Raw genomic sequence first — 57671 nt, 5'->3', positions numbered from 1 at the left:
ACGGTTGCGGACGTAGCTGCTCATGGCAAAGTTCTCCACGGCAATCACCGCCTGGTTCCGCCTACCGTCGGTGGTTTGCAGCAGATGCTGCAAAATGTCCGATGCATAAAGCTGATGCTGTTTCGGCTCGTCAAGCGCCGGCAAAAAGCCCGCCGACAGCAGGGGTCCTTCGTATATCTGCTCGTTGGGCATCCTCTGTGCCTGCAGTGCGGCCAGCGAGGTAAACCGCACGACCGGGTCAATGAACAGGTCGATGGCCGAGAGCATATCGATCAGCGTCTGCCGGGCATCGGCGTCGGCGGCTAGTTCGACCGTGGCCCGCAGGGCGATCTCCTGCGTCCGGACCGACCGGAACAGCAGGAAATCTTCGCACAGGTTCCGGTGCCGGCGCAGTACATCCCGAACGTCGTTCATCTGCTGAAAGGCCGTTGCCACCTGCGCCCGGAACGTATCCAGTGCGGAGCCGGGCCCAATCTGCGTAAGCCGATTGACAATGGCCTGCTCCAGCGCCGGCCGGTCGGCCGGAGCAGGCTGCGTACCCAACCGGATCACAATGGTCAGCGGCAGGGTCTGGCTGGTATTGTATCGAACCTGAATGGTGGTGAAATAATCGTTGAGTTCATCTTCGACAAAAGGAATCAGGGTAGGCAGCGGCCCGCCCACGCCAGTTGCCTGATTGAGGGTAACAGGCGTACCCCAGACCGCTACGGCGGCCTCATCCCAGTACGGGAAGGCGTATTCGACCGCAAAACTTTTGCCGTTGACGGGTATCGTTTCCAGCACCAGACTGTCGTTCAGGTTACCGTCTTCCCATTCAACGAGCACATTATACAGCCCCTTTACCCGGTTTTCGGCCGGGGTCAGCCGGGCCTGTTTCACCGCCGGCAGCGCCACAAGCAGTTTCTGGAAATCCTCGGCCGTGATGGCATTCCCGCTCAGGGCCTGCTCCGGCGCAAAGAGGGCCATTTTTTCGGGCGGCAGTTGCCGGCCCAGCAGTTGGCTAATGGGCAGTTGCCCCCGGAAACCCAGGTCGGTGATGGCGTAGCTGAGGGTCTCCAGCAGCGTAATACCGGGGTCATGCGCGTTGTGGTCGGTCCAGGTGTCACTAGCCCACTGCTGAATATAGCCGAGGCCCTCTTCCACCAAGCCGGCATAATCCTGGCTTTTGGCAGCGGGTTTTGCGTTCGATATGGTGTCCGGGTCGCGCATACCAGGGAATGGTAGTTAGTGGTTAGTCGTTGGTCGTTAGCAGGCAACAGCCACTATTGACTATCGACTCTTGAGTTCCTGCTCCAGCGACTGCACCTTGCCGGCCAGTTCTTTTACGGCGTTGACCAGCACGTAGATCAGCGCATTCGGATCGAAGGTCAGGATGTCGGCCGGGGCCTGATCGGGCTGGAGCGGGGCAGAAGCCGTAGAAACCGTATACGGCAGGATTTGGGCTATTTCGTGCCCGAGAATACCCACCTGTTCGTGGTTATCCGGCGTTTGGGCCAGTCCATTGTACCGAAACCGCACGGGATTGATCTGCAGCAGTTCCCCCAGCCCGTCCAGAAAAGGCTGAATATCTTTCTTCAGCCGGGCATCCGACGGCACCGACCAATTGGGAGAACCGTCGTTTTTAAACGCTCCGCCGTTGACCTGAAAGGCCGTACCGGAACCGCTGATGTCGGTTTCGGCACCAACAATAACCGACCCGCTTTCGATCACGCTCAGTCGCGACTGACTTCCTCCCTTCGACAGAATAAGCTTCTGGTTGGCGGGCGCGTTGAGGTTGACGTTGCCGTTGGGGCCCTGCCGCAGGGCATAGTCGGTTGCGTTGGCCCGGTTGACATGGCTCAGCTGGATAAAACCGTTGAGCGGTGCCGCGCTATTGCCGACCGACACGTTTCCGATCTTAGCCTGCTCCCCAACGGCCAGTCCGACTTCCAGTTTGGCGGTCGGCTGGGCGTTTCCGGTATTAACGCCTACGTTTCCCCCGCTATAGGCTATATTGGCCGAACCACCCACCGACTGAAAGCCGCCCCCCGACCCGGCCCCGACATCCTGCCAGGCAGCGCCGGTGGAGAACTGTACTTTGCCGGCGCTGAACCGCAGTGTTCCCGCTGCGGGAGCCGGCACATCAGGCGCGTTACCCAGCGTAACCACAAAATTGCCGCTGCCGTCTTTGCGGAGATTATCGTCTTTGGGGTTGACAAAGGAATCCAGCAGGTCTGCAAAATCAGCACCCGAAGGTCGTTTGCCGTCGTTAAATTTAATTTTCAGATCGGCACGTGTCTGTTCCATACTTGGTCAGATTTAGGTAAGTGAATGCGTTTAAACCGTTACGTCGAAATCCAGGCCAATGACCATATAGCCAATGCCACTCAGCAGGTCGATGCCGTCGCTCGTCGGCTCGCCCGCCGTCAGGGGGGTAATGCGGTGCTGCCCGGCCGACACCAGAATAGCGACTCCGTCGGGCGACAGGCTGGTACTGTCGACCGGCTCACCGATCACAAAATCAGCCCCGATGGTGCCGCCGGCCTGACTGCCGATAGTAGCCGGCACGGCCTGCCTGATGAAAAAGTCTTTTCCAATCACCATACTACCAACTCCTCCCCTCCGCGGTCCCTGGTAGAGGTGATACATGGTAAAATCCGTCACAAAATCCACGTAGTCCCGCCCTTCCACAAACGCCAGCAGGTCTGATTTGTAAACCCTGCCGCCAAACGGTATATCGCGCCCTTCTTCGTACGCCCAGGGCGACAGAAACCGCTTGATCGCTTCGTTCAGGACCCCGGCATAGTACCCGGCATCTTTTCCGACCCGAAAGGCTACGCTGAAGTCGAGCAGGATCTGTTCGTAGTCGGGGTTACGGACCGTTACGGTGGCGAAAGCGGAGGTATACGGCCGGACGAAGTCCTCGATGCTGCGGAGCAGAATGGTACTGCACCGGGGTTCGAGCGGATTTCCAGCGTTTTTGTTGCGCAGATTGGGAATGACGATCAATTGCACCTGTCCCGGCCGGCGGTGAGCCATGCAGCGTACTTTAAACAGTTCCGGAAATGCCTGCAACACCCGGTGCTCATAATCCCACGACCCCGACAGCCGGTTTTTGTGCCGCAGCCGTTCGGCCACGCGGGTATAGTAGGCCGTATCGTCTTCGGTAGCCTGCCCGCCATACGAGGCAAAGGGCTGGTCAACCCGGCGGATGGCCGTCAGGGGTGTCACCAGCTTTTTGATGGTACCGGCCGCGACACCGGTGACTACCTGTGCTGCATCGGCGGGGGTAAATACGGCCTCCACCGCCTGCGCCCGCACCGACTGAAGGTTACTGGCGCCGTTGGCCTTACGGGCCGATGCTACCCTGGCCCGAATCCAGTGCAGGCCAGCGGGCATGAGCGTGTGCTGCTGCGTAGCATCGCGTCCGACGTCCAGCATGACAATGCCGGCCTTCTGGAACCCTTCGGTACTTTCGGCCAGCACAGCCGGCTGATCAAGATCGATCCAGCGGTCACCGGCCAGGTACCCCCAGGTCAGGTCCCGGCTGCGGAGCAGATCGTCGGGTGTTTGGGCTATAGCGGTACCGTCTTCGGTTTGGAGCAGCAGGCTAATGGTACCCGGTGCCGTAAAATCTGTCAGGCCCAGAAAGCAGAAGGCCGCGCCGTCGACGGGAGGCAGCAGCATAACCGGCTCCGAAGGCAGCAATGACCGGTAGCCAAACGGTTCGATGTACCAGAACCGACTGTCCAGGTTATCGGCATGGGGGATAAAGGTCTCTTCGGCCGTGTAGTCGACCGTCAGCGACCGGATCTGGGGTGTATAGGGCGGATTGGGCAGCACTACGGGTGGATCGGTCGGCAGCGCTTTGCTCAGAGCAATGGCTTTCCGGGCGTAGATAATCGGAAAGATGGTGTGTCCGAACGCGTCGAATCCATATTCGTCGTAGCGGGGGGAGGTCAGTTCGAGCCGGACAAAGCCGTTGCGCACGCCCGTATCGAACTGTTCCAGGGGTTCATCGAGGGTAACCCGGTGCTGACCGAAGTTCCGGAAAGGATCATTGTTGGCCACAAAGGTACCCTCCTGATTGCCGGGACCGGTAAACAGCCGGTTCTTCGCCAGAAACTGCCACTGCCCATCCATCAGAAAATACAGCACCGCATCAAAGCTGCCGGGTGTCACCTGGTTGCTGAAACGCGGAAAATAGCCTTCGTAATAGCCGGTGAGGTCAGGCGGTAACTTATGCCAGTTGATATGCAGTTGTAGCGACGTGAGCCGTTTGGTAAATATCTCCTCCGACCCAATGTAACAGTTGGCCCCAATGCCGGGCTGCGATCCGAACGGAGCAAACGGCTTAGCCGGGTCAACGAGCGACTCGTCGTTCTGCACAAGCAGTTTCCGGACACCGGTTACGGCTACCTGCATTGTAACCGACTGCATGCGAAGCGATTTCAGGGTTTCGTACTGGCTGAACGATTGATTCATAACCAGTTTCAGCACGGGATAGGGCGTACTGAAACCGGCGGCCAGTACACTGTCGTCGTAGGCCACCACGGCGGGCAATGCAGGCGATAGCGTGAAGGCTATCTGCAGGGATGCCTGTTGGTCGATTACCTGCAGGCTGATATCGTCGACGGCGTCCGGCTCAATCCAGCCTTTTGCGCCCGACAGGTAAAACCGGAACGCATTGGGCAGCAGCATAGCCGATAGTCCCGGATTACTCAACGGCATGGTCAGTGTCAGGCGACGGTTTCCTTCGCTGAGCAGCAGCATGGGCGTCGACAGTGCGAATCCGATGTTGGCCCGGATCATCGTCTGCTCACTGCCGGCGCGGTTCAGTTGCGCAGTTCCAAACGGTCGCCAGGAAGCCGGTCCCTCAAAAGGTTTACCCTGCCCGTCGACTGTATCGGCCACCGGCGCTACCTGAAAAAGAGTGCCTTCCGTAGCTGTCTCCTCAATAAACAGCGACTTAATCGCGGCTACTTTGGCCTGATTGACGACTATTTCGCGAGTGGTGCTGAACCGGATGGGTTTGCCGTCTTTGTCCTTACCCGCGTCAAGCAGGGTCCCTTCGGGTAGCCGGAAACGGGTTTGGTTGCGGGCTGGCTCAAACACCACATGGGCTCTGTCGGGTACAGCAGGTTTGGCCTTGATGTCTAGGATGGCACGGTAGTAATAATCTAAATGCTTCTGGGTAAGGCTGTTCAGGTCTTGCTGGGCGTGTTCGTACAGCTTCAGAAAGGCCAGAAACAGCACCATATGCGGAGGCAGGCTGGCGCGACCGTCCAGATAGTGCTCTATCTGCGTAGTACCGGCCATCTGCCCGGTAGCGGCATCGAGCAGAAAGAGATCAAAAAAGGGCGTCCAGTCCCCTTCGGCCACGTCCAGGCCGTTGTAGTACCGGATCTCTTTAGCCAGTTGAAACGCATACGTCAGGAAGTCGGACAAAGTACGCTCATCGACCCTGGCATACGCCGGGTCCAGCGAAGGCAGCATCCGTTGCAGTTGGTTGATGCCATCGGTTCGCAGAAACTCGTTCGGTCTGAAATCCTGAGTGAGCAAGGGACGTTATAAGTTAAGAATTAAAAATTATGACGGGGTTGGGGGCGCGGTTATGAGTGGGTGGTTATGGTTGTTATTGCATCAGGTTTCGGTGCCCTCGTTGATGTAGAAGGGATAGACCAGGTTGTTGCGGGCATTGGTGCTGCGCACCAGGTATTCTACCACGATCAGCAGCCGTCCCTCCTCCTGCCGGTCTTTCAGCACAGCCAGTTCGGTGAGCCTGATCCGGGGCTCGTAAAGCGCAATGGCAAACTCCAGGTCTTTTTCGAGCGTCGCCACCAGCGACGTATCAATGCCTTCAAACATCAGCCGGTCCAGGCTCATGCCGTAGCCGGGGCGCATGATGCGCTCGCCGATGCGGGTACCGAGCAGGATTTCCAGACTGCCCCGAATATCGGCTTCGCCTTCGGTCATCAAGACTCCTTTAGCCCGGTTGTCGAACGCAGGGGGGAAACTCCAGCCTTTCCCGAGAAATGATTCTGCCATATCCTGTTTTTGTTTAGCCTCACTAAAACCCTGAAACAACTGACCACCCTGCCCCCGCCGGGATCAGTTTATCTGCACCAGCGAGCCTTTCAGCACCGCTATCGCACTGGTAGATAGTTCGGCTCCGGCCGTGCCTTCCGCTTTGAAATTTGTCCCGGCCTTCAGGCTTACATCCATTGTGCCCTCGACTTTTATTGCTTTTTTAGCCTTGATGGTCAGTTCGCCCGCGCTTTCGATGACAATACCACTTCCCGACAGGCTAATGGTGTTCCCCGATTTGTCGGTCAGGCTGATCTTCTTTTTATTATCGTCGAGAACGACTTTTCGCCCCCCCGGCGTTTCGAGCGTGATCACCTTCTTTTCGTCATTGAACCGCAACGCCAGCTTTTCCCGGGAGACATACGCCTTTTCGGGATTTTCATCGGCGGCAGTTACCGGCGGGGGCTTACGGCTGCTGTTGAGCATCCCCAGCACGACCGGAAAGCGGGGATCGTTGTTGAGGAACCCCACCACGACCTCATCGCCGATTTCGGGCAGGAAAAATGTGCCGCGTTCGTTGCCGGCATCCAGGGTAGCCACCCGCGCCCAGAGCCCTTCGCCGGTGGTGCTGATGGTCGGAAATTTGACCTGAATCCGGTTTTCGCCCGCCGGGTCGCCTTCCAGGTGCGACACAGTGCCGATATGCAGCCCCCGAATGGGCGGCAGCAACCCCTCAGCCGGCGGCCGGGCGGTATCGACCTGGCGGGTGTGCCAGTCGGGATCCATGCCGAACTGCGCATCGCATACCCAGGTGCCGCCCGACAACTCATGCCGGACTCCCGACACATACACCTTGCCGTTCAGCCGGTCACCCACGCCGGCCAGTTCCAGTACGGTACCCGGCAGAACGGCGGCCATACCCTGAAACTTGACCCGGCCCCGCGCCTGGGCCATGCGGTCGCGCAGCAGCCGGGCGTCGGCCCAACTTTGCAGTTCGTCGGGAGCAAGTTGCCCCGTGTGGTAGTAATCGTGCGACGCCAGACCGGTCACGTCGGCCAGTTGGCTGCTGCTGAGATTACCGGTTTCGGTCCAGTCGGGCTCGGCGGCCGTGGCCTCGGTCAGTTCCTGGCTGGCGGCATCCCAGGCCAGAGTTTTCACCTGTTTATCCTGTATCCGCGCATCAATCTCCGCATCGAACTCCAGAATGGTAGCGCCAAAGAGCGTGGTAGCCACCGCATCCTCACTTACCGAGGGTTTAGTCACCGCCAGCGTACCGTCGCTCACCACGCACACCAGGCCGTTGGCGTCGGCCCGGCTAATCATAAAATCCCAGTCGGAGCATTGGTACTGCACCAGTTCCTGATGCTCAACGACCGTCTCTTCAATGGTCGCGCTGAGATCCGGATAATCGGCCAGGATGGTTTCGAGGGCCGCACTGTCCGTCGATTCGGCGAACAGCCGACTCTTTTCGCCGATGGTCATGCGAAATGCTACGTCTTTACACTCCACCAGCAGTTGCGAGTAGGTATTCCGGATCTTGATGCCGTGCCGGATAATTACGCCCCTGAAAATCAGTTCTTCTTTGGAATGATACCCCGCCATAATTTCAATGGCGTTGCCCGGCACGAAGGTCTCCTGGTTGCTGAGGGCAAAATCACTCTGGGCGGCATCGCCGTCGGCCAGAGTCAGCCGGGCGGTTGGGATGCGGTTAATTTCTTTACTAACCACAATAGACAGCACCCCGACCGTGCGCGAGACGGCTTCGCCGTTTACGCGGATGGTGAACGTGACAAGGTCGGTATTCCGGTCGATGGGTAGCAGTCGCGATGCGGTCATTGCTTAAGTGGGTTAATAGGTGGAAACAGCAATTCCTGCCCGACGGTCAGCGCCCGGAAGTTAAGCAGTTTATTGACCTTCGCCACCTGCAGGTACAGCGACGAATCGCCGTAAATGCGGTGGCACATCAGCGGCAGCGTATCACCTTCCTGCACCGTCCGGCGGTGGGTCAGGTCGGGCGAGGACGTTTGCTGCACCGCTTCGCGCAGAAAGTCATTGCGATGGTTTTCAAAGCTGGCATTTGCCACGGCCCGCAGGGGAGTGCCGTCTGATTTAAACAGTTTAAACTGGTAGCTCAGGCTTTTGAGAACCCCGAAAAAGACCAGCTTGCCCCAGCAGATCTGCACCTTCCGGGGCTGATGCTGGTCGCCCTGGTAGGTGTAAACAATGTTGTTAAACTTCAGAATCTGTTTGGTCACGTCGTAGGCCTCCTCCTCCCCACCCAGCAGGCCGGCAATGGCGCCGGCGACCGCTCCGACCCCCGGAACACCCTCCAGCGGATTTCCCGAAGGGATCTTCGGGATAACGCCGGTACCGTCGAACAGAAGTTCGAAATCAATACTGATCGGCTCCGAACTTGCGTACTGGGCCGGGGTACTGCTGGCTCCCTGTGGTTGCTGCCGGTTGTAATTCAGGGCGTAATTGATCCGGTAGCTGTTGGGGTTGACCAGCACCGAAAATGTATCGTTCGGACTAGCCGACCTAATCGGCGGGCTATCGGGAGCCGGATCGGCTTCCAAAGCCGTGATCGTCATCTTCGTCAGACTTCCTTTAGCCAGTAACGTATCCAGAATCATAACAGACGTACTGGTTTTTTACCGTTCTTTTTTGTCTTCGAGCATCTGCATCACCTGTTCCACGCAGGCCGCAATAATGGCTTCGCGGTCGGCCAGGGTCAGGGTATTGCCCCGGCGGCTGCTTTCCGTACCGGCCTGGCCGGCGGTTTCGGTCTCCTCCACCCTGGCGCGGATAACAAGTTCCCGTATTTCGATCGGCATGGCTGAGGTCGTTTAAAAACCGATATTCACGTTTACCGAAGCCGTCAGGCTGCCGGCCAGATCCAGCGCCACACTGGCCGGGTCATAGTATTTGAAATAATGGTATTGCAGCACCATCGTTTCGACCACAAGCTCGTTCCGCTCGGCGTTAAACGCGCTGATGTCCAGTCGCTTGGGCAGCGCATGAACGACGTACCAGTTGTATACCGGCAGGTGGTTTTCATCCAGCAGCGAAATCATCAGGTTCGTCGGCGAGTACTCCTGGTGTTCCATGGCTTTCCGGCACCAGTGCAGGATACCTGACCCCAGAAACTTACCCCGCTTGAGCGTCAGGTCGCTGTATTTGGTACGCACGGGCAGCTGATGCACCAGCCGGTTTTCGCCCCCTTCGTTGTAGGATTCCATCTCGACCTCCGCCGACAGCCCCGACACCTCCTGAAACCGGATGTCGTTGGGAAACTGGGGGAACAGTTCGAAGATGACCGAGAAATGAAACCCGACATGCGGATAGCTCAGATCCATACGATTCCGATCAGGTGTGTTCGATGGTTACCCCTTCGTGCGCCAGCACCAGCGTTTCCACGGCCACCTCGTTGCTGCCGGCGTTCAGGTCCGACGAGGTCACTTTCAGCGCCCAGGCGTTCTTGACCTTCCAGACGACCACCGGCACGTGGGATTCGTTGAGCAGGCTGATGGTCACGTTCCGGCGGGTAATGGTGTTCAGCGCAACGGTATTCCACCAGTCGTAGAACTCGTTATTGCCTTTGAATACCCCCCGCTTGAGCGTAATGTCGCCGAAGGTCTGCATACCCGGCATTTTGATCTTCGAGTATTCCGGGCTGACACCGTCGCGGTACTCGATCTTCTCCGTAGTTACTTCAAGGCCTGTCACCTCCGTAAAGCCGGCGTTTGCGATGCCGTCCCAGTCCACGCGAAAATGAAACTTGGGTAGTGGATAATCTGCCATAGGGAAAGGAATTTAGAAGATACCTGATTTATGATTCCTGCATTTTGTGGGAGAACCGGAGGACAATGAACTCGGCCGGACGTACGGCGGCCATTCCGATCTCGACGATCATCCGGCCTTCCAGCACATCCAGCGCGGTCATGGTTTCGTTCAGACCCACCTTCACGTAAAACGCCTGTTCGGGCCGGGCACCGGCCAGCGCGCCGGCCCGCCACTGAAGCGTCAGAAAATTTTCGATCATGGCCTTTACCCGCACCCAGGTATTGGCGTCGTTGGGCTCAAAAACAAAGGGTTCGGTCGCTTTTTTGATGGATTCTTCGGCGAAGGTGAAGAACCGCCGGACCGGCACGTAGCGCCACTCATTGTCATTGCCGGCCAGGGTCCGGGCACCCCAGATTAGAATACCTTTGCCGGTAAACGCCCGGATCACGTTCACCGATTTGCCGGTGCCGTGAACGTTCAGGTCGCCCTGTTCCCGGTCTTCGATCCGGACCGCCGGTCCAACCACCGCGTTCAGGCTGACGTTGGCCGGTGCTTTCCAGACGCCCCGCGTGCGGTCGACGCCGGCGTATACCCCCACAACGGCCCCCGAAGGCGGCACCAGCGCCAGGTCGCGTTTGAAGCGGGTAGCCAGTCCCCTGAACCAGGAGTGCTGCCCAAACAACTGCTGCTCAGCCGAACGCCGGCTCAACTGGGCCGACTGGTACAGGTTATCGACGGCACTGATGATCCGCTGGACCGCGTTGGCAAACAGGTCCGCCGACAGCACATTGGCCCCTTTTGTTTTGATGGAAGTGGCGCCGTTGGCTCCCACACTGATGGTGGTATCGGCCGTTAGCGTATTAACGGCTACATTACCGACCCATACGGTATTGTTCAGGGCGGCATAATCGGTATCAACGGCTGCGGCATTCCGGCCCGACGGCATCAGATCAGACAGAACGCCGGCATTCTTTTCAACCGCAATCAGACTGGTAATGCTCCCGATCAGTGTTGCGTCGGTTTTCAGCGCATTCAGCGAAGCCCGCAGCGCGGCATCGAGGGTGGCTGCGTCCAGTGTCTGCAACGACAGGGCCAGCGTACGCACAAACGTCAGGATGGCCGCAAACTGCTCACGGCTGCTGTTGGGTGTTGCGTTGAGAAACGTCGCCGTCAGGCGGTCAAACTGCGCTTTCAGCGGACTGACGGTGGCCGGTGTCAGCGCCGGAGCGGTAGCAGCCGCCAGCGCATTAAAAAACGTGGTTGCATCGGTAGCCGTTTGGGTTACGCGCTGGTGCAGAGCCAGTTCGGCGGCATTGGTGCTGAGCGCATCCTGATCACCCTGTGTCAGGTTAATGAGGGCATTCGGGTTACCGGGGTCCGGCTTTTTCAGCGCCAGCAGGCCAAACGACAGTTCAGGGGCGTAGGTGGAATACAGCCAGGGATAATAGGCGGCTCCGTATTTCAGGTTTTCGGTGCCCAGATTGTCGCGAAACGTCGCCACCGGATCATTACCGACGGCAGCTTTCCGATACCCCTCCCGGATGTCCATCACCACAAAGCGGTCTTTCAGCGTCTCGCACTGCCGCAGGGCTTCGACCTGGAGACTGCCCAGTTCGGCGACCGGCAGTTCAACGGCGTCCGGAAACAGGAGCAGGGTTGGTTCGTCTACGCTCCTGATTACATCCAGTCCGGCTAGCAACTGCCGGTCGTTGGTGAGGTCACCGAGTTTCACTGGGGCTGGAAATACGCCGGCCGACACGATATAGCAGGGGCCGCCCCCGTTGTCGAAATAATGCCGGACGGCTTTGTACAGGTAATATCGCCGGTTGTTGGTGCCGGATTTTGGAGTAATGCCGGTGATGCTGGTGCCGCTTACGACGACCTCGTAGGCTGTCGGCGGGAAATCGCCCCCGAAATACAGTTCGTATTCGAGCAGCGACGAAATCCGCGTAGGTACCAGACCCAGCGGTTTATTATCGGCATCGTCCAGGGCGCGGGCCGTGTAGCCGATAAAGGCAGGTACTGCCGTCGCTACCGCAGCCACCGAGGGCGGAAACAAGGTACGCTCTTCAACAAATACACCGGGAGTACTATAGGATGTCGCCATATTGGGTTAAGGATTAGGCGGAAAAGACAATCAGGATTCCTGCATTTTGTGGGAGAACCGGAGAATGATGAACTCAGCCGGCCGAACAGCCGCCATGCCGATTTCGACGATCATCCGACCTTCGAGAATATCCAGCGCGGTCATGGTTTGACCCAGGCCTATGTGTACGTAAAAGGCCTGTTCGGGCTTCTTACCGGCCAGGGCTCCCGCCCGCCACTGCAAAAACAGAAAGTTCTCGATCAGCCCTTTTACCTTCACCCAGGTGTTGGCATCGTTGGGCTCGAATACAAACGGCTCCGTCGCCTTCTTAACCGACTCTTCGACCATGATGAAAAAACGCCGGACGGAGATATACCGCCACTCGTAGTCGTTGCCGGCCAGCGTCCGGGCACCCCACACCAGATTACCTTTTCCCTCAAAAAACCGCAGCGCATTCACCGACTTACCGGTCGGATGCACGTTCAGGCCCTGCTGGGTCTGATCGTCTATTTTGGTCACCAGTTCCCGGACGAAGTTGAGGCTGACGTTGGCTGGTGCCTTCCAGACCCCACGGGTACGGTCGACACTGGCATATACGCCGGCGATAGCACTACTGGGCGGTAGTATAACTGTTTGTTTGCTGATCTCTTTTTTGATAGCCTCATAGAGCGTGGTATTGGTCAGGGTTTTACCGCCGACTACCTTACCGGCTTTTAGTTCACTGAGTTTAAAGCCGTTCACATCACTGCCCGCCTGGTTTATGGTAATAACCGCTTCGTCGTAGTCAACATTGAGAATTGTTCGCAGGTAGGGATGGTACACGGCACCGTAGGTCAGGTTGTTGGTACCGATATTGTCCCGGAAGGTACTGACCACAGCCGCCAGGGTCGTCTGGCCGGCGGTCTGCATATCAGCAATCAGAAAGCGGTCTTTCAGGTCAGCGCACTGCTGTAGGGCTGCGGTCAGGATGGCGTGATACTGGGCCGCATCTGTTACGCCGACGGCGTCGGGAATGACCAGCAGCGTAGGCTCATCTTCGGTGGTGAGGGCATTGATACCGGCAATAAGTTCAGCCGAACTGACCGGACGTGGCGTGTTGGGAGCCGAGAGATAGTTGTTAACCGCCACGATATAGCAGGCTCCTCCGCCATTGGCAAAATACAGCTGCAGACTCTGGAACATCCGGAAACGCAGCAGGGTATTGAGGTCATTTAATCCCGCCGTTATTTTCCCCTGGGCGTCGAGCGTCAGCGCACCGATGGGCACCGGATACGCGTTGCCGAAGATCTGCTGGTACTCCGACAGGGACGTGATCCGCACGGGTTTGTTCTGCAACGTCCCGCCTTCGTACGTTATCGTCTCGGTATACCCGACAAAAGCCGGTATGGCCGTTTCAACCTGAGCAACCGACGGAGGAAACGTAGGCACCTCCCTCACGTACACACCCGGAGTTTTAAAATCTTCCATCTGCGATAAAGAGTTTAGACCACTTCTACGATAAATCAAGGCCTGTTGAGCGTAGCCGACCTACGCCCAGGTACCGGTTATGGTTCATTTGGTCTGCAGGTTAGCCCCGACAGCCGGTGTAAGCGGGCGGCCTGCAACCGAATCATAGTCGTTTGCTGCCGATTTCAATCGTTTCAATGCGTGAACTTGGTTCGGCCTGCGAGTCGTCGATCATCAGCATACGCACCCGGTATAAAGCGGAAGGCATATACTTCCCCCCCAGCATGGCCCAGAGGTGATTCAGTTGCTCAAAATTGGGCGAGTACAGTTCGGCAATCAGCTTTTCAATGCCGGAATCCAGCGCCGGGGTGTTGTCGCGGGTGAAAACGTATTTACGCTGAAAAAAGGTAATGACCCTCGACAGCAGCAGCAGCGCGTTCAGGTAGTTGGTTTCGTTGGTGGCGTTAATGGCAAACAGCACAAAGAAGTTCAGGTACAGCACCGGATTTACCCGCACCGTTGTCAGCGCATCCGGCTGCTTGTAAGTGGCTCCGTTCTTCAGGGTGGTTTCCTCCTCAATGTTGACCAGCGACATGAGTACGGTATCCGTGATGGCTTGTGTGCCGTTCTGGTCCATGCCGGCAATATTCATCAGCCGGACAATCGGACCATTGTCGCCGTTGGTGATGGTGGTTGCCAGGTAGGCATTCAGTTCCGTACGGATTCCTTCAAGCGCCTGTCTTAACATCGGGGTTAAGGGTAAACAGGTTTGGTATCTTTACTCCTTCGGTACTCCGGCCACTCACCGGTTTATACATCCACAAAATCCTGATTCGCAACGCTGTATTTCTTCCGGCCCAGCGTACCTTCGGCCAGCAACCGGTTTATTTCCCGTCGGATAACCACCAGCCGTTCATGGTATTTAGGTTCTCCGATATCGAGTAATGCTTTCAGAGGATCAGGACTTTGCAGCGCAGCCAGAATGGTGATGCTTTTGGCCCGGCCCTGATGCCGGATGTCGGCAATGGCCAGGCAAACCGTATCGGGTTTTCCATCCAGGCCGTACCGTGCAGCGTATTCGACCATTTTGGCCCGGAAGTGGCGGATACCCACGTCGACCTGAGCCTGCCGGTGAGCCGGGTCATGCTGCGCCCAGTGAATTAGCTTAGCCGCCTGAATAATTTCGGTATCTTCAATTTCCCGCAGGCTCGGATTCAGGTAATCCAGAAGCCCGTCGGTCGACGTATCCGATTCGAGCACGATAGGCCCCTCATCCGTAATCCGGACAATGCGGTCGTTCTCAAGGCGCAAATCAGAGAAGTATTCTGCCGCCAGGGGGAGTTTTAGTAACGCCCGGAAATACGCCACAAAATCCCCGTTGGGCACGTGAGCTGCATACTGGAGAAACGAAAAGGTAAACCTGGCCCGGTCGTAAGTGTTCAGGGTGTGGTAGAGCCCACCCTCGGCCATTGCCGTCGGATGGATAAAATCGGACCAGAAGCCATAGGTTTCCCGGAAATCGGCCCGGTTAAATTTCTGCGCTGCATTGCCACTGACGTTCATCAGGCCCTTACCGCCCTCAAAAGGCACACGGGCACCAATAAAAAAACGAGTACCGCCAATGTTCCCAAAGTACTTATTTCCCTGTTCCAACGAAAAGCTGACGATCTTCATGGCAAGGCGGCTTTAATTTGTAGTCTCTTTATACGTTTTGGCGTACTAAAACATCTGGAACTGGTATACTAACAGCAGGCTTTATTTCTTATGAGGTAAATAGGAAAATCTATTTGGTAAACAGAAAAATAATCAACGCTTTTTATTAAACGGCTAGGAAATTAACGCCTTACTACATGTTACTACCCGCCTTCGACTCGCGTCAGGTAACCGGCGGGTGCATTCAGGAGCAGCCGGGGGCCGGTACATTATCCCTCAATGGACTCCGAAACTACCCTTTTCTTCCGCTTTCGCTCCATCCAGTAATACAAGACCGGCAGCAGAATTGGGGTAAACAGCAGCGTAGAGGTCAGACCACCAATAATAACAGTTGCCAGTGGTCGCTGCACGTCGGAGCCAATACCTGAGGAGGTGGCGGCCGGAATCAGGCCGATGATGGCAACGATCAGCATCATCATCATGGACCGTAACTGCTCGCCCGACGCCCGCGCCACCAGCATCTTCAGCGGCAGCCCGCCCACCTCCCGCTCCCGGTTAATGGCCGAAATAAGCAACACTCCCGCCATGACCGATAGGCCGAACAGCGACACAAAACCTACCCCGGCCGACACGTTGAAGTTAAAACCCCGCAGCAGCAGGGCCGCAATACCACCCGCCAGTGCAAAGAACACGCAGACAATGGTCATCAGCGCGTAGGGCACCGATCGGAACAGCAGGAACAATACCGACAGCACAATCACCACCGTCAGCGGAATGGCTACGGTCAACTGCTTACCGGCCCGCTCCAGGTTTTCGAACTGCCCGCCATAATCGAGGCCGTACCCATGCGGCAGTTGAATGGCTTTTCGTATCCTCCGTTGGGCTTCGGCCACAAAACTCCCCTGGTCGCGGCCCCGGATGTTGGTGCGTACTGTCACCATGCGTTTGCCGTCGAGCCGGTAAATATTGGTCTGCCCATCTACCAGTTGCACATCGGCCAGCTGGCTCATGGGAATCAGGGAGCCGCTGGGTGCGGGCACCTGCAGGTTGCGGATCACGTCGATGTTGTTGCGGCTTTCGGGCAGGTAGCGCACCACAATATCGTACCGTCGGGGGCCGTCGTACAGGGTGCTGATGACCTTACCCCCAATAGCGGCCTCAATCATAGTCTGAATCGCTGCCACGTTGATGCCGTAACGAGCCACCTGCTGCCGGTTGATGTTGATGCTCAACTGCGCCTGCGGTCCCTCCTGCTCAATACCGGTTTCGGAAGCCCCCGGAATACTCTTCACGATTTTTAGCACCTGATTGGCTTTCTCCCGAAGCAGCGTCAGGTCGTAGCCGGTTAGGTTAACGGCCAGGTCGGATGCTGAGCCGGTTACAATTTCGGTCACCTGGTCGATGATCGGCTGCCCGAACGACAGGCTGGCCCCGGGCAGTTGCTGCTCCAGTTCACTTTTAATCTTGAGCAGCAATTGGTGTTTGGTGGTGTCGTGTACCCAGCCGTCGTACGGTTTGAGCACCATCAGAATTTCCGTGCGGTTGGCCGGGAAGGGGTCCGTACCATCATCATTGCGGCCGGATTGGGTAACCAGACATTCAATCTGCGGATGCCGGGCGGCCACACGCCGGATGACGGGCGCAATCTTCTGGTTCTCGGTGATGTTGGTACCCGACGGCAGAAACGAGCGCATGAAAATCGAGCCCTCATCCAGCGTCGGCAAAAACTCCGTGCCGATGCGTACCGCAAAGGCAATGACGAACAGCACCAGCGCCATACCGGCGATAAACACCAGCCGGGGTCTGTCCAGGGTTCGCAGCACAAGCCGCTCGTACCCCTGTTGCAGGCGACCAAAGGGCGTCTTACGCTTGTTAGGCAGTTCCTCCTCCGCGACAGGCTTCTCCACCATTTTCCGGTACACCAGCGTCATCATCACCGGAATAATCGTAAGCGCACACAGCATGGAGCCGATTACCGCAAACGCCAGGGTAAGCGCCATCGGCGAAAACAGTTTGCCTTCGACCCGCTGCATGGTCAGAATCGGCAGGTAGGCCAGAATGATAATGGTCACGGCAAAAAACACCTCCCGGCCTACTTCGCCGGCGGCATGGCGGGTAAGCGGAATAATGCCTTTCTTCCGTTCCTCCGGACCTGCCACGCGATAGGCATGAATCAGGTGCGCAGCCATGACGCACGCCCCGTCTACAATGATTCCGAAGTCGATGGCCCCCAGCGACAGCAGGTTGGCCGGAATACCCGTCAGCTTCATCAGAATGAACGCAAACAGCAGCGAAAACGGAATCGTCAGCGCTACCACCAGCGCCGAACGAATATCGCCTAGGAACAGAATCAGGATGATGACCACAATAGAAATCCCCTCCAGCAGCGTGTGCGAAACCGTCTCCAGCGTATAGTTCACCAGCGTGGACCGGTCGTAAATCACCTTCACCCGAACCCCGCCAGGCAGTTCGTTCCGCTCCAGTTCCACAATGCGCTCTTTCAGCGCCTTCAGCACCTCGGTCGGGTTTTCGCCCCGGCGCAGCGATACAATACCCTCCACACCCGAGTTCACATCCACGCCCTCCGCCGGTATGGTGTACCCCAGGATACCCTGCGGCTGCGGTGGCGCAATCTCAACACTGGCCACATCCCGGACATACACAGGCACCCCGTTGATAGTCGTCAGCACGATGTTCTGAATATCTTCCTGCCCTTTAATAGCACCCAGGCCCCGCACGGCAAAGCCCTGCCCTCCGCGCTCGACAATATTGCCACCTGTGTTGAGGTTGTTTTTCTGAACAGCCTCCATGATATCGCTGATGGTGAGGCTATACTTCCGCAGCCGTTCGGGGTTGGTCAGCACATGAAACTGCTTCACGGGGCCGCCAAACGTCACCACGTCGGCAATGCCGGGCACCTGCGTCAGGGCCGGCCGGATTACCCAGTCCTGGAGATCGCGGAGCTGCATGGGCGAGTACTCCGCCGGGGCTTCCACCACGTAACGGTAAATTTCACCGACAGCGGTGGTGAGCGGACCGAGTTCGGGCGTTACGCCTTCGGGCAGTTCAGCGGCCGCCAGCCGCTCAATCACCTGCTGACGGGCGAAGTAATCGTTGGTACCGTCTTCGAAATTCAACTGCACCACAGCCAGGCCGAAAATAGTCCTTGACCGCCGGGCAATCACTTTGGGCGTGTTGTTGAGTGCCCGTTCGAGCGGGATGGTAACCTGCTGCTCAACCTCCTCGGCCGCCCGGCCTGCGTACTGGGCGATGATGATGACGTTGGTATCGGCAATATCCGGATAAGCTTCAATTTTCAGGTACCGGAAGCAAACCAGACCAGCCACCATCAGTACCAGGGCCGAGATAATAATGGCTACCCGATTGGTTAGTGCGGTATTTAATACGTTTTGAATCATAAGTAGGGTGAAGAAGCAAACGCTTAGCAACGAAGGGGTACTGGTTCCCGGATGTCTGGTTAATAGCCGAAACTCAGTCCCTTGAGCTGCATGGCGCCTTTGGTCACAACCTCCTCTGCTTCTTTCAGACCCCGGAAAACGATAATGCGGTCGTTGATCTGCTGCCCGGCCATCACCTCCCGGCGCTCGAACTCGCGCTCATTATGGCGCACAAACACATAATCTTTACCCTGCACGGTAACCAGGGCCGTCTGCGGCACCGACATAAACTGCCCCTCCGACACCCCAAACGCCACGGTGGCAAACATCCCCGCCCGGAATCTCCCCTGCGGATTCGGCAGGCTGATGCGCAGCTTGATCGTCCGGGTTATGTTATCCACCACATCCCCAAACGCATCGATACGTCCGTTCACTGTTTCGTCGGGGTAGGCCGTGAAACGAATAGTGCAGGCATGGCCTACGTGCAGCTTGTTGATCTGGCTTTCGGATACATCGCAGATGAGCCAGGCTTGCCCCGGCCTGGCCCGGCGCACCGCTACCGGATCAAACCCGGCCAGTTGCAGTTCGGTTTCGTGCTGCACCATCTGGGCTTTTTCGTTGGCGAGGTTGGTTTTCTCCATTGCCAGAGCGGTCTGGGCATCCAGTACTTCACGGCCGGTAGCGGCCCCGTGCTCGGCCAGGTCTTTGGCCCTGGCGAGTTCAATTTCCTTTTGTTTAATATTGACCTCACTGATCTGCCGAATGTTGGTCAGGTGCTGGATCAGTTCGGCATAATTGGCGGTCAATTGCGGATTATCGAACAGCACCAATGGCTGCCCTCGATTCTCTCCCGAAGTCACCACGGTAGCCACCACATGACCGGGTGCTTTAAGATCCGCCGACAAAGCCCGTGTATTGAGCCTTTCCGTCTGGAAGAAGTTGAGGATCGACGGCTGGTCCGGAAACAGAATCAACCGGCCCTGGTCGGTCACCTCCGGGTGGGTATTGGGCGGAGCCGCCACGGGATGCGTATTTTCTTTATGACCACAACCCGCCATCGTCAGCAGGCCGCTTAAAATCCAAACGTATTTCATAGCTGTTAGTTGGCAAGTTGCTGGATCTGACCGGTGGCAAACAACAATTGGATAAAACTGCGCCGGTACTCGACCTGGGTATTGAGGTATTCCTGCTGCACATCGAGCCACGACCGCTGCGCTTCCAGAAAATCGACAATGGTAGTGCCGCCTTTGAGGTAAGCGTACCGGACACTGCTTAAAATCTGGTCGGCCTGCCGCAGAATGCCCGTGTAGCGGGACAGGTTCTGCCGCTGGGTCTGGTAGCTGCGGTAGGCGGTCAGCACCTCGGCCTGCACCTGCTGGTGGGTATATTGCACGACCTGCTCGCGCTGGAGCCGCAGCACTTTGGCCTTCTGGATCTCGCCCTGATTTTTGTTGAAGATGGGCAAAGGCATAGTGCCGTAAAAACCAACGTAAGGTACACTGTTCTGCGGGTTATAAAGTATGCCTAGTTCGGGCTGCGGAACTCGTAACGCTTCCTGTAAACGCGTGTTGCGTTCGGCCACTTCAACGGCCTGCTCGGCTACCCGTACATCGGCCCTACCCCGTTGGGCCAGGGCCAGCAGGGAGTCGGCAGAGCCTGGACTCCAGATGGTCACCTCATCGGTGGCGGCAATCGCCAGGCTATCGGTCGTGTTCAGCAGCCGCTTCAATTGCAGCAACTGGTTTTGGTAGTCCTGCCGTACCGTTTGCGCCCGCAGCCCATACTGGTCGGCCAGAATCTGAGTGCGCAGCAGATCAGTTTGGGTAATCACCTGATTGCGCAGCCGTACCTGATTGATGCTCACCAGCGAATCAACGGTTTGCTGCGCCCGCCCGATCAGGGCCAGGTTCCGCTGGGCACTCCAGGCATCGAGCCACTGATTGGCTACATCGAACAGCAGTTTGCGCTCCGTTTCGGCGTAGCTCCGGCGCGACAGCTCTACCGTTTGCTCCGCCAGCGCTACGGCTTTCTGCCGCTGCCCTGCTACATTGAAGGGTTTGGTCAACTGCCACCACACCTGTCGGTTCTGGGCATTCAGTGCCCGGGTATGTTCCGGAAAATGAGAGGGCTTTGCCAGTTGCAGGGTCTGGTTGTTTAGAGTGGGGTTGGCCCGCAGGCCGGCGGTTACCACATCGGCCTGCGTGGCCTGGATGGTCAGGTGTTCGGCCTGTAAAACAGGATTACGATGCCGGGCTTCGGCCAGGGCTCCGGTCAGTGATATACTTCGGGGCGTCTGGGCATACCCGACCGACACCATACCCCAGAGCAGAACGCCCCAATATCTCCTTGTCATTGCTGTACCCGTAAAAATACCTACCAATGAACGAAATTAAGGAAACGGAATGGGGCATAACGGCCGGGCACCTAACTTTAATGGAAATCTAATTCAGTTAAGATTTGTATAAGAAAGCCCCTAATTTTTGTCTAATAAATTCCTAAGCAACATGGCCCGACCCAGCCCCTGCTTATTGGACCCTTTGCTAACATTTCTGCTGCTGCTGCCCGGTTTTTTCGTTAAGGTGACAATGCTTTTATTATCATATACCCGCAACTATGATTGACACACTCGAATCCTGGTCAAAACGGGACCTGCTGGCCCTGATTATGATATATGCCTCCAACGCCGACCTGACGATTACGGAGGAAGAAAAAACGCTGGTGAAACGAAAAATTGGTTTTGAGCACTATAAAACCGCCAATTCCTTTTTTGAAAGTAACTCCGATTACGAAACTCTGCAGGCCATTATGCAGTTGAAGGACCGCTTCTATCCCGGCGAGCGGGGTAAAGAAGCCATTATGCAGTATCTGGAAGAGTTGTTCGACGCCGACGGCGAGTATTCCAACTACGAGCAGGTATTTCAGCGGTATCTGGGACGCCTGCTCGATTAACAAAAAAGCCGGAATCGCTCCGGCTTTTTTGTTTACATCATCAGGCATTTAACGGCTGCGGGTTTTCTTCGTCCACGTAGCCCTGACTGATCTCCACAATATTTCCTTCCGGGTCTTTGACCCAGGCCGTTTTCCAGCCGGGAATAAACGCATCAAACGCCAGCGGCCCGAGGGTGATCACGGCTTCGTCCCCCATGTCAGCTACTTTAGCGTCGACATCATCGACCTGAAACGCCAGGTGGCGCACACCGGAGTAATGCGGTCCGTCGCCGGCATCGACTTTAGCTGCGGGCCGTTCGGCATCGGCTTTGAACAGCTCCAGGTACACGTTCTGGTCGTTTTTCAGAAAGACAATCTGGTTATCGTCGCCGAGCGGGATAACGCGTCCCCGTCGGAAACCGAAGTGCTTGGTATAAAATTTCTCAATAGCAATGGGGTCTGTGCAGGAAAGGGCAATGTGCGAAAATACGAGGCTTGACATAGTTTTGTAGTGGATGAGGGGTTTATATACTTATTTTTGGCAGTATGGAACTGGTTCCAACGGTTCAGCAGGGATGTTTTGGGATCTTTGCCCATGCGTACCCCGCCCATTTCGTGTACGATAGGAAATCAGCCCCCTAGTTTACAACTTTTTTGGTAGAACTCCGCCATACAGTGTGTATCCGGGGCGGGAAGTCACCACAATAAACTACCAGTTCAATAGATTTCTCAAAACATCCGTACCCGCTTTGGGCTTTACCCGAAGAAACAACAATTCACTCAACGCATGGAAATGGAAACCAAGATTCCTCCTCAACACCAGGAACAGCAACCCGGTCTGGAACACGAAATGACGCCCCGGCCAATTTACATTCGCGACAGCTACAAAGGCTCAGATAAACTCAAAGGGAAAGTAGCCCTCATCACCGGGGGCGACAGCGGTATTGGCCGGGCGGTGGCCGTTCACTTCGCCCGAGAAGGGGCCGACGTAGCCATTGTGTACACGCCCGACGAGCAGAAAGACGCCCGGAAGACAAAAGCCGAAGTGGAAAAAGAAGGCCGGCGCTGCCTCCTGCTGTCCGGCGACCTCCGCGAACCGCAGTTCTGCACCCAGATAGTAGAAGATACCGTGCGGGAGTTGGGTAAGCTTAACATCCTGGTCAACAACGCGGCTGTGCAGTATCCGGAACAGAACTTTGAGGATATTACCGACGAAAACCTGGTGGCTACCTTTGAAACGAACATCCTGGCTATGTTCCGCGTGACCAAAGCGGCCGCAACCCATTTGCAGGAAAACGACTGTATCATTAACACGACCTCCGTAACGGCCTACCGCGGCAGCGAAACCCTCGTCGACTACTCCTCCACGAAAGGAGCCATTACGGCGTTTACACGCTCCCTGTCGGGCAATCTGGCCGAGAAGAAAATACGTGTTAACGGCGTAGCCCCCGGCCCGATCTGGACCCCGCTAATTCCGGCCACCTTCGATGAAGAACGGGTGGCCTCTTTTGGGCAGAACACCCCGCTGAAGCGGCCCGGTCAGCCGGCCGAGGTTGCTCCGGCTTATGTTTTTCTGGCCAGCGAGGATGCGTCCTACATTACCGGTCAGGTAATCCACGTCAACGGGGGCGAGATCATCAACGCATAATCGGTACAAGCTCCAACGCACCCCGGATCTGTCCCTGCGGATGGGTACGGGGTATTTTTCATGTATCAACCCATGATGACTTCTGCCTTTTTCAATACGTCAACTACCTGCCTGTTAAGTAGTTATCAACGAAACTTCGGGTACCGGAAATTTTATTGAATAATAAAACGCATTATCCTTGACACGTATCCATCCGTTTCCAAACTTAGGCAGTCCATAGGCATAATTTTTTTCAACTTAACAGTGTGACACTATGAGACTACAGATTAATGCCGTACACTTCTCGGCCGATCAGAAGCTTCTTGACTTTGTGCAGCGGAAATTGGATAAGCTGGACACGTATTATGATCGGATTACCGGCGCGGAAGTGTTTTTAATGCTGGATGGTGCATCGAGCAACAAGGTGAAAGACAAGGTGGTGGAGGTGAGGCTGAGCATCCCCGGCAAAGAAATTTTCGTATCCGAACAGGACAAATCCTTTGAAGGCGCCACCGACCGACTGGTGGACGTACTGAAAGATAAACTCGTACGCTTTAAACAAAAACGAAACGGACATTCCAGCCAGGAAATCGTAGAGGCCAAAGCCCAGATGCGAGCCGAAGCCGTAGAACCCGAAGAGTTATAATCTTACCGGCCTGGAAGCAAAAAGCCGCCCCATTCCGGGTCGGCTTTTTGCTTTATATTCTTCCGTGCCGGCCGACTTACGCCAGCCCGAACGCTTCTTTAATCGTATCGACGTAATCGAGTTTTTCCCAGGTAAAAAGCTCTACCTCTACTTCTTTGGTCTGGCCGTTGGTACCGAATACCTTCTTCACCACCTGATTCTGCCGGCCCATATGCCCGTAAGCGGCCGTTTCGGAGTAAATCGGGTTGCGCAGCTTCAGCCGCTGCTCAATAGCGTACGGACGCATGTCAAAGATCTCTTCGATCTTTTTGGCAATTTCGCCGTCGTTCATATCCACCTTAGCGGAGCCGTAGGTATCAATGAACAACCCGCAGGGTTTGGCTACCCCGATGGCGTAGGATACCTGCACCAGCACCTGATCGCACAGGCCGGCCGCCACCAAGTTTTTGGCAATATGGCGGGTAGCGTAAGCCGCCGAACGGTCTACTTTCGAAGGATCTTTTCCGGAGAATGCACCACCGCCGTGGGCACCCTTGCCGCCGTAGGTATCTACAATGATCTTACGGCCGGTCAGCCCGGTATCGCCGTGCGGACCACCAATCACAAACTTACCGGTCGGGTTGATGTAGTACGTAATATCACCGGTAAACAGAGCCTGTAGTTCGGGCTTCAGTTTGGCTTTGACCCTGGGCAGCACAATGTTGATGACATCGGTCCGAATAGTCTCCAGCATCGTGGCATCCGAGCCGAAATCGTCGTGCTGCGTTGAGACGACAATGGTATCAATGCGGATGGGCTTGTGATCGTCGCTGTACTCGATGGTCACCTGCGATTTGGCATCGGGGCGCAGGTAGGTCATCAGGTCTGTTTCGTGATTCCGGATGTACGACAGCTCCTGCAGGATCTTGTGGGCCAGATCCAGTGGCAGCGGCATGTAGTTTTCGGTCTCGTTGGTGGCATAACCAAACATCATGCCCTGATCGCCGGCACCCTGCTCTTCGGGGTTCGACCGCTCGACGCCCTGGTTGATGTCGGGCGACTGCTCGTGGATAGCCGACAGAATGCCGCAGGAGTTGGCTTCGAACATATACTCGCTCTTGGTGTAGCCAATCCGGCGAATCACCTCGCGGGCAATTTTCTGCACATCCAGGTAGGTAGTGGTTTTTACCTCACCGGCCAGCACCACCTGACCCGTCGTCACCAACGTTTCGCAGGCTACTTTACTGGTGGGATCATACGCCAGAAAATGGTCAATCAGCGCATCAGATATCTGATCGGCAACTTTATCGGGGTGTCCTTCGGAAACTGATTCGGACGTGAATAGGTACGGCATCGATACTATGTTCTGCTTTGTTTCGAGCGACAAAGCTAACGGATATTTGGGAGAGGGCAAAACCAGTTAGATAGTCTAAATCAAACTCAGCACCCGCTTCCGGAACACATCCAGCGCTGCGACGGTAAATTGGCCGAGCGGAACAGTAGACATGATTTTGAGTTCTTCCTGAAAGGTAGTGTCTTCGTCGAGAAAAGCCAGTACCTGAGCAGGCTCATTCCGGCGGAATAATTGGGCAAACACTTCGCTGCCGGGGTACCGGTGGTTGGCCAGCACATTCAGCAAAATACTATCGTATAGCCGGTGCCGACGCCGAAACAGGCTTCGCTTTTTCAGCGGCTTGCCAATGGTGAGCAGGTTGCCGACAATCTCCTGCGTAAAGCGCTGGGTACGCACAAACGTGTAACCGGTGGATGCTTTGGTATAACCGCCCGCCGTACCGATTCGGATGATCCGTTTGCCCACGCGCTCGGGCGTAGGCTCATCCGTCATCGGAATGACCCCAAACTCTTCGTGGAGAATGGTGTACCCGGTCAGTCCTATCGTATGCTGAAGATAGTGTGTAAGCTGGTCGACATACGCTTCGGGCGGCAGTAGCTTATCTGAAAACAAGGTGTATTCGACCAGCGCCCTGGTTGGGCTCAGCGGCAGAATGTAGAAGAACCGGGAGTCGTTGTCCTGAAATACCCGGAAGTCCATCAGCGTGGCCCGGTTTACATCAAACACCGGTTGGTCGGTCTCTATTTCCCAGCCTTTGAAATGCTGCAGCAGGTTATGCCGGTGCGGATCGGTCAGCTTCAGCGTATAGGTACTGTCGAACACATAATCGGCGATATAGGTAGTGGCCTCGTCGCCGGCAATAACAAACGCTCCCTGCGGGGTATTGGTAATCCGGTGAATGGTCTGCGCCACAAACTCAATGTTGGGGTTCTGCAGCAAATCAGTCAGCACAAAGGTGTAAAAATCGATACCCCGGATCATCTTGTACCAGTAGTCGCCGAGGTGCAGCTGCGCCGAAAAAGTGGGTTCGTAGAAATCGACCACCTGCCATTTGCGGTAGACAATGGCTTCAAACGGATTCCGCTCACCACGCTCCCAAAAACACCAGGTCCGGTCGTTGGTCTTTTTTTCTGCTTTGTCAATAATCAGAATCGATTTATTCCGGAGAACGGACTGGTTAAGGTAATACGCTAAACTCAGGCCCGCCATTCCGCCCCCGGCAATGATGAAGTCGTATCGGCGCATGAAGGTGGTTTTCTCAAATATAAAGACGCAGCCTTTAACAAAAAAGCGGCCGACACTATGCCAACCGCTTCCGGAACCCTGTGGTTCAAAATGACTTTAGAAGACGTGGCGCTCGGCATGGTACGATGATCGCACCAGCGGCCCCGACTCTACGTACTTCAGCCCACGCTGCAGTCCTTCTTCTTTGTACAAGGCGAAGGTCTCCGGATGAATCCACTCTATTACCTCGTGGTGCATTTTGGTAGGTTGCAGGTACTGGCCCAGCGTCAGAATATCGAGGCCGTGCGCCACCAGATCGTCAATGGCTTTCAGCACTTCGTCTTTGGTTTCGCCCAGGCCCAGCATAATACCCGATTTGGTGCGCTTGCCAAAGTCTTTGGTCCGCTGAATCTGCTCCAGGCTCCGCTCGTACCGGGCCTGTGGCCGCACCCGACGGTACAGCCGCTCTACCGTTTCCATATTATGCGAAACCACCTCCTGCCCCGCCGAGATCATGCGGATCAGGGCATCCCAGTTGCCTTTCACATCGGGAATCAGCGTCTCAATCGTAGTTTCGGGCGACACTTCCTTAATGGCCCGCACGGTCTGGTACCAGATGTCGGCACCCCGGTCTTTCAGCTCATCGCGGTTTACGGAGGTCAGTACCGCGTGCTTTACTTTCATGAGCACAATGGCCTCGGCCACACGCCGGGGCTCGTCGGTATCATATTCGTTGGGGCGGCCGGTGGCTACGGCGCAGAAGGTACAGCTCCGGGTACAGACATTGCCCAGGATCATGAACGTAGCGGTGCCGGCACCCCAGCACTCACCCATGTTGGGGCAGTTGCCGCTCTCGCAGATGGTATGCAGTTTATAGGTATCGACCAGTTTACGAACCTTAGCGTATTCCGGCCCGATGGGCAGTTTAACCCGCAGCCAGTCCGGACGCTTTTTCTTCCGTTCTGTTTCGGAGGGTATTACGGGGAGTTCAATCATGACAAACTCGTTCTCTTTCCTCTAAAATCAATTTTCCGGCGGTAAAGTTCGGTAAAAAGACGATAGACAAAAGACGTTGGACGTCAGACTTTTTGCTCAGCAAATTTGAGGTCTAACGTCCAACGTCTTTTGTCTGATGGCTTAAACCTACTTCTTGGTGCCGAAAAACAGCGTGGCATAGCCGGAGGTGAAGAAGCTGCGGTTGGTGGTGTTGGGGATGATAACGATTTCTTTGGGGAAGGCTTCGGCCAATACGCCGATCTCGACGCCGGTGGTGTTGTTGCGGAAGGCGCTCAGCTCGAAGCTGACGGCGGCTTTGACGTTGACGCCTACCGTGAGCTGCGACTGCCCAAATCCCTGAAAGAAGCCACCCGAACCGATAATGTTTTCGGTGGGCGAACTGGCCAGCGCCGGCCGATATGGAATGTTGCGGGTCTGGTTACCGTAGGATACCTGCACGTAATAGGGCTTGATAATGCCGATTGACGGCCCGGCCGCCAGAATAGCGTTAATGGCTATACCTTCGTCGGCATTCCGCCGAAACAGCGTAATTTCCCGACCGTACTGCGGCCGCACCACAAACAGGTAGTTCTGCTTGCCGTAAATATAGCGGGAACCGGAAATAGGCGTCTGCGCCTGAATTTCTTTCGGGTGTTTCACATTTACGACCTCCAGGCTTAGGTACCGGAACTGTTTTTTGCCAAACAGCGTACCCGATAGTAATTTGGCCTGCCGGAACGCAAAGCCGCCCAAAATACCGGAATTGGTATTGGTGGTTACCCCATAGGTAGTCACCGAAGAATAGTTATCTTCGTCCGAGTCGGTCATCTGCGCTTTGGTACTGCCGAACAACAGCAGCCAAAGACCGGCCGAAACCCATAGAACTTTATGTAGAGATTTCATGATAGAAGTAGGATCGTGGACTAAAAATACAACATTACCGGCAAAAATCAAGACCTTACCTGCACCCTACTGGCTTAACTAACAGGTAATTTTTATGTTTGAATATTCAGAAAACTTAATTCACTGATTTCATGGCAACAATTCACACGGTATACCAGGGCGATCTGCGCACCGAGGCCACTCACCTGCAATCCGGCACCGTTATCAACACCGACGCCCCTACCGACAACAACGGCCGGGGTGAAGCCTTCTCCCCCACCGACCTGGTAGCCGGCGCACTGGGCAGTTGTATGATGACCATCATGGGCATCCGCGCCCGGCGCGAGGGCATTGACCTCACCGGCAGCGAGATGGCTATTACCAAAATCATGACCACCGAAGGACCCCGCAAAATTGCCCGCATTGAGATAAACTTAACGATGCTGACCCCCGAAGAATTGCCATCCGAGAAAAAAGCTGAGCTGGAACAGGCCGCTCATACCTGCCCGGTGGCCCTTACCCTGCACCCCGATGTGCAGCAGGTACTCCGGTTTGAGTGGAAGGTGGCGGAGCAAGTCGATTAGTTGGGCCGTTGGCTGGTTTGGCCAGCTCTGTTCGGGTATTGACGTGCATATGGCAACTCCAACTCATTCTGATGCTCAGGTTACTCAACCGGCAGCAACTCCTCAACTTTTTTTTGTGGCGCTACTGCCCGACGAGGCCATTCAGCAGGAAGTGACGGTGTTTAAGCGGGCGGCTGCCGAGCAATTCGGCAGCCGCCATGCCCTGAAATCGCCCCCGCACATCACCATCGTCCCGCCGTTCAAACTGGCCAACGACAAAATAACGGCTCTTCAGGAGGCACTGACAACAGCCGCTTCTCAACTATTTCCTTTTTCGATTCACCTGCACAATTTCGATCATTTTGGGCAACGGGTTATTTTCGTGAATGTCAAAACGGATGAGTCATTACAACACTGCTACCAGGTTACAACCGAAGTATTTCATCAGCAGCTCGGTCTCAAACCAGACCCCCGCCCGTTTCACGCCCATATGACCGTCGCCTTCAAAGACCTGCACCGCAGCGCCTTCCCCGACGCCTGGGCCTACTTCTCGCAGCAACCCTACGACCGCACCTTCACCGCCCACACCCTCACCCTGCTGAAGCATACCAGGCAGCGGTGGGAACCCTTCGGGAGTTATGAGTTATGAGTTGGCTGACGCATACTTTTTTAACTCTTCACCGCCGGGCGGCCCCAACTTAACTAAAAAAGCAGGCCAACAAGATCGGCCTGCTTTATACACCCACAACACACAATCAACCTTCTACTTTGCAGCACGAAGTTGATGTTTCACTACCTGTAGTGCGTGTTCCAGCACAGTAGCTTTATTGGCTCTAAGGTCTTTAATGGTCGGACTAACCAGGCTATTGGGCTGAATGCCTTTGTCTACCCATTTGCCCATCGGAAAGTCTTTGTTGGTAAAGCGCGCCAGAATATCTCAGCCGTTCTGGCTGTTGCCGCCCCCGTTCTGCCGACTATCCAGGATAACGGCTTTGGCTTTTTTCAACTGGGGGTATATGGAATCGAATTTGGTAGTGATACTCCGGTCATCGAAGTAGTTGAGGGAAACGTAGGCGATCTGGTTATCGTACCAGCGTAATTCAAAATCGCGGCCGTTGCCCATTGCGTTCTCCCTCATCTGGCTGGTGTTCCGGTTAGGCAGAGTGCGGGTGAAGGCCTTGCCGCTGCCGTCGGTGAAGGTGAGCCGCACCGAGGCTGATTTGTTGCCCAGCAGAAAGGCGTAATCGTAGCTGAACATCCGGCGGTTCTGCTGAAACGGCGTATGACAGGCCGGGCTGTTAAAACGCACCACCTGCTGGTCAAGCTGTTCGGTCGTGGGGCGAGCGGTCGTTTGTGCCTGGACGACGGTTGCTGCACAAACGGCCGCTGCGATAACAGAAGATATAATAAGCGTTTTCATGGGTGTGGATAGGTTGAGTCTTGCTCTGTGATGACACAAAGCTACCATACCGGCTCCCGCCGGACTAACTATATATCACCGAACCGGCATTTCAGCCCGAAGAACGACCGAAGACAGCCGATGAAAGCAATTTTAAGAAATTAGTTCTCCGGGCTGAAATGCCGGGTAGCGCGCATTAACAAAGCGAAAACCTTTGGGCTAACCATGAAAAAAGTTTACTTTGTGGAGATGACCTCTTTTGGTCCGCTAACCCAACTAGCTATCTGACGTAAGAACCTACTATGAAGAAACTGAACACCCAATGGACGGGTCTGCTGGCGTTGACGCTGATGGCCCCCATCGCCCTGGCTCAACCCAAAGTCACCAAAGACCAGGAAAGTGTACTAGCCGGCCTGGAGAGTAAGTCGGCACACTACGGCGCTATGTCTAAACAGATCTGGGATTATGCCGAAGTAGGCTATCAGGAATACAAAAGCTCGGCCTTGCTGCAGGAGGAGCTAAAAAAAGAAGGCTTTACGGTGCAGGCCGGCGTAGCGGGAATTCCCACCGCCTTTGTGGCTACCTACGGCAGCGGCAAGCCGGTTGTCGGCATCCTGGCCGAATACGACGCCTTACCCGGCATCACCCAGGATGCGGTTCCGGAACGGAAACCGCTGGACAGCAAAAAGGCGGGCCATGCCTGCGGACACCACCTGTTCGGAACGGGTTCGGTAGCCTCGGCCATCGCCGTAAAGAACTGGCTGCAAAAGAGCGGCAAGGCCGGCACCATTAAACTTTACGGCACCCCCGCCGAAGAAGGTGGTTCGGGCAAAGTGTATCTGGTGCGCGAAGGGCTGTTTACCGGCACCGACGTGGTGCTGCACTGGCATCCCGGCGACAGCAACGGGGCCGACCCCGCTACCTCCCTGGCTAATATCTCCGCTAAATTCCGGTTCCGGGGCGTATCGGCCCACGCGGCTGCAGCCCCCGAACGCGGCCGCTCGGCCCTGGACGGCGTCGAAGCGATGAACTACATGGTGAACATGATGCGGGAGCATATCCCGTCTGATACGCGGGTGCATTATGTAATCACCAAAGGCGGTGAAGCGCCGAATGTGGTGCCCGACTTTGCCGAAGTGTACTACTACGCCCGAAACAAAAACCGAGAGGTGCTGCAGGATGTCTGGAAGCGCATTGTGAAAGCGGCCGAAGGTGCCGCGCTGGGCACCGATACCAAAATGGAAATGGAGATAATCGGGGGCGTCTACAATGTACTGCCGCTGGAATCGCTGTCGCGGGTCATGCACAAAAACCTGAGTATGGTGGGCGGGGTAACTTACACGGACGAAGAAATCCGGTTTGCCGAAAAGATCGGAGAATCGTTCGGTGCCACCTTCGGGTCTATTCGTAAGCCCACCGATGCGGCTAAAGTCGGCGCATTTTCGATGGATAACTCCGGCAGCGGTGGGTCTACCGATGTGGGCGACGTAAGCTGGGCCGTACCAACCGTAGGTATGCGGGCCGCCACCTGGGTGCCGGGCACGGCCGCGCATAGCTGGCAGGCAGTAGCCGCCGGTGGTACCAGCATCGGCGTTAAAGGCATGATGGTAGCCGCTAAAACGCTTACGCTTACGGCTATGGATCTGTTCAATGACCCGGCCCTGATCGCAAAAGCCCGCACGGAGTGGGAGGATCTGCGGGGTAAAGACTTCAAATACGAAGCACTACTGGGACCACGGAAACCGGCGCTGGATTACCGGAAGTAACTGGATTTCGGATTTTCGTTCTGCCGATGCAACGGCCGCGTCGGCAGAACGAAGATTATTTTTCCCTGTACAAGGCTCTTTACTTCTCCTGCAAAGCCTCCAAGGCGGCCGCCAGATACACCATCGGGGCGTTCCAGTTTATGGCGATTTCATTGGATGCATAGGAGCAACTGTCGTCGATAAACATCTCATCGGCAGACGTGGCGGTGTAGCCGGGGCATTTATCCTGCCGGGGTGCGTTCCCGTTAGGCCCGCCGGACAGCAGTCCCGGCACCGGCGAGGTAATACCATCGGCGACAGATGGACGGTGATGCGGATTCATCACGGGCTTATCGCCAAAACCGGTCAGGAACGAGTAGCCGGTGGCATTGCGGCCCAGCAGGTAATCCAGATTGGCCAGAGCGTAGTTCAGGTACGTTTTATCCTTCGTCAGCCGGTACGCCTGAATCAGCGCAATGCCCTGGTTGGCGGCCACGGCACTACTGCCCCAGATATAATCGCCGGCGGCTTTACCCATTACCGTCTGATACGTCTGCCGGTCGGCACCCTGGATCAGGTTATCGGCAAATTGGATGAGCCGCTGTTTTAGCTGCGGCAGATCTTTTTTACCGGCCGGGGTTAGGTCGTTACCGAACCGGGCCAGGGTATAATACGCCAGCGTACGCACCTGATTCCACGACGGCAGGGGTGTTTTATCATCCGGATACAGGTTTACGGCGGTGTAATAGGCCTCGTCTTTTGTGGTTACGTACAGTTCGGCGGCTGCCCATATCCACTCGTCGCTCGCATTATTGTCGCCGTAGGTACCGGTGCTCACATCCGGATCAAACTGCTTGTTCATTTCCTCCTGACGGTACAACTTATCCGGATTCTTTTTCGCCCACTCCCACGCTCTAACGGCCGCCGTCCGACACGAATCGACCAAACCGGGCAGTTCCTTGCTAAACGGCTTGAAGACCCTGGCCGACTGCGCCATTACGGCCGCAAAGTCCAGCGCAGCCGTTACGCTCTTCTGCACTACGTACCGGTCCTTTACGGCCTTGTCGGGCATCACCATCCCGTCGAAACCGGCATTAGTCAGCTTGTGGTACACGCCCCCGTCGGTGGGGTCCTGCATGGTCAGCATCCAGCGCAGATTCCACAGTGTTTCATCGAGCAGATCAGGCACCTTGTTGCCGCTCTCCGGAATATTGATCTCGAAGTTTTTGAAGTAAGCCGGAAAGTCTTCGTAGAGCGACAGCAGCGTGCCGACCGTAATGCCTGAGTTGACGATATACTTGTTGTAATCACCGGCATCGTACCACCCACGGGGCGACGAAATCACCGAACCCGCCGGCCGATTGGCATCAGCCGCCGAGGGATGAATCAGCACGCGGGTATCCGGATGCCCGGCCGGCCTGGCCCACTGCCCGGCATATTTGGCAGGTAAGTCCGTAGACACCCGCTGGTAATAAAATCCTTTCAGCGAACCAATAGCCACCGCCCGATGCACGTTGTTGCGGATCTCGAACGGGTACGACTTGCCGGTACCGGGTACCACCAGCACGTACGTACCATTCGTTTTGAAGCCAGTGAAATCGGCCAGGCGGGTGGTTTTGCCGGAAGTCGTATTCTGCCGCTGTTCGCTTAAATTGCCGGTATACACCCTCTTTTTCCCATCGGGCGTCGTCAGTTGAAATGTTCCGGCATCGGCACCCACGACCACCGCCACTTTGGGCGCGTTGGGATAAAAGCCGACCTGGTTGAGCCGGATGGCTTCAGACAGAGCCTGACCATGAACCAGCGTTGCGCCACTTAGCCATAAACCGGCCAGTACGTGACCGGCGGAAACGACCACTTCTCGTGTATTCATCAAATTAAAACAGGGTTGACCTGGGTTAAGGAGGAGTTGCTTGTTTTCTTTGCAAAAGTAGCGCATGACGCGTTACGCTGTTTAACCACCTGTTTTTATTTCAATGCTCGATTTTCGTCTGCAGGTTTTTTACACCGTAGCCAAACGGCTTAGCTTCACCAAAGCCGCAGCCGAACTCTTTGTTACACAACCCGCGGTCACCAAGCACATCCACGAACTGGAGCAGCAGTTCGGTACTACCTTATTTGAGCGCTTAGGCAACCAGATCCGCCTGACACCGGCCGGCGAAATTGCCCTGCGGCACGCCGAAACCATTCTGGGCAACTACCGCCAGTTGCAATACGATCTGAGTGTGCTGAAAGGGCAGCACTCCGGCACCCTCCGGCTGGGAGCCAGCACCACGGTAGCACAGTACGTGATTCCGCCCATTCTGGCCCGGTTTCACGAGCGCTATGCCGATGTAAAGATCTCGCTGGTGAGCGGAAACACCCAGCAGATTGAACAGGCGCTGCTGAACCACGATATTGAGCTGGGCATTGTGGAAGGTCGTACGCACCTGCACGAACTCCGCTATACGCCGTTTGTGCGCGACGAAATCGTGCTCATCAGCCATATCGATCATCCCCTGGCCCAGCGCGACGAGATTACGGTAGACGAACTCAAAAGCCAGCCGCTGGTGCTGCGTGAACGGGGCTCCGGTACGCTCGAAGTGATTGAACACGCGCTGCGCCAGATCGGCGTGAAGCTGAGCGACATTACAGTAGAGATGTACCTGGGCAGCACCGAAAGCATCAAATCGTACCTGACCCACTCCCGTTGCCTGGCGTTCATCTCTATCTACGCCGTCGAAAACGAACTCCAGGCCGGCACCTTCCGCGTGCTGGACGTGAAAGGCCTGACCATCCAGCGCGACTTCTACACCATCCAGCGGCAGGGCGCCACCGAGCGCCTGGCCGAAACCTTCCTGAACTTCGCTGAACGGCAGCGCCCGTAGAGCGCATCGGCGCACCGATCCGTTGTACTATAACCAATCGGAATACGGCATAATAAATTGTAATTAGTCCCCCTAGCCGGGCAGGGCTACTTTTGCCCCATAAACCATACCGGAACGGAATCTGTATCACCGGCTCAGTGTTATAACTACAGACTAAAACACAACCATGATTACAACCGATATATGCATCATTGGCGCAGGTCCGGTAGGACTTTTCGCCGTTTTTGAAGCAGGTCTCCTGAAAATGCGCTGCCACCTCATCGATGCCTTACCGCAGGTGGGTGGTCAGCTTTCCGAAATATATCCGCAGAAGCCCATTTACGATATTCCCGGTTATCCGGAAGTAAAAGCGCAGGAGCTGGTCGATAATCTGATGGATCAGATCGAGCCGTTTCACCCGACGTTTACGCTGGGCGAACGGGTCGATACCCTTGAGCGGCAGGAAGATGGCTCGTTTATCATCGGCACCAACGATGGTACGCAGGTCCACTGCCAGGTGGTGGTGATCGCCGGTGGTCTGGGTTGCTTTGAGCCCCGGAAGCCGGAGATCGAAGGCCTGGAGAAGTTTGAAGGCAAGGGCGTTTCGTACATGGTGAAGAACCCTGAACTGCTGCGCGACCGCCGGGTGATTCTGGCCGGTGGCGGTGACTCTGCCCTCGACTGGACCATCTTCCTGGCCGAAGTAGCCAAAGAAGTAACGCTTATCCACCGCAGCGACAGTTTCCGGGGAGCGCCCGACTCGGCCGAGAAGGTGTATGAACTGGCCAAACAAGGGAAAATCAACCTGGTGCTGCAATCCAACATTACCAGCGTGAGCGGCAACGGCCACCTGAAGGAAGTCGTTATCACCGGCAAAGACAAGGCGCAGCGCATTCTGGCCGCCGACCACCTGATTCCGCTGTTCGGGCTGACGCCGAAACTGGGGCCCATCGCCGACTGGGGCCTGAACATCGACAAATCAGCCATCAGCGTGAGCACCGTCGACTACAGCACTACGGTGGAGCGTATCTACGCCATCGGTGATATTAATACGTATCCCGGTAAGCTGAAGCTGATTCTGTGTGGTTTCCACGAAGCTGCGCTAATGTGCCAGAGTGCCTTTAAATACGTGTATCCGAACCAGAAACTGAGTTTTAAATATACCACCGTCAACGGTGTCCACGCGTTTTAATTCAACATGATTCAATTCACCATAGAAGACCGCACCGGCGACCGGCAGACGCTTGACATACCCGAAGGCATTAACCTAAGTCTGATGGAGGTCCTGAAAGCGTCGGAATACAACATTCTGGCAACCTGTGGCGGCATGGCTCTGTGCGCTACCTGCCACGTGCAGGTGCTTGAAGGGTTAGATGACCTACCCTCGCAAACCGACGCCGAACTCGATATGCTGGACACGCTGCCCGATGCCGGGAGCGATAGTCGGCTAGCCTGTCAGATCCGCGTCGATGAATCGCTGGAGGGAGCCGTATTCCGGTTAGTGGCAGAGGAGGAATACTAAAAATCGATTTTGGTACCGGAGCGCCCTGTCTGTCTTCACCGACAGCAGGGCGCTTTGCTTTTATCCATGAATTAGTCACCTACGGCTTACAACGTACATCTTTTCATATTTAAACCCGGTTAAAATAGAATTATGTTTGTGTTTTTTTATAATTTACCATCCCGTTTGATAAGATAACCATAAAAATTATGGAAAGCGGACAAATCCTGTAATCCCCATTCATTCACATTACCAAACCAATTAATCTATGATGTACTTCTCCTTACCGGTTAGCAGGAAACTTCCTGCTATTTTCCGGTTCTTACCCGTAAAAAGCTGCCTGACCGCGCTGGCGCTCTTGTTCGCCCTAAGTGCCTGGGCGCAGGACAAGGAGGTTTCGGGTAGTGTAAAAGATGCATCCGGCTCAGCGCTGCCGGGCGTTAGTGTATCCATTAAAGGTTCTCAGCGGGGTACTACCACCGACCCCAATGGTAATTACCGGCTGTCTGTACCCGAACGCGCCGTTCTGGTCTTCAGCTTTGTCGGCTTTCAGAAACAGGAGGTCGCCGTCGGGAATCGCTCCGTTGTGGATGTCAGCCTGCTGGAAGACAGCCAGGTACTGAGCGAAGTGGTCGTTATCGGCTATGGTACCGTCAGAAAAAAAGATGCAACCGGTGCCGTTAACGCCATCGGTACCAAAGACTTCAACAAGGGGGTAATCGTTTCAGCCGAACAGTTGATGCAGGGCCGGGTCCCGGGCGTAGCCATTACCCAGAATAACGGTGAGCCGGGTGGCGGCATTAACGTCCGGATACGCGGTACGTCGTCGGTCCGGAACGGAAACAATCCGCTGTTTGTGGTTGATGGGGTGCCGCTGAGTGGCGACAATACCACAGCCAGTGGCGACAACTCCGGCATCGGTTCTTCATCTCCGCGCAACCCGCTGAACTTTCTGAACCCGGAAGACATTGCCAGTATCGACATTTTAAAGGATGCGTCGGCCACCGCGATTTACGGCGCACGGGGTGCCAATGGGGTGGTCCTGATTACCACCAAAAAAGGAAAGGCCGGCAAAGGAAGTCTCGAGTATTCGCCTTCGGTCGGTATCAGCAACATCACCAAACGGTATAATCTGCTGAACGCCGACGAATACGCCAAGCTGCAGCCGACCCAAAACCTGGGGGGTAAAACCGACTGGCAGGATGTGCTATTCCGGACCGGCATCACCAACCAGCACAACCTTGCTTATGGCGGGGCCGATGCAACCGGTAATTACCGCTTCTCGCTGGGTTACCTTAACCAGGAAGGAATTATGGAAAAAAGTTCGCTGAAGCGCCTGTCGGGTACCTTTAACGGTAATAAGCGATTTATAAACGACAAGCTGAACGTCGGAATTCAGGTAACCGTTTCGGAAACCAAGGACGGCAACATTCCCGTAACCGATAACGCCGGTTACCAGGGCGACCTGCTGGCCAGTATTCTGAAGTCGAATCCAACCATGCCCGTATACAAGGCCGACGGCAGTTACAACCAGTCGAGCAACGTGGCCGAACCAAACCCGGCCGCCCTCCTGGGGCTATCGCGGGACAACACCAAAGCCCTGCGATCACTAGGCAACATCAACGCCGAATACGAAATTATTGACGGCTTGAAATTCAAAACCGTGGTTGGCTTCGACAAATCAATGTCGGCCCGGAAAGCCGCTTTCTCGCGTGATCTGATCTACCAGGACATTCAGCGGGTAGGCCGGCTGTACCTGACAGACATCGAGACTGACAACAACCTCTGGGAGAATTATTTTACCTACAACAAAGAATTCGGCAACTTCAGCCTGAACGCCCTGTTGGGGTACTCCTACCAGAGTTTTGACTATTACTTTAAAAAGTCGACAGCGACCAACTTCCGGACCAGCGACCTGGATCTGATGATTAATAACGCGGCCTCCGCCAATAATTCCAAAGGGTTTGGTAGTCTGATTCAGAACTCCGCTTCGACGAAAGACGAGCTACAGTCTTATTTCGGTCGGGTCAATGTGGGATACGGTAAATTCCTGGGTACGGTTACGCTGCGGGCCGATGGGTCGACCAAGTTCGGCCCCGGTAATAAATACGGTTATTTCCCCTCGGCGGCCGTTGCGTACAAACTGATCGAAGAGAAATTTATTCCGAAGAACCTGTTCTCCGACCTGAAGCTGCGGGTAGGCTATGGGGTGACCGGTAACCAGGAAATTCCGCATAACCTGTACACCCAACGGCAGAACTATAGCGGCTGGGGCTTCAATGCCGATGCCAACAACATCGCAGGGGGCGGGCTGAACGACGTATCGTTCCCCAACCCGAATCTGAAATGGGAACAAACTGCCCAGTTCAATGCCGGTATCGACTTCGGCATTTTGGGCAGCCGGCTGACGGGTAATGTGGAAGTTTACCACAAGAATACTAAAGACCTGCTGATTCAGGTCACGGCGGCTCAGCCGGCGCTGACACCCTTCGTCTGGAAAAACCTGGATGCCAATGTCATTAACTCCGGGATCGAACTCGGCCTGAACTATACGGCCATTGACAATCCGGTATTTGGCTGGGATATTCAGTTAAATGGAGCGTACAACAAAAACATCGTGAAGAACTTTAACGGCCTGATCAATACCGGAGCCATCAACGGCCAGGGCCTGACCGGTGCCTTTGCCCAGCGCATTGCCGAAGGGCAACCCCTGTTTGCCTATTTCCTGCGGGAGTTCGGCGGTTTCGACGACAGTGGTAACACCATCTACATCGGCGGTGATGTGCAGCGCTTTGTCGGCAAGAGCCCCCTGCCGAAGGTTACGGGTGGGTTAACGAACAATCTGCGGTATAGAAATTTCAGTCTGAGCCTGTTCTTCAACGGGGTGTTCGGCAATTATATATATAGCAATAACGCAAACGCCTTCTTCACCAAAGGTGCCTTCAACAACGGTCGCAACGTTACCCGTGATGTACCTGATCTGAAAGAAGGCCCCTTCAACGCACCTGACGTATCCACACGATTCCTGGAGAAAGGCGATTTTGTGCGGCTCCAGAACCTGAGCCTGAGTTACCGGGTCAACACCGGCAAGTCGGCCATCTCGAACCTGCGATTCTTCGTGACGGGTCAGAACCTGTTCGTCATCACCAAATACTCGGGACAGGATCCGGAAGTAAATACCAACAAATCGCTGAACGGGGTACCTTCACTGGGCATCGACTACACGGCTTATCCGCGAGCCAGAACCTGGACACTGGGTGCCAACATTGCTTTCTAACCCCAAAAGACATTTTGTATGAGATATTCATTTGCGTTACAAATACTTACTACCAGTTTAGGGCTGATTGCGCTGTCGGCCTGTACCGACCTTGAAGTCAAAGAGAAAGACTCGATTTTAGTAAAGTCGGGCAGTGGGGGGTTCCAGTCGGTAAACGTATCAGAAGCCCTGCAGTCGGCCTACAAAGACCTGGGTGCCTATACCGATCAGGCCAATATCTATGCCCTGGGCGAACACCCTACCGCCGAAATGATACCGCCCACCCGCGGGGTAGACTGGGGTGACAACGGCGTCTGGCGTACGCTCGACCAGCACACCTGGGACGCTACCCATTCCTGGATTCTGAATGCCTGGAACCAGTTGAACCAGCGGGTATTTAAGTGTACCCAGATTCTGGCCTCCAGCCCAACACCGGCCCAGGCTGCCGAAGCCAAGTTCCTGCGGGCCTGGAATATGTACCACGTGATGGACTACTGGGGTCAGGTGCCCTTCCGGGAGGTAACCGAAGGGGTAAACGACAATCCGAAAGTGAAGACCAGGGCGGAAGCATTCGACTTCATTGTAAAAGACCTGACCGAAGCACTACCGGCCCTGCCCGAAGCAAAGCCGGCCCAGGCCGAAAACTCACTGGCAACCAAAGCGGCCGCCAATTACCTGCTGGCTAAGCTGTTCCTGAACAAGGCCGTGTTTAAAGCCGCGAAACCGGAAGGACCCTATACTTTTGATAAAGCCGACATGGATCAGGTAGTGAAGTACGTAGATGCCATTACGGCCGCCGGCTTCAAACTCAGTTCCAGTTACTTTACCAACTTCACCGCCACGGCGAAAGACGAGATCATCTTTACCAGTCCCGAGGGTACCCCCCAGAACCGCTGGTACATGACGCTCCACTACAACCAGAACCCCTCCGGCTGGAACGGCTTTGCCACGCTGGCCGATTTTTATGATACCTTCGAGGCTAAGGACATCCGGAAAGGCGTTCCGGCTAAACCAGACGGAAAAGCGTATTCGGGCATCGGCCGCGGCTTCCTGATCGGTCAGCAGTACGACGATAGCGGTAAAGAAATCGTTGACGACCGTTCGAAGAAGCCGCTACAGTTTACGCGGGATGTGACCCTGTCCGGCACACCAACCGACAAAGGTATCCGGGTTATCAAATACCACCCCGCCGATGCCGGCAAGTATATCCTGATGCGGTACGGCGATGCGTTCCTGATGAAAGCTGAAGCGTTGCTGCGAGCCGGAAATAACGCCGAAGCGATAAAACTCGTCAACGAAATGAGAGCATCACGCGGGGCCTCTACAATCGCGACGGTTAACGAGAACACCGTCTTTGAGGAAATTGGGCGCGAAACCTACTGGGAAGGCAACAAGCGAACGGTCGAAATCCGTTTTAACAAGTTCCTGACCGGCACGGGTGTCGATAAAAAAGATCCCTATACGGTGCTCTACCCCATTCCCTCCGATGCGATCACGTCGAACCCAAATCTGAAGCAGAACGAAGGTTATTAATTTCCCGCTGCTGCCAGAAAACAAAATGCCCGATATACCGGGCATTTTGTTTTCTTTGTGTAGTGCAACGCATGCCCGTTTCCTATGAAAGTATTCCCGTTCTGCTGCCGTTTTCTTGTGTTTATCTGGGCGTGCAGCCTGAGCCTGTCGTGCGCCCGTAAGCCCAGGCCGGCAGACCTCCTGAACACGCTGCCGGCCGGTCAGGCCAAAGTACTGATTACGCTGGACGGCCAGGCCTTTTATCCCGATGAAAGTTCGTTCAGCGGAGCTATTCAGGTCTTTGACAACTATTTCCGGCTGAGTCTATTCGATCAGTACGAGGGCAATGTGGTGATTGCGCTGGGCGGAGAGAAGTGGTATAGCCCGCATCCGGTCAAACGGCAAATCTTTGTTGAGAACCAGCTTGCGGCCAGTGTCCTGATTGGTAAATTAATCGATAAGGAAAAGCGTTTGGGCGAAGGCTACCTGATGACCGATGGTGAAGTCTCGGTAGACGCACTATCCGAAGACAGGCTGGTTCTGCATTTCTCGGGCAAGGCCGGCAAATACAATGTGCAGCGGGAACCCGAGAAATGGAACCAGGTGGAAGGTACCATTGTGTATAAGAAACCAGCTATTACGGTCCAGAACGTAGAAAAAGCCGCTGTTTACTTTTAATGTGAGTACGAGTCTCCCCTACCGTAACGCCCCTGAACGCTTTATGCCTTTTAGTATCTGTCTGCATCCGTTTTTCCGGGAAGCTACTGGTTATCTGCTCCTGCTGATGGTTAGTTACCTGCTGCCGGCCTGCTCCGCCCGGTCAACGGATACGCTGTTTGAACGGATGGATAATGAAGCCATCGGAGTCACGTTCCGGAACACCATCAAAAACCGGGAAGACTTTAACATCTTCAACTACCGGAACTTCTACAATGGCGGGGGAGTGGCCACCGGCGACATCAATAATGACGGCCTGCCGGACCTCTATTTTACGGCCAACATGGGCACAAACAGGCTGTATCTAAACAAAGGCAACTGGCAGTTTGAGGACATTACCGACAAGGCAGGCGTGGGCGGCAACGGCAAATGGGGCACGGGCGTGGTCATGGTCGACATCAACCATGATAACCTGCTGGATATATACGTATGCAATGCCGGCTACCAGAAAGGTATCGGACAGGCGAACGAACTCTACATCAACAACGGCAATCTGACGTTCACCGAATCGGCGAAGCAGTATGGACTCGACGAAAACGGCTACACCACCCACGCAGCTTTCTTTGATTACGACCTCGACGGCGACCTGGACTGTTACCTCCTCAACAATAGTTTTATTCCGATTAATACCCTCGATTTTGCCAATAACCGGACCTTACGCGCCGAAGACTGGCCCGTAAAAGACTTTCTGAAAGGTGGAGGTGATAAACTCCTGCGCAATGACAATGGTCACTTCCGCGACGTCAGCCGGGAAGCGGGTATCTTCAGCAGCCTGATTGGTTTCGGACTGGGCGTTACTATCGGCGATGTAAACGGCGACGGCTATCCGGACATTTACGTCTCCAACGATTTCTTTGAGAAAGACTACCTGTATATCAATCAGAAAAACGGCACGTTTACCGAAGAGATCGAACAGCGGATGAAGCATCTGAGCATTGCGTCGATGGGTGCCGACATGACCGATATCAACAACGACGGCTACGCGGAGATTTTCACCACCGAGATGCTGCCCCGCGACGAAATCCGGTTGAAAACCACCTCGTCGTTTGAATCATTTTACCTGGCCAGACTGAAACGCGACCGGGGGTTTTATAACCAGCTTCAGCAGAACTGCCTGCAACTGAACAACCAGAACGGAACCTTCAGCGAAATTGCCCACTATGCCGGCGTTGCCGCCAGCGACTGGAGCTGGGGAGCCCTGATGTTCGACGCCAATAACGATGGGTACAACGACATTTACGTCTGCAATGGCATCTACCACGACGTAATCGATCAGGACTTTATCGATTTCTTTGCCAGCGATCTGGCCCAGACCATGGCGCTCTCCGGGCAGAAGAAGCAATTCAACGAGATTGTGGCTCATATGCCTTCGCGCCCTATCCCGAACAACTTCTTTCTGAATACCGGTAACCTGCGGTTTGCCGAAAAAGGGGCTGCGTCTGGCTTTTCAGAGCCTTCTTTTTCCAACGGAGCCGCTTATGCCGACCTGGACAATGACGGTGACCTCGATCTGGTCGTTAATAACGTCAATCAACCGTGCTTTGTCTACCAGAATCATGCGGAGACAAGCAGGCAGCCGCACCACTTCATTAAAATAAACCTCCGGGGTAACGGCCCGAATACCTACGCGATCGGCTCTACCATAGAACTGTTTGCGAAAGGTCAGATTATAAGCCGGTATGTGGCTCCCTCCCGTGGCTTCCAATCCAGCACCGAATACCCGCAAACCATTGGACTGGGACCGGTCAGGCAGATTGATTCGGTCAAAATCAACTGGTACGATCAGCGTGTCACAGTACTTCGGTCGGTCAAAGCAGATACCACCTACACGTTTTCCGTGGAACAAGGCCAGGCAAGCACCGGATCAAAACCTGCCGATGAGCGTCCAACCTTGCTTTCGCCCGTATCCTTCAGTTTAGCCCCCCATCGGGAAAACACCTACGAAGATTTCTTCAATGAGCGGAACATCCCCATGAAACTCTCGTCGGAAGGACCAAAAGCGGCTGTTGGTGACGTCAACGGCGACGGCAAAGATGATATCTATATCGGAGGAGCCAAAGGACAGGCCGGAATATTATACCTGCAGACCGGCTCCGGATTCCGGCAATCGCCCCAGGCTATATTCGAGGCCCTCCGCCTTTTTGAAGATACAGCCGCCGAGTTTTTCGACGCCGACGGAGATGGCGATCTGGACCTGTACGTGGGCAGCGGGGGCAACGAGTTTTTGCCTGGCTCCCGCGAACTGATGGACCGGCTGTACGTCAACGACGGCAAGGGGCAGTTTACCTTAAACAGCCGGGCCCTTCCGCCCAATACGATGAATACGGCGGTGGTGCGGCCGTATGATTATGACAAAGACGGTGATCTGGACCTTTTTGTCGGCAGCCGTAGCTACCCAGGGCAATATGGTGCTCCCCCGCCCAGCTACCTCTACCAGAACGACGGTACCGGCAATTTCAGCGATGTTACCCGGGAAATAGCCCCGGAACTGTTCGATATCGGAATGATCCGGGATGCCGCCTGGACCGATCTCAACGGTGACCAGCAAAACGAACTGGTACTGACCGGCGACTGGATGAGCCCACAGGTGCTTTCCTTCAGGCAGGGCAAACTGGTCCGGCAAACCTCCGGTTTAGAGGATTTCAGCGGCTTTTGGGGCAGCCTGACCATAGCGGATGTGGACGCAGACGGCGATCAGGACCTGATTCTGGGCAATATCGGCGAAAACTTCAGTTTGAAAGCAACTGCTGATAATCCGCTGAAGCTCTGGATCAACGATTTCGACCAGAACGGAACGCTGGATAAGGTAATGACCAAAACGCTGAACGGCCGGGACGTGCCGGTTTTTCTGAAGCGGGAAATGGCCGAACAGTTTCCGTTTCTGAAAACCCGTATCCTGAAACATGCCGATTACGCCACCAAGTCGCTCCAGGACCTGTTTCCAGGCGAGGTACTCAGAAATTGCCGGATTAAACAGGTAACCTATCTGAAGTCGGCGCTGGCCCTCAACAACGGCACAGGTCAGTTTGCCGTGGCAGCGTTGCCCGATGCCGTACAACGCTCATGCGTAAACGCCAGTGCCTGGGAGGACCTGAATCGGGATGGCCGACCAGACATTATCATGGCCGGCAACTTTACTCAGTTTCTACCGCAACTGGGCATGTTGGACGCCTGCCAGGGTTTGGTCCTCCTCAACCGGGGACAAGGCCGCTTTGGCGTACTGCCCAGCCGGCAAAGTGGTTATTTGGTCGGCGAAGAAGCCAAACAAATCAGCCTGATTCGCATAAACGGCCGGAAACACCTCATCACCCTGATCAACAACGCTGCGCCGAAAGTATTCCAACTCACTGACGGCCCAGCCAACAGTCAGCTTTCTTCCCGGCTTCCATGAATACGCTCGCCATAGACAAACTGATCCTGGGCCTCCTGACGCTTCTCCTGGTTGCCTGCCAGAAAAAAGAGGCAGCCGCACCGGTATTCCGCTTGCTGGAAGCCGACCAGACCGGTCTTGCTTTTTCAAATGAGCTGAAGCCGACCAAAGACCTCAACATCTTCACCTACATGTATTTCTATAATGGCAGCGGGATCGGGGCGGGCGACTTCAACAACGACGGACTTATTGATCTTTGTTTCACGGCCAACCTTCAGCCGAACCGCCTGTACCTGAACCGATCAGCTACCGGAGCGATCCATTTTGACGATGTGACAACCCAAACGGGTATCAATACCGCGAAGGGCTGGGCTAACGGCGTCTCCGTGGTCGACATCAATCAGGATGGTATGCTGGACCTCTACATCAGTCAGGTGGGCGGCTTTGCCGACTTCAAAGGCCATAACCTGCTGTTTGTCTGCCAGCAAATCACCAAAGAGGGCATACCGGTCTACGCCGAAAAATCGGCCGAATACGGGCTGAATCTGACCGGACTAGGCACCCAGGCCGCCTTTCTGGACTATGATGCCGACGGTGATCTGGATATGTTTCAGCTTAATCATTCGGTTCACCAGAACGGAACGTTCGGTTCCCGCAGTGCTTTCCGGGGGCAAACCCACCCAACCGCCGGCGACCGCTTTTTCCGGAACGACAAGGGCAAATTTGTGGAAGTGACCCGTCAGGCCGGTATCATCAGCGATGTGCTGGGCTATGGCCTGGGCATCGGGATCGGCGATGTTAATTTTGATGGGTATCCCGACCTGTATATCGGCAATGATTTTCACGAAAACGACTACCTGTATATTAACCAGCGCAACGGCACCTTTCGCGAAGACCTGGAAAATGAGATGATGCATACCAGCCAGTTCTCTATGGGAATTGACATAGGAGACCTGAACAATGATGTATTTCCGGAAATCATCTCGCTGGACATGCTTCCCGCCGACCGGGATATTCTGAAACGCTCGGAAGGCGAAGACTCTTACAATATTTTCCGGTACAAAATCCGGCAGGGCTATAATTACCAGTTTGCCCGCAACAACCTGCAATTCAACAACGGCAACAATACGTTCTCCGAAATCGGGATGTACGCCGGCGTACACGCTACAGACTGGTCTTGGTCACCCCTGTTTATGGATTTCGACAATGACGGGCGCAAAGACCTATTCATCTCCAACGGCATTCCGAAACGGATGAACGACATTGATTACATTCAGTTTGTCTCCAGCGAAGACATTCAGCAGCGGCTGGAGCGCCGGGAGATGGATGAGAATGACCAGTTGCTTATTGACAAACTACCGGAGATAAAACTGCCGAACGCGTTTTTCCGCAACCAGCCCGATCTGCGTTTTCAAGCCCTTCAGGAACAGATTGAGAATAACAAACCTGCTTACTCCAACGGAGCTGTTTACGCGGACCTCGACAACGACGGTGATCTCGACATTGTCACCAGCAACATCAACGACAAGGCGTTTGTGTACGAAAACCTGGCTAACACCAATACCCCGCAACACGCATCGCTGACTCTGCACCTTACCGGTCCGGCCGGCAACCGGAATGCCGTTGGTGCCCAATGCCTGGTGTTTCGTAAGGGCGATGTTATATCGGCAGAAAAGTATCCGGTCCGGGGCTTTCAGTCCAGCATGGAAGTACCGCTGACTATAGGATTGGGCACTAAGGCAGCGATTGACTCTGTACTGCTGATTTGGCCCGACAGGCGCTACCAGCGAATCGCGCTGCCCGCAACCGGCCATACGCTTACTCTAACATACCAGCCAGACTTACCCCGTTTTGATTATGACCACTTTCGGAAAAAGCGGGCGAAGGGTATTGTCTTTAGCGACATTACCCCCCAGGTAAAACTCGATTACCGGCACATTGAAAATAATTACAATGAGTTTGACCGTGACGCGTTAATTCCGCATCTGATGTCGGCCGAAGGCCCGCCCATTGCGGTAGCGGATATCAACGCAGACGGTCGCGACGATGTCTTTGCCGGCTCCTCACGGGATGCAACAAGCGCGGTTTTCATCCAGCAGGCCAACGGCACGTTTAGCCGGCTCCCTCAGCCCTCCCTGGAACAGGACAGCGTTTACGAAGATACCGATGCCATTTTTGTCGATGTCAATCAGGATACATTTCCGGACCTGGTTGTTGCCAGTGGCGGCAATGAGTATTCGGGTACTTCGGCCTATACCCAACCCCGCCTGTACCTGAACGACGGCCGGGGCCACCTGATGCGCCGGCCCGATGCCTTTCCCGGTATCTACCTGACGGCTTCCTGTGTACGGGCAATGGATATCACGGGCGACGGGCAACCCGAATTATTTTTTGGCGGGCGTACGGTACCCGCTGCCTACGGCAAGGCTCCGCGCTCGTATCTGCTCCGCAACGAAGGGAACGGTCGGTTTACCGACATCACCGAATCTGTTTCGCCGGAATTAGCTACGATTGGTCTGGTAAAAAATGCCAGTTGGGTGGATCTGGACAGGGACAAAGACCCGGATCTGCTGCTGAGCCTCGAATGGGACAGCGTCTGCCTGCTGGAAAATCAGGGTGGGCATTTCTCCAAAAAGATACTTACCACTGCCAAAGGCTGGTGGAACTTTACCCTACCCGCCGATTTTGACCAGGACGGCGATCTGGACATCCTGGTTGGCAACCTCGGCCTCAACAGCCGGCTGAAAGCCACCCCCGACCAGCCCGTACGGCTGTACGTCGGCGATTTTGATGATAACCAGAAAGTCGATCAGTTGGTAACTTACTATCTGAACGGCGAAGAAATCCTTTTTTCGAACAAGGCCGAAACCGAAAAGCAGTTTCCCTTTATCAAGAAAAAATTCATCTATGCCAAAGACTTTGCCAAAGCCAGCCTGGTGGACCTGATCGGGAAAAGAAAACTGGAGGACGCCCGTATCCTGGAAACGAACACCTTCGACAATCTGGTGCTGGTCAATAACGGAAGGGGTGAATTTACTCCGCAACCGCTCCCCTACACGGCTCAATGGTCGCCCTATTACGCTGCGCAGTTGATCGACGCCAACGGCGACCAACTGCCCGACGTGCTGCTCAGTGGTAATTTTTACGGATGCAATATCCAGATGGGGCGGTACGATGCCGATTATGGCATCGTACTCATCAACCAGGGGAACTGCCGCTTTGCACCGGTTGCGTTGAGCGGATTAGCTATTAAAGGGGAGGTAAAACACCTGGTACCGATCCGCATCAACGGCAACGAAGCCATCCTGGTTGCGCGAAACAATGAACGACTGCTGGTTATAAAAAAAGCCACCCTTTAAACATTCAATTTTAGTACCGTCAGCTCTTCTTTCGCTTACTGGCGATATCGCCGATGGCCGTTACCAGCCGGTCAAGGTCTTTGGGCGACGTGTAGATGTGCGGAGTGACGCGCAGGCCGCTGAAGCTCTCCCACTGGATAGGCGACGTGTGGATTTTAAACGTATTCAGCAGCGGGCCTTCTACTTCGCCGGGCTTCATACCGTCGATAGAGAAGAAGGCGAGGGCACAGGCGTAGTCGGGTTTGAGCGAGGTATGGATGCGGACGCCGGGAATGCCCTGCACCTTCTCAGCCCAATAATTTTTGAGGTACTGCAGGCGGGCCTGTTTCCTAGCCGAGCCGATGGCGTTGTGATAGTCGACCGCCGTACCGATGGCCATCTCCGACGCAAACGAGCGGGTACCCAGCGATTCAAATTTGCGGATGTCGGTGCCGTCGGGTTCCGTATTGGAGAGTAGCGCCCACACGTTTTTAATCTTGTCGCGCCGGATATACATCATGCCGCTGCCGAAGGGCGCACAAAGCCATTTGTGCAAACTAGTGGCGTAGTAATCAACCCCTAAATCCGGTATTTTGTAATCCAGGTGCGCAAAGGAGTGAGCCCCGTCGCAGATGGTCTCGATGCCCCGCTGCCGGGCGGCATCGGCTATTTTCCGCGCCGGCAGAATCTGCCCTACCCAGTTGATGATGTGAGTAATATGCACCACTTTGGTACGGGGTGTAAAGGCTTTGACAAACTGACTGACCAGGTAATCGTCGCTCTCGGAAGGCAGATCCAGGTTCAGCCAGACGAGCTTGATACCGTCGCGCTTCTCGCGCTGTTTCCAGGCATTAATCATGTTGGGGTAGTCCTGTTTGGTCAGGATTACCTCATCGCCCGCTTTCAGGTTCAGGCCAAAAATGATGGTGTTCAGCCCTTCGGTAGCGTTGCGGTTGATGGCTAGTTCGTCGGGCGAGCAGCCCGCCAGATCGGCCAGTTTGCCGCGCAGGGCTTCGCGGCCCTGGTCCAGAATCCGCCACATATAATAGGAAGGCGCTTCATTGGAATACTGGTAGAAGCGGATGTGGGCGTCCTGCACCACCTTCGGCTGGGGGCTTACTCCGCCATTGTTCAGGTTCAGCAGGTTGGGCGATACGGTAAAATCCTGCTTGACCCGCCACCAGAAGTCTTCGTCCTGCGCCAGTGCCTGCGGAGAGACACCAGCCGCGTAGGATTGGTAGTGTTGAAACGTTTGCGCTTCGGCGTCGGTGAAAAAAGCAGGTAAGGCCAGCGAGCCGGTGGCCGCTGCCCCCAGTTGCCGGAAAAAAGATCGACGGGACGACATGAACTCAGGTACAGTTAGGGTGAACAAGGTTAGGCCAGTGTTCCTAAATGTACGCAGATTTTGAATTCAACCCACTACTACCGCCCTCCAAGCCACCCAAAAAGTCCTTTTTTGGCCCTGACACGCACAGCCCGATCCGGATGCTCCGCGTTATACTTCGCGATAATGGCCGGTTCGTGCTGCCGGTACAGCTCCGGATCAAAGTTCGCCTGCGGCAGGTGTTCCAATACGTACCGGATGTCGCGCTCCCCGGTAATCCATTGCTCCCAGACCTCCTGCCGCTGCCGGATACCCAGCGCATTAACCCCGGTAACGGCTCCGTTATCTGTGCGGTAGTTGATGCGCAGGCACTGCCGTCCGTCGGCATGCTCCCAGTAAAACGTCTGCCGGCTGCCGTCGTCCGGCAACTGAACCGGTACATCACCGTAGGTCTGGTACTCAATATCGAAGAATTTGGCCGAATTGAAAAATACCCCCGGTTGGTACGGTGTTCGGTTGCCCAGCAGCGTCTGCGCCAGGGTCTCGCCCATGATGCGGCCGGTGTACCAGATCTGCTCAATCGGCTTGCGGCCCGGCGGTGGGGTACGGTGCTGCACACAATCGCCGATGGCGTAGACATCCGGCAGGTTGGTCTCCAGGTACTCGTTCACCAGAATGCCCCGGTCTATGTCAAGCGCCGTTTCTCGCAGAAAATCAACGTTGGGACTCACGCCCACGGTGATGCCCACAAACTGCGCCGGTATCCGCTCGCCGGCGGTGGTCACCACCGCGCCAACGCGACCGGTGCCGTCATCGACCAATTCCTGTAGTTCAGTATCCAGCCGCAGATCGACGTGATGCTCCCGGATATGCCGGGTTGCCACCGCCGATTCTTCGGCAGGCAGGACCGAACTCCAGAAGCTTTCTTCCCGCACCAGAAATGTCACGCCAATACCTCTCGACAGCAGCATTTCGCACAGTTCGATGCCGATGAGTCCCCCACCTACAATCACCGCCTGTGTGATCCCTTTGGTATATGTCTCCATCCGCTCCAGATCGGGCATTCCGTACAAACCCTGTACACCTTGTAAGCCCTGACCCGGCCAGCCAAAAAAGTTGGGTCTGGAGCCGACCGCCAGCACCAGCACATCGTACGATAATTCCCGGCTCTCCAGCGTTGCCACCGTTTGGGGTTGTTCGCCGGGGCTTACTTTGCGGAACCACCGGCTGGTCTGCGAGTTTTTTTCTCCCCGCGTCTGGGCAGAGAAGTCTTCCACAAAACGGTCGGACAGCAAAAGCTTTCTGGCGGTAAAGTCGATCTGCTCCACGTAACCCCGTACCAATGCAATGCGGTTTTTGGGCCAGAAGCCGTCTTCGTAGGGTTTGGTATGGTGGTATTCCAGATGCCCCATGTAGATGTACATCAGGGCGGTACGGGAGAAAAAATGGTCGGTTTCTGAGGAGATAACCGTGATTTTATCTTCACTCTGTTTGCGGATGTGCCGGGCGGCCGTAATACCGGCAATACCGTTGCCGACGATAATAATATGACGCATGGACGGAAGGTAAGGCAGAAGCTTCGGTTTGTCAACACATAGGTACGAAGAACCCCGACTGACGGATGTCGTCAGGCCGACACCGGCAGCATTCCGGCAAACAAAAAACCAGTCTGCAGCAGACTGGTCTGTATCCGTTGACGAGAGTCGGGCGTAACCTGAGCGGCTTCATTCCTCCCAAACGATAGTCTCTTCCCTGCTGTACCAGGGCTCCAGGTGAGGCTCATACTGCTTTTCAACGATGTTGCGCTTTATCTTCATCGTTGGCGTCATCATATTGTTTTCCACCGTCCACTGATCTTTTACCACCACCACTTTTTTCACCCGCTCATAGGTGTGCAGGTGGGGGTTCAGAACATTCACGGTTGACTCCAGGCTCCGCGTAACCTGCATCCGGTCGGTGTGCCGGCCCATCTCCGACAGTACCACCAGCGCCACCGGCTGGGGCAGATGCTGACCGGCTACGCAGATCTGCTCCACATACGAATTGTCGGCAAAGCCAAACTCAATTTGCGACGGGGCCACGTACTCCCCTTTTGGCGTTTTGTACATATCGTCTACCCGGCCGGTTATGGTCAGATAGCCGTTTTCGTCCAGTTGGCCAATATCGCCGGTATGCAGCCAGCCGTTGCGAAGCACAGCCGCCGTCATCGCCGGTTCGCGGTAATAGCCCCGCATCAGCCAGTCGGCACGGGTCAGCACCTCGCCGGTATCCGGGTCAATTTTTACTTCCATTCCCTCGTACAGCTTCCCAACGGTGCCGTCCCGGCTATCGTCGACGGGCATCAGCGATACACCACCCAGATTTTCGGTCATGCCATAGGCCTCCTGAATGACGATCCCCAGCCGCCGGAACCACTGTATGAGCGAAACAGGCATGGGGGCCGCGCCGGTCAGAATAAATACGGCCTCGTTCAGCCCCAGGCTCTTCCGTATCTTACGCTTAACCAAATCCGACACCAGCGGGATCCTCAGGAGCCGGTCAAGCCTTTTCTGCGGCAGTTTCGCCAGAATACCCAGTTGAAACTTGGTCCAGATGCGCGGCACGGCCAGGAAATGGGTGGGCCGGGCCGCAACCAGATTTCCGGCAAAGGTTTCGAGCGATTCGGCAAAGTGAACGGTGCCACCGGTGATTAGACTACCCACCTCCACCACATTTCGCTCAGCGATGTGGCAAAGAGGCAGATATGAAAAATACCGGGCGTCGTTTACATCCAGACGACCTACCGGCTCAACGGCCTTCATAAAAGCGGCAACCGCCTTCATGTCCAGCATCACGCCCTTAGGATTGCCCGTTGTCCCGGAGGTATACACAATGGTGTAGATATCGTCCGGACTCCGGAGCGGACTGTCCCGCATCGGCTCGTATCCGTTCAGGATCGTCTCCCAGGGTGTCAGATCCGGGTCGGGCGAGGGAGACGCCGGCAGATAGTTCGGAAACGCAATGCCGTGAACGCCGGCCGGCATCCCCGGCTTCATAGCGGGCCAGTTGTCCAGTTTCCCCACAAACAGCACCCGGCAACCGCTATGCGCCATTACCTGCCGAAGCTGCGCTGCCGTGAGGGTAGGGTAAAATGGCACCGAGACATGGCCACTGAGGAGAATGGCCAGATCGGCAATGATCCAGTGCGCACAGTTCTTCGACACCAGCCCGATGTTGCTGTGGGGAGGCAGCCCCAGCGCGTTCAGGTAGGTAGCCATAATGCGGGCCTGCCGGCCTACCTCGCCCCAGCTAAAATCCATAAACCGACTGCCGACCGGCTGGCGCAGGTAGGTTTTGTTAGGCTGCTGCCGCTCCCAGTGATAGAAATGATGGGCCTGCGTAGCCAGATCAGTCTGTAGGGCATGTAAAGCTTCCATAGGCGCGTCAAAAGATGGCGTTACTACAGAACCAAGTTAAACAATTATTATAATAATTTGAAATAATCCCAGCACAGCCCGCTAAATTACAAACATAATTTGCTAATCTGGATAACTTTCCGGTTAATGTTAGTATGGAGCACAGATCTGTTTAGGGATTATCCCTAATATTGTTACGCAAAATTCAACTACCTGTTCTCAACACCAGACCATTTATCCTCACTGTTTTGCCTGACAAAGGCAGTTACTATCCGGCATGAAAACTATCTTTTGGTTGGCAGGTTTTATCCTGTCTTTCAGTCTTTTCTCCTGCGTCTCCCAGAAAGAAATAGCTTATTTTCAGGAAGAAAGTACCGGTAATCAGAACCAGACGCTGGCTATTACCAACCGGTACATCCCCACTATTCAGGCGACGGATATCCTGTCTATTTACGTGAGCAGCCTGAATCCGGAAGCTACGAACTTCTTTAACCCCTACGCTCCCGCTGAGCGCATTGTTGCAGCGCCAACGCAGCCGGGGCAAATCAGCACCTCGGTCGGCTACCTGGTCGACAATGACGGGATGGTTGAATTGCCTCTCCTGGGGAAGCTTAAGCTGGCCGGTCTTACCACAATTGAAGCCCGGGAGATAATACGCGAAAAATTAAAATTTTACCTGAAGGAGCCCACCGTGAATATCCGGTTCCTGAATTACAAAATATCGGTGCTGGGTGAGGTGACGCGTCCCTCGCTGTTCAATGTTCCCAACGAGAAAATCACGCTGCCCGAAGCCCTCAGCCTGGCCGGTGATATTACCATTTACGGCCGACGCGATAACGTGCTGATTATTCGGGAAACCAACGGGCAACGGGAATTTGCCAGGGTGAATATGAACCGGAGAGACTTGTTTCAGTCGCCGTATTATTATCTTCACCCCAATGATGTGATCTATGTCGAGCCCGGCCGGGGGCGCGTAGCCACCGCCGACCGGCTGTATCAGCTTGTTCCGGCGGCCCTGAGTGCTTTATCGTTTATCGCCATTGTAGTTCAGTACACCCTGCGATAAACGGCCGTCTGTTGCTGAAGGAGTCCGGTTAGTAAGTCAGAAAGCTGTTGATTATCAATTTTTGTAAATTGCTGCGCCATTTTACACAACTGCCCTGTCCGGCGTCATACAGAACGCCCGTACGTATAGACCAGAACGCATCAGAACGTGAGCCGGCCTGTATATAAGGTATTTGCGCGGCCGGGATTTGCCCGGAAGCAGCCCAGTTCTGTGTATATGTTAGCAGTAACCATCTGTAAGAACCAGCGGAATGAGTAATCATATTCCTTACACCTATCCGAACCAGGAGCCCATCAAATCTGACTTTCAGGTGACCCTGCATCATTACCTGAAGTATTGGCGGTGGTTCGTCTTTTCGTTGCTGATCGCCCTCCTCGCCGGGTATGTGTACCTGCTGTATGCCACACCCCTGTACAAAGTTCAGTCGAGCCTGCTAATCAAGGATGAAAACAAGGGTATCTCGGAAGAAAACGTCCTGAAAGAACTGGATTTCTTCACCCCGAAGCGGGTGATCGAAAATGAGGTGGAGATCCTCCGCTCCTACACGCTGATGGAAAAAGTAGTTACGCAGCTTGGCCTGAATGTGCGCTATTTCCGCAAAGGAAGCTTCAAAAACCAAGAGATTTACGACGGCTCGCCCATTCGGCTGGAACTGGAAGATCCGCTGCCGCCGGCATATGAGAAGGCCATTCCGGTTGAGTTTGTCAGTGCCTCCACCCTGCGTCTGGACAACAAAACGTACCCGCTGAACCAGTTGGTCAGCACGCCCTATGGCCGGCTGAAGTTTGTGGCCACCCGGCCGTTTTCGGATACCACACAGGCGGTCATTATCAAAATTGACCCCTTGGCCGAAACCGTTCAGGATTACATAAAACGACTTGGTGTTGAACCCAGCAGCAAAGCCTCTACCGTGCTGCTGCTGAGCCTGGAAGATGCCGTACCCAAAAAAGGCACCGATATTCTGAATCACCTGATCGATTCCTACAATGCGGCTGCCGTTGAAGACAAAAACCGGATTGTGGCCAATACCCTCCAGTTTATCGAAGCCCGGCTTAAGCTGGTTTCCGGTGAACTGTCGACCGTAGAAAAAGACATAGAGTCGTATAAATCGGCGGAAGGCATTACCGACATGAGCGCCGAAGCGCAGGTACTGCTCAGCAAGGTAGAGCAAAATGATGCGCAGCTTTCCCAGACCAACATTCAGTTGGGGGCGCTGGCCGATATTGAGCGGTACGTGCTCAACAGCGGGGCTGCCAAAGGCAATATCCCGGCAACGCTGGGCCTTAGTGATCCGGTTCTGGTGGGGCTGATCGGCAAGCTGACGGAACTGGAACTGCAACGCGATGCGATGGCCCGGACCACCTCCGAGGGAAACCCTCTCCTGCGGGCGCTCGAAGATCAGCTCACCGCCACCAAGACCAATATTTACGAGACCATTCAGAACCTGAAGAAAATTTTGAACGGAACCCGCCAGCAGTTGATGGCTACCAACGGCCGGTTTGAGTCGATGATCCGGAGCGTGCCGAGAAAGGAACGGGCGCTGATGGACATTACCCGCCAGCAGTCGATCAAAAATCACCTGTATACGTATCTGCTCCAGAAACGGGAAGAAACCGCCCTGTCGTATGCTGCAACCGTAGCCGACAGCCGGACCATCGACAAAGCCCGCAGCGGCTCCAAACCCGTTAAGCCGGTCAAGCCACTGATTATGCTGCTGTTTGCCTGCGCCGGCCTGATTCTCCCGATCGTGGGCATTACCCTGCGCGATTTACTCAACAAGCGGGTGGCGGAACGAACCGACATCGACGACGCAACCAACGCACCCGTTATCGGCGAGATCGCGAATGTCAGGCACAAAAACCCCATTGTGGTGGCGGGCAACGACCGCACAGCCGTGAGCGAGCAAATCCGGGCCTTGCGGACGAACCTCCAGTTTCTGCGGTCGGGCAGCAACAACATGGTGCTGCTGATTACCTCCAGCATCAGCGGAGAGGGTAAGTCTTTCGTGGCCGTCAACCTGGGGGCGAGTCTGGCACTTATTAAACGGCCGACGGTGATACTGGAGATGGATTTGCGCCGGCCAACGCTGCACACCAAACTTGGCCTGCCGGTACAGACCGGTCTGAGCAATTACCTGGTCGGACAGGCGGAACTCGACGATATTCTGGTGCCGATTCCGGGGTACAACAACTACTGGCTGATTCCGTGTGGGCCTATTCCCCCTAACCCGACGGAGTTGCTGACCAGCCCGCGCCTGGAGGAACTGTTTCTGAAACTCCGCGAACTCTTTGATTTTGTGCTGGTCGATGCCCCCCCCGTTGGTCTGGTCACCGACGCCCAGATTATCGGTGAGCACACAGATGCTACCCTGTATATGATCCGGTACAACGTCACGCCCAAGCAGGCGCTGCGGAACATCGAAACCTTATATCGGGAACAACGCCTGCGGAAATTGAGCCTGGTGCTGAACTCCGTAGAGCAGGAAAGTATGTATGGTTACGGCTATTATGAACCATTGGCGAAGAACAACGGCAGTATGATGCATCGCCTGCGGACGTTCCTGGTACCTTCCCGAAAACGACTAAATTAACTATTCTGCCATTTTATGCAACCATATGTACGACGCAACTGATACAGTGATCGGGATACTCGGATTAGGCTATGTAGGGCTTCCGCTGGCAGTGGAGTTCGGCCGGACCTATCCGGTAATTGGTTTCGATATAAATGCAAGGCGAATAGCAGAATTAACCAACGGCATCGACCGAACGGGCGAAACAACCACCGAAGCGCTGCAAAGCGCCCGCGGACTGACATTCAGCACCGATCCGGAGGACCTCCGCCGGTGTACAGTATTCATCATTACCGTACCAACACCGGTTGATGAGCACAAGCGGCCCAACCTGGTGCCGCTTCTCAAAGCCAGTGAAACAGTGGGCAGTGTGTTGAAAAAAGGCGATATTGTCGTCTACGAATCCACCGTATACCCCGGTTGTACCGAAGAAGACTGCGTACCGGTTCTGGAGCAGGTGAGCGGCCTGCGCTTCAACGTGGATTTTTATGGCGGCTACTCTCCCGAACGGATCAATCCGGGCGATAAGGTCCAGACGCTGACCAAAATAAAAAAGGTAGTCAGCGGCAGTACACCGGAGGTAGGACAAACCCTGAAAGCGCTATACGGCAGCATCATTGAGGCCGGTATCCATCTGGCACCGAGCATCAAGGTAGCCGAAGCCAGCAAGGCCATTGAAAATGCCCAGCGCGACGTAAATATTTCGTTCGTCAACGAACTGGCTATTATGTTCGACATTATGGGTATTGATACCACCGATGTGCTGGAAGCGGCCAGTACCAAATGGAATTTTCTGCCGTTCAAGCCGGGCCTCGTCGGCGGGCACTGCATCGGTGTAGATCCCTACTACCTGATGCACAAAGCCCGGACGCTGGGCTATAACCCCCAGGTGCTGCTATCGGGCCGGTACATCAACGAAAATATGGGTATGTTTGTCGCCAACAAGGTAGTGAAGCTTATGGTCGGTAAAGAGATGCCGGTTAAGGGGGCCAGGGCACTGTTGCTGGGGATTACGTTTAAGGAAAACTGCCCGGACATCCGAAACACCCGCGTGGTGGATAT

The 57671-nt window shown here is 55.2% G+C and carries 43 protein-coding genes (2 of these 43 running past the window's edge); 17 read left to right on the top strand and 26 right to left on the bottom strand.

What is annotated here, in order from left to right:
* From ABD931_RS06845 to ABD931_RS06770, 16 genes are all read right to left on the bottom strand, one after another.
* Nucleotides 1-1209: the 5' portion of a baseplate wedge protein gene (locus ABD931_RS06845; RefSeq protein ID WP_345265295.1), read on the bottom strand. Its footprint begins 1695 nt before the window's first position; only the first 1209 of its 2904 coding nucleotides appear in the window; it begins with the start codon at nt 1207-1209; its stop codon lies beyond the left edge, outside the window.
* Between the two features lie 60 nt (nt 1210-1269).
* A complete protein-coding gene (locus ABD931_RS06840; RefSeq protein WP_345265293.1) occupies nt 1270-2286 on the bottom strand; it encodes a tail fiber domain-containing protein in 1017 nt (338 codons plus the stop codon).
* A gap of 30 nt (nt 2287-2316) precedes the next feature.
* Nucleotides 2317-5541 carry a baseplate J/gp47 family protein gene (locus ABD931_RS06835; RefSeq protein ID WP_345265291.1) on the bottom strand — a complete coding sequence of 1075 codons (3225 nt, stop codon included), beginning with the start codon at nt 5539-5541 and terminating at the stop codon, nt 2317-2319.
* An 81-nt stretch (nt 5542-5622) separates the two neighbouring features.
* Nucleotides 5623-6027, bottom strand: a complete 405-nt coding sequence (locus ABD931_RS06830; protein ID WP_345265289.1) for a GPW/gp25 family protein — start codon at nt 6025-6027, stop codon at nt 5623-5625.
* Between the two features lie 63 nt (nt 6028-6090).
* Entirely contained in the window at nt 6091-7842 is a 1752-nt protein-coding gene (vgrG, locus tag ABD931_RS06825) for a type VI secretion system tip protein VgrG (protein ID WP_345265287.1), read from the bottom strand.
* On the bottom strand, nt 7839-8639 hold the full coding sequence (locus ABD931_RS06820; RefSeq protein ID WP_345265285.1) for a CIS tube protein: 801 nt from the start codon (nt 8637-8639) through the stop codon (nt 7839-7841). The genes vgrG and ABD931_RS06820 overlap by 4 nt, the downstream gene beginning before the upstream one ends.
* Nucleotides 8640-8657: 18 nt before the next feature.
* Nucleotides 8658-8840, bottom strand: a complete 183-nt coding sequence (locus ABD931_RS06815) for a DUF5908 family protein (protein ID WP_345265283.1) — start codon at nt 8838-8840, stop codon at nt 8658-8660.
* Nucleotides 8841-8852: 12 nt separating this feature from the next.
* A complete protein-coding gene (locus ABD931_RS06810) occupies nt 8853-9362 on the bottom strand; it encodes a phage tail protein (RefSeq protein ID WP_345265281.1) in 510 nt (169 codons plus the stop codon).
* A 10-nt stretch (nt 9363-9372) separates the two neighbouring features.
* A complete protein-coding gene (locus ABD931_RS06805; RefSeq protein WP_345265279.1) occupies nt 9373-9807 on the bottom strand; it encodes a phage tail protein in 435 nt (144 codons plus the stop codon).
* A gap of 28 nt (nt 9808-9835) precedes the next feature.
* Nucleotides 9836-11896: a phage tail sheath C-terminal domain-containing protein gene (locus ABD931_RS06800; protein ID WP_345265277.1), complete on the bottom strand. Its 2061-nt coding sequence runs from the start codon at nt 11894-11896 to the stop codon at nt 9836-9838.
* A gap of 30 nt (nt 11897-11926) precedes the next feature.
* Entirely contained in the window at nt 11927-13342 is a 1416-nt protein-coding gene (locus tag ABD931_RS06795) for a phage tail sheath family protein (RefSeq protein WP_345265275.1), read from the bottom strand.
* Nucleotides 13343-13484: 142 nt separating this feature from the next.
* Nucleotides 13485-14069: a Pvc16 family protein gene (locus ABD931_RS06790; RefSeq protein WP_345265273.1), complete on the bottom strand. Its 585-nt coding sequence runs from the start codon at nt 14067-14069 to the stop codon at nt 13485-13487.
* Between the two features lie 62 nt (nt 14070-14131).
* Nucleotides 14132-14995 carry a hypothetical protein gene (locus ABD931_RS06785; RefSeq protein WP_345265271.1) on the bottom strand — a complete coding sequence of 288 codons (864 nt, stop codon included), beginning with the start codon at nt 14993-14995 and terminating at the stop codon, nt 14132-14134.
* 248 nt (nt 14996-15243) lie between these two features.
* Nucleotides 15244-18393 (bottom strand): efflux RND transporter permease subunit, encoded by a 3150-nt coding sequence (locus ABD931_RS06780; protein WP_345265269.1) that lies wholly within the window; start codon nt 18391-18393, stop codon nt 15244-15246.
* A 59-nt stretch (nt 18394-18452) separates the two neighbouring features.
* The gene (locus ABD931_RS06775) at nt 18453-19466 is read right to left on the bottom strand and encodes an efflux RND transporter periplasmic adaptor subunit (protein WP_345265267.1); all 1014 of its coding nucleotides are present in this window, start codon (nt 19464-19466) and stop codon (nt 18453-18455) included.
* A gap of 5 nt (nt 19467-19471) precedes the next feature.
* A complete protein-coding gene (locus ABD931_RS06770) occupies nt 19472-20725 on the bottom strand; it encodes a TolC family protein (RefSeq protein WP_345265265.1) in 1254 nt (417 codons plus the stop codon).
* A gap of 260 nt (nt 20726-20985) precedes the next feature.
* On the opposite strand from ABD931_RS06770, the gene ABD931_RS06765 reads away from it, so the two are divergent.
* Nucleotides 20986-21321 (top strand): tellurite resistance TerB family protein, encoded by a 336-nt coding sequence (locus tag ABD931_RS06765; protein WP_345265263.1) that lies wholly within the window; start codon nt 20986-20988, stop codon nt 21319-21321.
* A 40-nt stretch (nt 21322-21361) separates the two neighbouring features.
* Here the strand turns inward: ABD931_RS06765 and ABD931_RS06760 are convergent, their stop codons facing one another.
* Nucleotides 21362-21802, bottom strand: coding sequence for a VOC family protein (locus ABD931_RS06760; protein ID WP_345265261.1), 441 nt, complete (start codon nt 21800-21802; stop codon nt 21362-21364).
* 234 nt (nt 21803-22036) lie between these two features.
* Between ABD931_RS06760 and ABD931_RS06755 the strand changes: the two genes are divergently transcribed.
* Together ABD931_RS06755 and hpf are read left to right on the top strand one after the other, a co-directional pair.
* Nucleotides 22037-22948 carry an SDR family oxidoreductase gene (locus ABD931_RS06755; protein WP_345265974.1) on the top strand — a complete coding sequence of 304 codons (912 nt, stop codon included), beginning with the start codon at nt 22037-22039 and terminating at the stop codon, nt 22946-22948.
* 253 nt (nt 22949-23201) lie between these two features.
* Nucleotides 23202-23573, top strand: coding sequence for a ribosome hibernation-promoting factor, HPF/YfiA family (hpf, locus tag ABD931_RS06750; protein ID WP_345265259.1), 372 nt, complete (start codon nt 23202-23204; stop codon nt 23571-23573).
* A 76-nt stretch (nt 23574-23649) separates the two neighbouring features.
* Here hpf and metK read toward each other — a convergent pair whose 3' ends face one another.
* The 4 genes from metK to ABD931_RS06730 all read right to left on the bottom strand — a co-directional run bounded on the left by metK (nt 23650) and on the right by ABD931_RS06730 (nt 28029).
* Nucleotides 23650-24906 (bottom strand): methionine adenosyltransferase, encoded by a 1257-nt coding sequence (gene metK / locus ABD931_RS06745; RefSeq protein ID WP_345265257.1) that lies wholly within the window; start codon nt 24904-24906, stop codon nt 23650-23652.
* Between the two features lie 75 nt (nt 24907-24981).
* Entirely contained in the window at nt 24982-26151 is a 1170-nt protein-coding gene (locus ABD931_RS06740; RefSeq protein WP_345265255.1) for a lycopene cyclase family protein, read from the bottom strand.
* A gap of 96 nt (nt 26152-26247) precedes the next feature.
* Nucleotides 26248-27126, bottom strand: coding sequence for a lipoyl synthase (lipA, locus tag ABD931_RS06735; RefSeq protein WP_345265253.1), 879 nt, complete (start codon nt 27124-27126; stop codon nt 26248-26250).
* A gap of 147 nt (nt 27127-27273) precedes the next feature.
* Nucleotides 27274-28029: a hypothetical protein gene (locus ABD931_RS06730; protein ID WP_345265251.1), complete on the bottom strand. Its 756-nt coding sequence runs from the start codon at nt 28027-28029 to the stop codon at nt 27274-27276.
* A gap of 131 nt (nt 28030-28160) precedes the next feature.
* Here ABD931_RS06730 and ABD931_RS06725 point away from each other — a divergent pair, with 131 nt between their 5' ends.
* Both ABD931_RS06725 and ABD931_RS06720 read left to right on the top strand, forming a co-directional pair.
* On the top strand, nt 28161-28592 hold the full coding sequence (locus tag ABD931_RS06725; RefSeq protein WP_345265249.1) for an OsmC family protein: 432 nt from the start codon (nt 28161-28163) through the stop codon (nt 28590-28592).
* Between the two features lie 115 nt (nt 28593-28707).
* Entirely contained in the window at nt 28708-29220 is a 513-nt protein-coding gene (locus ABD931_RS06720) for a 2'-5' RNA ligase family protein (protein WP_345265247.1), read from the top strand.
* A 288-nt stretch (nt 29221-29508) separates the two neighbouring features.
* Here the strand turns inward: ABD931_RS06720 and ABD931_RS06715 are convergent, their stop codons facing one another.
* The gene (locus ABD931_RS06715; protein WP_345265245.1) at nt 29509-29991 is read right to left on the bottom strand and encodes a S41 family peptidase; all 483 of its coding nucleotides are present in this window, start codon (nt 29989-29991) and stop codon (nt 29509-29511) included.
* A 281-nt stretch (nt 29992-30272) separates the two neighbouring features.
* Between ABD931_RS06715 and ABD931_RS06710 the strand changes: the two genes are divergently transcribed.
* A complete protein-coding gene (locus ABD931_RS06710; RefSeq protein ID WP_370469309.1) occupies nt 30273-31736 on the top strand; it encodes an amidohydrolase in 1464 nt (487 codons plus the stop codon).
* A 79-nt stretch (nt 31737-31815) separates the two neighbouring features.
* Here ABD931_RS06710 and ABD931_RS06705 read toward each other — a convergent pair whose 3' ends face one another.
* Nucleotides 31816-33588, bottom strand: a complete 1773-nt coding sequence (locus ABD931_RS06705; RefSeq protein WP_345265243.1) for a glycoside hydrolase family 9 protein — start codon at nt 33586-33588, stop codon at nt 31816-31818.
* Between the two features lie 103 nt (nt 33589-33691).
* Between ABD931_RS06705 and ABD931_RS06700 the strand changes: the two genes are divergently transcribed.
* The 8 genes from ABD931_RS06700 to ABD931_RS06665 all read left to right on the top strand — a co-directional run bounded on the left by ABD931_RS06700 (nt 33692) and on the right by ABD931_RS06665 (nt 48276).
* A complete protein-coding gene (locus tag ABD931_RS06700) occupies nt 33692-34582 on the top strand; it encodes a LysR family transcriptional regulator (RefSeq protein ID WP_345265241.1) in 891 nt (296 codons plus the stop codon).
* 166 nt (nt 34583-34748) lie between these two features.
* Nucleotides 34749-35753, top strand: coding sequence for an NAD(P)/FAD-dependent oxidoreductase (locus ABD931_RS06695; protein WP_345265238.1), 1005 nt, complete (start codon nt 34749-34751; stop codon nt 35751-35753).
* 6 nt (nt 35754-35759) lie between these two features.
* Nucleotides 35760-36083: a 2Fe-2S iron-sulfur cluster-binding protein gene (locus tag ABD931_RS06690; protein WP_345265237.1), complete on the top strand. Its 324-nt coding sequence runs from the start codon at nt 35760-35762 to the stop codon at nt 36081-36083.
* A gap of 247 nt (nt 36084-36330) precedes the next feature.
* On the top strand, nt 36331-39339 hold the full coding sequence (locus ABD931_RS06685) for a SusC/RagA family TonB-linked outer membrane protein (protein WP_345265235.1): 3009 nt from the start codon (nt 36331-36333) through the stop codon (nt 39337-39339).
* Nucleotides 39340-39357: 18 nt separating this feature from the next.
* Nucleotides 39358-40851, top strand: coding sequence for a RagB/SusD family nutrient uptake outer membrane protein (locus ABD931_RS06680; RefSeq protein ID WP_345265233.1), 1494 nt, complete (start codon nt 39358-39360; stop codon nt 40849-40851).
* Nucleotides 40852-40935: 84 nt separating this feature from the next.
* Nucleotides 40936-41508 carry a hypothetical protein gene (locus ABD931_RS06675; RefSeq protein ID WP_345265231.1) on the top strand — a complete coding sequence of 191 codons (573 nt, stop codon included), beginning with the start codon at nt 40936-40938 and terminating at the stop codon, nt 41506-41508.
* A 43-nt stretch (nt 41509-41551) separates the two neighbouring features.
* Nucleotides 41552-44938, top strand: coding sequence for a CRTAC1 family protein (locus ABD931_RS06670; protein ID WP_345265229.1), 3387 nt, complete (start codon nt 41552-41554; stop codon nt 44936-44938).
* The gene (locus ABD931_RS06665) at nt 44935-48276 is read left to right on the top strand and encodes a VCBS repeat-containing protein (RefSeq protein ID WP_345265227.1); all 3342 of its coding nucleotides are present in this window, start codon (nt 44935-44937) and stop codon (nt 48274-48276) included. Before ABD931_RS06670 ends, ABD931_RS06665 begins: the two co-directional genes overlap by 4 nt.
* Before the next feature lie 19 nt (nt 48277-48295).
* On the opposite strand, the gene ABD931_RS06660 is transcribed toward ABD931_RS06665, so the two are convergent.
* The 3 genes from ABD931_RS06660 to ABD931_RS06650 all read right to left on the bottom strand — a co-directional run bounded on the left by ABD931_RS06660 (nt 48296) and on the right by ABD931_RS06650 (nt 52995).
* Complete coding sequence (locus ABD931_RS06660; protein WP_345265225.1) at nt 48296-49600, bottom strand: aminotransferase class V-fold PLP-dependent enzyme; 1305 nt, start codon at nt 49598-49600, stop codon at nt 48296-48298.
* Between the two features lie 77 nt (nt 49601-49677).
* Nucleotides 49678-51135, bottom strand: coding sequence for an NAD(P)/FAD-dependent oxidoreductase (locus ABD931_RS06655; protein ID WP_345265222.1), 1458 nt, complete (start codon nt 51133-51135; stop codon nt 49678-49680).
* A 168-nt stretch (nt 51136-51303) separates the two neighbouring features.
* Nucleotides 51304-52995, bottom strand: coding sequence for an AMP-binding protein (locus tag ABD931_RS06650; RefSeq protein ID WP_345265220.1), 1692 nt, complete (start codon nt 52993-52995; stop codon nt 51304-51306).
* Between the two features lie 256 nt (nt 52996-53251).
* Here ABD931_RS06650 and ABD931_RS06645 point away from each other — a divergent pair, with 256 nt between their 5' ends.
* The 3 genes from ABD931_RS06645 to ABD931_RS06635 all read left to right on the top strand — a co-directional run.
* Nucleotides 53252-54040: a polysaccharide biosynthesis/export family protein gene (locus tag ABD931_RS06645; RefSeq protein ID WP_345265218.1), complete on the top strand. Its 789-nt coding sequence runs from the start codon at nt 53252-53254 to the stop codon at nt 54038-54040.
* Nucleotides 54041-54290: 250 nt separating this feature from the next.
* Nucleotides 54291-56630, top strand: a complete 2340-nt coding sequence (locus tag ABD931_RS06640) for a GumC family protein (protein ID WP_345265216.1) — start codon at nt 54291-54293, stop codon at nt 56628-56630.
* A 25-nt stretch (nt 56631-56655) separates the two neighbouring features.
* Nucleotides 56656-57671 carry the 5' portion of a nucleotide sugar dehydrogenase gene (locus ABD931_RS06635; protein WP_345265214.1) on the top strand. It continues 256 nt past the right edge of the window, so the window shows 1016 of its 1272 coding nt (coding positions 1-1016); the start codon lies at nt 56656-56658; its stop codon lies off the right edge, out of view.

This window comes from Nibrella viscosa, from assembly GCF_039541875.1.
Lineage (GTDB): Bacteria > Bacteroidota > Bacteroidia > Cytophagales > Spirosomataceae > Nibrella > Nibrella viscosa.
Note: the sequence above shows the minus strand (reverse complement) of the source record. Positions and strands in the feature narration are given on the sequence as shown.

Coding starts and splice junctions, on each gene's coding strand:
- ABD931_RS06645 (WP_345265218.1), top strand. CDS start 53,252: ATGAAAACTATCTTTTGGTTGGCAGGTTTTATCCTGTCTTTCAGTCTT.
- ABD931_RS06650 (WP_345265220.1), bottom strand. CDS start 52,995: ATGGAAGCTTTACATGCCCTACAGACTGATCTGGCTACGCAGGCCCAT.
- ABD931_RS06715 (WP_345265245.1), bottom strand. CDS start 29,991: ATGAAAACGCTTATTATATCTTCTGTTATCGCAGCGGCCGTTTGTGCA.
- ABD931_RS06690 (WP_345265237.1), top strand. CDS start 35,760: ATGATTCAATTCACCATAGAAGACCGCACCGGCGACCGGCAGACGCTT.
- ABD931_RS06695 (WP_345265238.1), top strand. CDS start 34,749: ATGATTACAACCGATATATGCATCATTGGCGCAGGTCCGGTAGGACTT.
- ABD931_RS06770 (WP_345265265.1), bottom strand. CDS start 20,725: ATGACAAGGAGATATTGGGGCGTTCTGCTCTGGGGTATGGTGTCGGTC.
- ABD931_RS06640 (WP_345265216.1), top strand. CDS start 54,291: ATGAGTAATCATATTCCTTACACCTATCCGAACCAGGAGCCCATCAAA.
- ABD931_RS06670 (WP_345265229.1), top strand. CDS start 41,552: ATGCCTTTTAGTATCTGTCTGCATCCGTTTTTCCGGGAAGCTACTGGT.
- ABD931_RS06760 (WP_345265261.1), bottom strand. CDS start 21,802: ATGTCAAGCCTCGTATTTTCGCACATTGCCCTTTCCTGCACAGACCCC.
- ABD931_RS06725 (WP_345265249.1), top strand. CDS start 28,161: ATGGCAACAATTCACACGGTATACCAGGGCGATCTGCGCACCGAGGCC.
- ABD931_RS06780 (WP_345265269.1), bottom strand. CDS start 18,393: ATGATTCAAAACGTATTAAATACCGCACTAACCAATCGGGTAGCCATT.
- ABD931_RS06730 (WP_345265251.1), bottom strand. CDS start 28,029: ATGAAATCTCTACATAAAGTTCTATGGGTTTCGGCCGGTCTTTGGCTG.
- ABD931_RS06830 (WP_345265289.1), bottom strand. CDS start 6,027: ATGGCAGAATCATTTCTCGGGAAAGGCTGGAGTTTCCCCCCTGCGTTC.
- ABD931_RS06810 (WP_345265281.1), bottom strand. CDS start 9,362: ATGGATCTGAGCTATCCGCATGTCGGGTTTCATTTCTCGGTCATCTTC.
- ABD931_RS06685 (WP_345265235.1), top strand. CDS start 36,331: ATGATGTACTTCTCCTTACCGGTTAGCAGGAAACTTCCTGCTATTTTC.
- metK (WP_345265257.1), bottom strand. CDS start 24,906: ATGCCGTACCTATTCACGTCCGAATCAGTTTCCGAAGGACACCCCGAT.
- ABD931_RS06805 (WP_345265279.1), bottom strand. CDS start 9,807: ATGGCAGATTATCCACTACCCAAGTTTCATTTTCGCGTGGACTGGGAC.
- ABD931_RS06795 (WP_345265275.1), bottom strand. CDS start 13,342: ATGGAAGATTTTAAAACTCCGGGTGTGTACGTGAGGGAGGTGCCTACG.
- ABD931_RS06740 (WP_345265255.1), bottom strand. CDS start 26,151: ATGCGCCGATACGACTTCATCATTGCCGGGGGCGGAATGGCGGGCCTG.
- lipA (WP_345265253.1), bottom strand. CDS start 27,126: ATGATTGAACTCCCCGTAATACCCTCCGAAACAGAACGGAAGAAAAAG.
- hpf (WP_345265259.1), top strand. CDS start 23,202: ATGAGACTACAGATTAATGCCGTACACTTCTCGGCCGATCAGAAGCTT.
- ABD931_RS06815 (WP_345265283.1), bottom strand. CDS start 8,840: ATGCCGATCGAAATACGGGAACTTGTTATCCGCGCCAGGGTGGAGGAG.
- ABD931_RS06840 (WP_345265293.1), bottom strand. CDS start 2,286: ATGGAACAGACACGTGCCGATCTGAAAATTAAATTTAACGACGGCAAA.
- ABD931_RS06675 (WP_345265231.1), top strand. CDS start 40,936: ATGAAAGTATTCCCGTTCTGCTGCCGTTTTCTTGTGTTTATCTGGGCG.
- ABD931_RS06665 (WP_345265227.1), top strand. CDS start 44,935: ATGAATACGCTCGCCATAGACAAACTGATCCTGGGCCTCCTGACGCTT.
- ABD931_RS06790 (WP_345265273.1), bottom strand. CDS start 14,069: ATGTTAAGACAGGCGCTTGAAGGAATCCGTACGGAACTGAATGCCTAC.
- ABD931_RS06785 (WP_345265271.1), bottom strand. CDS start 14,995: ATGAAGATCGTCAGCTTTTCGTTGGAACAGGGAAATAAGTACTTTGGG.
- ABD931_RS06775 (WP_345265267.1), bottom strand. CDS start 19,466: ATGAAATACGTTTGGATTTTAAGCGGCCTGCTGACGATGGCGGGTTGT.
- vgrG (WP_345265287.1), bottom strand. CDS start 7,842: ATGACCGCATCGCGACTGCTACCCATCGACCGGAATACCGACCTTGTC.
- ABD931_RS06705 (WP_345265243.1), bottom strand. CDS start 33,588: ATGAATACACGAGAAGTGGTCGTTTCCGCCGGTCACGTACTGGCCGGT.
- ABD931_RS06765 (WP_345265263.1), top strand. CDS start 20,986: ATGATTGACACACTCGAATCCTGGTCAAAACGGGACCTGCTGGCCCTG.
- ABD931_RS06655 (WP_345265222.1), bottom strand. CDS start 51,135: ATGCGTCATATTATTATCGTCGGCAACGGTATTGCCGGTATTACGGCC.
- ABD931_RS06710 (WP_370469309.1), top strand. CDS start 30,273: ATGAAGAAACTGAACACCCAATGGACGGGTCTGCTGGCGTTGACGCTG.
- ABD931_RS06800 (WP_345265277.1), bottom strand. CDS start 11,896: ATGGCGACATCCTATAGTACTCCCGGTGTATTTGTTGAAGAGCGTACC.
- ABD931_RS06700 (WP_345265241.1), top strand. CDS start 33,692: ATGCTCGATTTTCGTCTGCAGGTTTTTTACACCGTAGCCAAACGGCTT.
- ABD931_RS06660 (WP_345265225.1), bottom strand. CDS start 49,600: ATGTCGTCCCGTCGATCTTTTTTCCGGCAACTGGGGGCAGCGGCCACC.
- ABD931_RS06820 (WP_345265285.1), bottom strand. CDS start 8,639: ATGATTCTGGATACGTTACTGGCTAAAGGAAGTCTGACGAAGATGACG.
- ABD931_RS06680 (WP_345265233.1), top strand. CDS start 39,358: ATGAGATATTCATTTGCGTTACAAATACTTACTACCAGTTTAGGGCTG.